The sequence below is a fragment of the Okeania sp. SIO1H4 genome, from assembly GCF_010672695.1.
Lineage (GTDB): Bacteria > Cyanobacteriota > Cyanobacteriia > Cyanobacteriales > Microcoleaceae > Okeania > Okeania hirsuta.
In genome coordinates, this window is record NZ_JAAHGB010000006.1 from 436,831 (window position 1) to 494,501 (window position 57,671).

At 36.2% G+C, this 57,671-nt stretch carries 46 protein-coding genes, 1 other RNA gene and 3 pseudogenes; 26 read left to right on the plus strand and 24 right to left on the minus strand.

All coding sequences use genetic code 11. The annotated features are described in order from the left end of the window. Window positions 1-59: 59 nt before the first annotated feature. The 5 genes from F6K06_RS06240 to F6K06_RS06260 all read right to left on the minus strand — a co-directional run bounded on the left by F6K06_RS06240 (window position 60) and on the right by F6K06_RS06260 (window position 5,832). Entirely contained in the window at window positions 60-452 is a 393-nt protein-coding gene (locus F6K06_RS06240; RefSeq protein WP_124144340.1) for a RidA family protein, read from the minus strand. Window positions 453-719: 267 nt separating this feature from the next. Next, a complete protein-coding gene (locus F6K06_RS06245) occupies window positions 720-1,538 on the minus strand; it encodes an ion transporter (RefSeq protein WP_124144341.1) in 819 nt (272 codons plus the stop codon). Window positions 1,539-1,689: 151 nt separating this feature from the next. Next, window positions 1,690-3,018, minus strand: a complete 1,329-nt coding sequence (locus F6K06_RS06250) for a photosystem II assembly protein (RefSeq protein ID WP_240038881.1) — start codon at window positions 3,016-3,018, stop codon at window positions 1,690-1,692. Window positions 3,019-3,317: 299 nt separating this feature from the next. Beyond that, window positions 3,318-4,199 (minus strand): radical SAM protein, encoded by an 882-nt coding sequence (locus F6K06_RS06255; protein WP_124144342.1) that lies wholly within the window; start codon window positions 4,197-4,199, stop codon window positions 3,318-3,320. A gap of 628 nt (window positions 4,200-4,827) precedes the next feature. Next, window positions 4,828-5,832: a Gfo/Idh/MocA family protein gene (locus F6K06_RS06260; RefSeq protein ID WP_124144343.1), complete on the minus strand. Its 1,005-nt coding sequence runs from the start codon at window positions 5,830-5,832 to the stop codon at window positions 4,828-4,830. Window positions 5,833-6,141: 309 nt separating this feature from the next. Between F6K06_RS06260 and F6K06_RS06265 the strand changes: the two genes are divergently transcribed. The 3 genes from F6K06_RS06265 (at window position 6,142) to F6K06_RS06275 (ending at window position 7,497) form a co-directional block, all read left to right on the plus strand. Then, complete coding sequence (locus tag F6K06_RS06265; protein WP_124144344.1) at window positions 6,142-6,435, plus strand: 2Fe-2S iron-sulfur cluster-binding protein; 294 nt, start codon at window positions 6,142-6,144, stop codon at window positions 6,433-6,435. Between the two features lie 392 nt (window positions 6,436-6,827). Beyond that, window positions 6,828-7,121, plus strand: coding sequence for a ferredoxin (locus F6K06_RS06270; RefSeq protein WP_287240281.1), 294 nt, complete (start codon window positions 6,828-6,830; stop codon window positions 7,119-7,121). 67 nt (window positions 7,122-7,188) lie between these two features. Continuing rightward, window positions 7,189-7,497 (plus strand): 2Fe-2S iron-sulfur cluster-binding protein, encoded by a 309-nt coding sequence (locus F6K06_RS06275; RefSeq protein ID WP_287240279.1) that lies wholly within the window; start codon window positions 7,189-7,191, stop codon window positions 7,495-7,497. 83 nt (window positions 7,498-7,580) lie between these two features. On the opposite strand, the gene F6K06_RS06280 is transcribed toward F6K06_RS06275, so the two are convergent. The 4 genes from F6K06_RS06280 to F6K06_RS06295 form a co-directional block, all read right to left on the minus strand. Then, on the minus strand, window positions 7,581-7,712 hold the full coding sequence (locus F6K06_RS06280; protein WP_275670330.1) for a hypothetical protein: 132 nt from the start codon (window positions 7,710-7,712) through the stop codon (window positions 7,581-7,583). A gap of 57 nt (window positions 7,713-7,769) precedes the next feature. After that, entirely contained in the window at window positions 7,770-8,774 is a 1,005-nt protein-coding gene (locus F6K06_RS06285) for an aldo/keto reductase (protein WP_124154702.1), read from the minus strand. 671 nt (window positions 8,775-9,445) lie between these two features. Continuing rightward, a complete protein-coding gene (locus F6K06_RS06290; RefSeq protein WP_287273186.1) occupies window positions 9,446-10,348 on the minus strand; it encodes a hypothetical protein in 903 nt (300 codons plus the stop codon). Between the two features lie 99 nt (window positions 10,349-10,447). After that, a complete protein-coding gene (locus F6K06_RS06295; RefSeq protein WP_124144349.1) occupies window positions 10,448-11,014 on the minus strand; it encodes a Uma2 family endonuclease in 567 nt (188 codons plus the stop codon). Between the two features lie 523 nt (window positions 11,015-11,537). Between F6K06_RS06295 and dacB the strand changes: the two genes are divergently transcribed. Beyond that, on the plus strand, window positions 11,538-12,959 hold the full coding sequence (gene dacB, locus F6K06_RS06300; protein WP_287240271.1) for a D-alanyl-D-alanine carboxypeptidase/D-alanyl-D-alanine-endopeptidase: 1,422 nt from the start codon (window positions 11,538-11,540) through the stop codon (window positions 12,957-12,959). Then, complete coding sequence (locus F6K06_RS06305; RefSeq protein WP_287240270.1) at window positions 12,950-13,072, plus strand: hypothetical protein; 123 nt, start codon at window positions 12,950-12,952, stop codon at window positions 13,070-13,072. The genes dacB and F6K06_RS06305 overlap by 10 nt, the downstream gene beginning before the upstream one ends. 599 nt (window positions 13,073-13,671) lie before the next feature. On the opposite strand, the pseudogene F6K06_RS06310 reads toward F6K06_RS06305, so the two are convergent. Next, window positions 13,672-14,629, minus strand: a pseudogene (locus F6K06_RS06310) (transposase). A gap of 810 nt (window positions 14,630-15,439) precedes the next feature. Here F6K06_RS06310 and F6K06_RS06315 point away from each other — a divergent pair. From F6K06_RS06315 to sufU, 6 genes and pseudogenes are all read left to right on the plus strand, one after another. Then, entirely contained in the window at window positions 15,440-15,931 is a 492-nt protein-coding gene (locus F6K06_RS06315) for a (2Fe-2S)-binding protein (RefSeq protein WP_287240268.1), read from the plus strand. Then, window positions 15,918-16,934, plus strand: a complete 1,017-nt coding sequence (locus tag F6K06_RS06320; RefSeq protein ID WP_287240266.1) for a xanthine dehydrogenase family protein subunit M — start codon at window positions 15,918-15,920, stop codon at window positions 16,932-16,934. Before F6K06_RS06315 ends, F6K06_RS06320 begins: the two co-directional genes overlap by 14 nt. A 251-nt stretch (window positions 16,935-17,185) precedes the next feature. Continuing rightward, window positions 17,186-17,236 (plus strand): annotated as a pseudogene (locus tag F6K06_RS34515) (hypothetical protein); the annotation flags it as partial. A 284-nt stretch (window positions 17,237-17,520) separates the two neighbouring features. Then, a complete protein-coding gene (locus tag F6K06_RS06330; protein ID WP_287240264.1) occupies window positions 17,521-19,728 on the plus strand; it encodes a xanthine dehydrogenase family protein molybdopterin-binding subunit in 2,208 nt (735 codons plus the stop codon). Between the two features lie 555 nt (window positions 19,729-20,283). Beyond that, window positions 20,284-20,727 (plus strand): hypothetical protein, encoded by a 444-nt coding sequence (locus F6K06_RS06335; protein WP_287240262.1) that lies wholly within the window; start codon window positions 20,284-20,286, stop codon window positions 20,725-20,727. A gap of 98 nt (window positions 20,728-20,825) precedes the next feature. Beyond that, window positions 20,826-21,266, plus strand: coding sequence for a Fe-S cluster assembly sulfur transfer protein SufU (gene sufU, locus F6K06_RS06340; protein ID WP_287240260.1), 441 nt, complete (start codon window positions 20,826-20,828; stop codon window positions 21,264-21,266). Here sufU and F6K06_RS06345 read toward each other — a convergent pair. Further along, the gene (locus F6K06_RS06345; RefSeq protein WP_287240257.1) at window positions 21,263-21,445 is read right to left on the minus strand and encodes a hypothetical protein; all 183 of its coding nucleotides are present in this window, start codon (window positions 21,443-21,445) and stop codon (window positions 21,263-21,265) included. The two genes, sufU and F6K06_RS06345, sit on opposite strands and share 4 nt — an antisense overlap. A gap of 2 nt (window positions 21,446-21,447) precedes the next feature. Here F6K06_RS06345 and F6K06_RS06350 point away from each other — a divergent pair, with 2 nt between their 5' ends. The 4 genes from F6K06_RS06350 to F6K06_RS06365 all read left to right on the plus strand — a co-directional run bounded on the left by F6K06_RS06350 (window position 21,448) and on the right by F6K06_RS06365 (window position 24,824). Next, on the plus strand, window positions 21,448-21,768 hold the full coding sequence (locus F6K06_RS06350; RefSeq protein ID WP_287240254.1) for a CU044_2847 family protein: 321 nt from the start codon (window positions 21,448-21,450) through the stop codon (window positions 21,766-21,768). Between the two features lie 319 nt (window positions 21,769-22,087). Then, window positions 22,088-23,575, plus strand: a complete 1,488-nt coding sequence (locus F6K06_RS06355; protein ID WP_287240252.1) for a SulP family inorganic anion transporter — start codon at window positions 22,088-22,090, stop codon at window positions 23,573-23,575. A 25-nt stretch (window positions 23,576-23,600) separates the two neighbouring features. Next, on the plus strand, window positions 23,601-23,774 hold the full coding sequence (locus F6K06_RS06360; RefSeq protein ID WP_287240249.1) for a hypothetical protein: 174 nt from the start codon (window positions 23,601-23,603) through the stop codon (window positions 23,772-23,774). Between the two features lie 42 nt (window positions 23,775-23,816). After that, entirely contained in the window at window positions 23,817-24,824 is a 1,008-nt protein-coding gene (locus F6K06_RS06365) for a Gfo/Idh/MocA family protein (protein ID WP_287240247.1), read from the plus strand. Between the two features lie 565 nt (window positions 24,825-25,389). Here F6K06_RS06365 and F6K06_RS06370 read toward each other — a convergent pair. Further along, window positions 25,390-27,471 (minus strand): HAMP domain-containing sensor histidine kinase, encoded by a 2,082-nt coding sequence (locus tag F6K06_RS06370; RefSeq protein ID WP_287240246.1) that lies wholly within the window; start codon window positions 27,469-27,471, stop codon window positions 25,390-25,392. A gap of 291 nt (window positions 27,472-27,762) precedes the next feature. Between F6K06_RS06370 and F6K06_RS06375 the strand changes: the two genes are divergently transcribed. The 4 genes from F6K06_RS06375 (at window position 27,763) to hemG (ending at window position 32,773) form a co-directional block, all read left to right on the plus strand. After that, window positions 27,763-27,918 carry a hypothetical protein gene (locus F6K06_RS06375; protein WP_287240243.1) on the plus strand — a complete coding sequence of 52 codons (156 nt, stop codon included), beginning with the start codon at window positions 27,763-27,765 and terminating at the stop codon, window positions 27,916-27,918. A gap of 517 nt (window positions 27,919-28,435) precedes the next feature. After that, window positions 28,436-29,998 carry a cryptochrome/photolyase family protein gene (locus F6K06_RS06380; RefSeq protein ID WP_287240239.1) on the plus strand — a complete coding sequence of 521 codons (1,563 nt, stop codon included), beginning with the start codon at window positions 28,436-28,438 and terminating at the stop codon, window positions 29,996-29,998. A gap of 733 nt (window positions 29,999-30,731) precedes the next feature. After that, on the plus strand, window positions 30,732-30,968 hold the full coding sequence (locus tag F6K06_RS06385) for a DUF2811 domain-containing protein (RefSeq protein WP_124155209.1): 237 nt from the start codon (window positions 30,732-30,734) through the stop codon (window positions 30,966-30,968). A 341-nt stretch (window positions 30,969-31,309) separates the two neighbouring features. Then, on the plus strand, window positions 31,310-32,773 hold the full coding sequence (gene hemG, locus F6K06_RS06390; protein WP_287240237.1) for a protoporphyrinogen oxidase: 1,464 nt from the start codon (window positions 31,310-31,312) through the stop codon (window positions 32,771-32,773). 246 nt (window positions 32,774-33,019) lie between these two features. On the opposite strand, the gene F6K06_RS06395 is transcribed toward hemG, so the two are convergent. The 5 genes from F6K06_RS06395 to F6K06_RS06415 all read right to left on the minus strand — a co-directional run bounded on the left by F6K06_RS06395 (window position 33,020) and on the right by F6K06_RS06415 (window position 38,864). Continuing rightward, window positions 33,020-33,706 carry a response regulator transcription factor gene (locus tag F6K06_RS06395; RefSeq protein ID WP_124145786.1) on the minus strand — a complete coding sequence of 229 codons (687 nt, stop codon included), beginning with the start codon at window positions 33,704-33,706 and terminating at the stop codon, window positions 33,020-33,022. 365 nt (window positions 33,707-34,071) lie between these two features. Next, on the minus strand, window positions 34,072-34,302 hold the full coding sequence (locus F6K06_RS33795; protein ID WP_338043210.1) for a zinc ribbon domain-containing protein: 231 nt from the start codon (window positions 34,300-34,302) through the stop codon (window positions 34,072-34,074). Between the two features lie 197 nt (window positions 34,303-34,499). Continuing rightward, window positions 34,500-36,623, minus strand: coding sequence for a tetratricopeptide repeat protein (locus F6K06_RS06405; RefSeq protein ID WP_124145779.1), 2,124 nt, complete (start codon window positions 36,621-36,623; stop codon window positions 34,500-34,502). Window positions 36,624-37,782: 1,159 nt separating this feature from the next. Next, window positions 37,783-37,956 carry a photosystem II assembly protein Psb34 gene (gene psb34 / locus F6K06_RS06410; protein WP_124145780.1) on the minus strand — a complete coding sequence of 58 codons (174 nt, stop codon included), beginning with the start codon at window positions 37,954-37,956 and terminating at the stop codon, window positions 37,783-37,785. A gap of 71 nt (window positions 37,957-38,027) precedes the next feature. Continuing rightward, window positions 38,028-38,864 carry a thiazole synthase gene (locus F6K06_RS06415; protein ID WP_287240232.1) on the minus strand — a complete coding sequence of 279 codons (837 nt, stop codon included), beginning with the start codon at window positions 38,862-38,864 and terminating at the stop codon, window positions 38,028-38,030. Between the two features lie 720 nt (window positions 38,865-39,584). Between F6K06_RS06415 and F6K06_RS06420 the strand changes: the two genes are divergently transcribed. Then, on the plus strand, window positions 39,585-39,740 hold the full coding sequence (locus tag F6K06_RS06420) for a hypothetical protein (RefSeq protein WP_287240229.1): 156 nt from the start codon (window positions 39,585-39,587) through the stop codon (window positions 39,738-39,740). Window positions 39,741-40,808: 1,068 nt separating this feature from the next. On the opposite strand, the gene F6K06_RS06430 is transcribed toward F6K06_RS06420, so the two are convergent. The 3 genes from F6K06_RS06430 to corA all read right to left on the minus strand — a co-directional run bounded on the left by F6K06_RS06430 (window position 40,809) and on the right by corA (window position 43,382). Further along, complete coding sequence (locus F6K06_RS06430) at window positions 40,809-40,934, minus strand: hypothetical protein (protein ID WP_287240227.1); 126 nt, start codon at window positions 40,932-40,934, stop codon at window positions 40,809-40,811. Between the two features lie 56 nt (window positions 40,935-40,990). Further along, window positions 40,991-41,380: RNase P RNA component class A (gene rnpB / locus F6K06_RS06435), an RNA gene on the minus strand. An 838-nt stretch (window positions 41,381-42,218) separates the two neighbouring features. Beyond that, on the minus strand, window positions 42,219-43,382 hold the full coding sequence (gene corA, locus F6K06_RS06440; protein ID WP_287240225.1) for a magnesium/cobalt transporter CorA: 1,164 nt from the start codon (window positions 43,380-43,382) through the stop codon (window positions 42,219-42,221). Window positions 43,383-43,739: 357 nt separating this feature from the next. Here corA and F6K06_RS06445 point away from each other — a divergent pair, with 357 nt between their 5' ends. Together F6K06_RS06445 and F6K06_RS06450 are read left to right on the plus strand one after the other, a co-directional pair. Continuing rightward, window positions 43,740-44,936, plus strand: coding sequence for a lipid-A-disaccharide synthase-related protein (locus F6K06_RS06445; protein WP_124145783.1), 1,197 nt, complete (start codon window positions 43,740-43,742; stop codon window positions 44,934-44,936). Window positions 44,937-45,635: 699 nt separating this feature from the next. Next, entirely contained in the window at window positions 45,636-48,755 is a 3,120-nt protein-coding gene (locus F6K06_RS06450) for an amino acid adenylation domain-containing protein (protein WP_287323203.1), read from the plus strand. 840 nt (window positions 48,756-49,595) lie between these two features. Here the strand turns inward: F6K06_RS06450 and F6K06_RS06455 are convergent. After that, complete coding sequence (locus F6K06_RS06455) at window positions 49,596-50,627, minus strand: leucine-rich repeat domain-containing protein (RefSeq protein ID WP_287240221.1); 1,032 nt, start codon at window positions 50,625-50,627, stop codon at window positions 49,596-49,598. A 1,128-nt stretch (window positions 50,628-51,755) separates the two neighbouring features. Here F6K06_RS06455 and F6K06_RS06460 point away from each other — a divergent pair. Together F6K06_RS06460 and F6K06_RS06465 are read left to right on the plus strand one after the other, a co-directional pair. Next, a complete protein-coding gene (locus F6K06_RS06460) occupies window positions 51,756-51,908 on the plus strand; it encodes a hypothetical protein (RefSeq protein ID WP_287240218.1) in 153 nt (50 codons plus the stop codon). A gap of 83 nt (window positions 51,909-51,991) precedes the next feature. After that, on the plus strand, window positions 51,992-52,195 hold the full coding sequence (locus F6K06_RS06465) for a hypothetical protein (protein WP_287240216.1): 204 nt from the start codon (window positions 51,992-51,994) through the stop codon (window positions 52,193-52,195). Window positions 52,196-52,686: 491 nt separating this feature from the next. On the opposite strand, the gene F6K06_RS06470 is transcribed toward F6K06_RS06465, so the two are convergent. Then, the gene (locus tag F6K06_RS06470; protein ID WP_124145106.1) at window positions 52,687-53,409 is read right to left on the minus strand and encodes a M15 family metallopeptidase; all 723 of its coding nucleotides are present in this window, start codon (window positions 53,407-53,409) and stop codon (window positions 52,687-52,689) included. Window positions 53,410-54,038: 629 nt separating this feature from the next. Between F6K06_RS06470 and F6K06_RS06475 the strand changes: the two genes are divergently transcribed. Continuing rightward, window positions 54,039-54,578, plus strand: coding sequence for an EF-hand domain-containing protein (locus F6K06_RS06475; RefSeq protein ID WP_124145107.1), 540 nt, complete (start codon window positions 54,039-54,041; stop codon window positions 54,576-54,578). Window positions 54,579-55,175: 597 nt separating this feature from the next. Continuing rightward, complete coding sequence (locus F6K06_RS06480) at window positions 55,176-55,349, plus strand: hypothetical protein (protein WP_161564537.1); 174 nt, start codon at window positions 55,176-55,178, stop codon at window positions 55,347-55,349. Between the two features lie 393 nt (window positions 55,350-55,742). Here F6K06_RS06480 and psbC read toward each other — a convergent pair whose 3' ends face one another. Both psbC and F6K06_RS06490 read right to left on the minus strand, forming a co-directional pair. Next, on the minus strand, window positions 55,743-57,125 hold the full coding sequence (psbC, locus tag F6K06_RS06485; RefSeq protein ID WP_124145108.1) for a photosystem II reaction center protein CP43: 1,383 nt from the start codon (window positions 57,123-57,125) through the stop codon (window positions 55,743-55,745). Next, window positions 57,109-57,264, minus strand: a pseudogene (locus tag F6K06_RS06490) (photosystem II protein D2); the annotation flags it as partial. The pseudogene F6K06_RS06490 and the gene psbC, both read right to left, overlap by 17 nt. Window positions 57,265-57,671 lie beyond the last annotated feature (407 nt).

Below are 57,671 nucleotides of genomic sequence, written 5' to 3' on the forward strand. Positions count from 1 at the left end.
TTCTATCGCGCTCTTATCCGGACATGATATCATATCTCTTTTCACCAACGCCAAACTTTTTATAGTACTGCAATACAGTCAATTTCTACAAGTACATCTTTGGGTAAGCGAGCAACTTCAACACAGGCGCGGGCAGGGGCATTTTCAGGGTTGAAGTATTTAGCGTAGATGGTGTTTACGGTGGCAAAGTCGTTCATGTCTTTGAGGAACACGGTTGTTTTGACAACATTTGACCAAGATGCACCTGCTGTGGTAAGTATAGCTTCTAGGTTTGCCATAACTTGTTCTGTTTGTTTACTTACATCGTCGGTGTACACTATTTGATTGATTCTGGTGTCGATCGCTATTTGACCGGAGACGAATAGCATTTGACCTGTGGCAGCGATCGCTTGATTATATGGGCCAACTGGTTCGGGAGCTTTATCAGTTTTGATTATTTTACGGGTTGTCATATTTTGTTTTTTTGTTGGTTGATTATGGCTTGGTGTTGATGGCTAATAATTTTCAGCTTGATACATTTCACCATTTCGCATTATTGCATAAGTAAAGTCTATTTTTTCAACTTTAATGTAGTTATATCATGTCTGCTTAATTAGTGATAGAAAACTTTCTTCTTCTGTTCCTTCTTTTTTACTCCTGACTACTGAGGACTGAGGAGGTCCTCCTCGGTCATTATTTATAAGTATTCAACCGGACATGATATTACTGCGATAATCTTGTTATTCTTCATCTATTTTTTGACCACAATGGGGACAAATTATAGATTTTTTATTTTGATTTGAAGCCCGTTTTTTTTCTATTTCTTCAGTAAAACCAGAAGCAACTATACCTGCTGGTAAAGCAAATATACCAACTCCTACTAATGCAGCGATCGCCCCTAAAAATCTACCTAAAGGAGTAATGGGATAAACATCTCCATAACCCACAGTAGTTAAGGTGATAATTCCCCACCACATAGCAGCAGGAATATGAGGAAAATCATCTGGTTGAGCTTCATGTTCAGCGAAGTAAATTAAACTGGCAGAAGTTACTAATAAAACTAAAGCAATAAATAAAGTAATAACTATCTCTTCTTGTTTTGACTTGATAACTTTACCAAATAATTTGACTGTATCTGAATATCTACTAATTTTGAATAACCGAAATATTCTAAATAAGCGAAACGAACGAGTAAATATTAGATTTGGCCAAAATAAAGGTAAGTAAAATGGAAGAATTGCGATTAAATCAATAATTGCTAAAGGTTTGATTATAAATCTTATTCTTCCCCATATTGGATGTTTATATCCAGGAGCAACATTGGATGACCAAACTCGCAAAATATATTCTATGGTAAATATAATTACTGATATTAGTTCAAAGTTATCTAACCAGGTTTTATATGGCTGATAAATCTCTTCTACCGTGGAGATAATTACAACTAGAATACTCAGAAAAATCAATGTTATGATGCAGATTTTGAAGGTTTTGCTGTAAGTATCTCCGGGATTATCTAGCTCAATAATTTGAAATATTCGGCGTTTGATTTTGTAGAGCATTTTTCTAGATAAGTTTTGGAGTTATAGCAATTCCCATACTGGTGAGGTACAAAATTTTAGGCTTGAGGGAACAGGGAACAGGGAACAGGGAACAGGGAATAAAAAGACAAAAAGATAACTGTACCTCATGACTTTGGGAAACGTTATATTTTCATTTTTTGCAGAGAATTATATAGTCATCTAATCCATAGTTTGAGTTATGATTTAATCCAAGATATTGACGTTTAAGTGGGCTTATATATTTTTGAGGAGGTAATTTTTCATTAGCATACTTCAAAAAGTCTTTATGATATTCTCTGATTCCTGTTGAAGTAACATATTTATACCACTCCAGTTTTAACCCTAACTCCTCAACAAACTTTTCAAGCAAGTTTTTTTCTTGGATAATATCTTCTTTGGGCTGCATATTATAAAATCCGAATAATCTTTTTATTTGAACAATTAACATTACATAACCATCACTACTCAAACTCTCCTGAAATATTTTTCGATAAACATCGAAAGACTTTTTCTTTTCTGCTTGGTCAGCAAATAAACAGTGAGAAATAACTATAAAGTCAAAAAAGCGTTGTGGCAAAACTTTCGATTGCTCGTTGTATGTAAAAATATCAGTTGTATCAAATCGAAAATAAAGATTAGTTGGCATTCTTTGTTGTTCTATATATTGTCGCCAAAATTGAAGACCTCGATATTGAAATTGAGCTTGTTTTTCCAAAGAATAGTAACAAATGTGCATTGGAGGAGGGGAGAAAAAACCACTACTACTTTGTAGGAATAAAGCTAACCCATAAGCAACGGTTCCCGGACCAGCACCGATGTCAAGAATATTAAGTTTTGTAGGCAATAATCCAGATTTATATACTAGAAACCAAGCCAAATAACTAGAATATACATGATCGGGAAAATATTTCATCATATAAACATAAGGAGTAAAATTAAAAGCATAATCAGGATCTATATTACGCTTTAGTAATTTCATATCCTCGATCGCTGCTTGCAATTCTGATACTCGTTTTTCTTGGGGCACTCTATTAATTTCTTCCTGTATATACTCTGCCAAACTTGATTCAAAATCGTCAAATATCCGTTCATAGATTCCAGTACATTGCAATAAATTTTCATCTTTTTCAATTAACTGAAAACTCTTCGTGACAAACTCAATAAATTTTGGTTCTGGGGTCAATATATAGTCATCAAGTCGTCTAATTACTGCCTCGTCAAAATCAATCTTTAATTCTAACTCATCTAATTTATAAACAGCTTTTCTCAGATGTTCATTTAAACTGTTGATTTCTCTGTCTTTATCATTTAGAGATGTCTGAAACTTCAGCTTATCCTGATACAACTTCTCTAGGGGCGATAATTTAGCTCCTGAATTTTCAATAGTTTTAAATATATGATTAGCTTGAGCATTTTTGCCTTGTTTTAGGGCAAACCAAAACTTTAGAGAACGCCAAAAATTTGTGATGTAATTATTCATTAGTCAATTCTGCCTGAAATTATTTTATTCCTCAATTATTTAGTTTTTGTATTAACTTAATCGGGGAAATTTTGAGAATTTATCCCTAAATTAAATTGTTGATTTCTCTATCTTTGTTATGTTAAAGATGCCTGAAACTTCAGCCCATTCTGATCCAACTTTTCTAGGAGCGATAATTTATACCAATTTGGAAAAAGAATGTTATAGCAGTTGAAGGAAAGGTTAGGATAGATCAAAAACTGAAAACTCAAACAACCTAAGATTTTTTCTTCTTACTTCTTCCTTCTTCTTTCTTCCTTTTATTCATAAGTAAATCCTGCTTGACCTTCTTTAATTTCTACATCACTCAGTATTTCTACTAACTGAGATTTGAAGCTTTGATAATTTTTATTTTCATTATTGTACCACCAACTATACTTTTTTTTCATATCTATAGCTTCCTCGCGAGTGCTTGCTATGAGCGATCGCTTATGACTAGCATGAAACTCTTGAATTACAACTCTATCTACAAAATTTAGTTGTCTAATAAAATTTTCTTGTTCTTCTGGCAAAGTCGGCAGTAAAGGAGTAATAGTAATAGAAAGTTTAGGCAAATAACCTGTTAAATCATTAATTGTAGTTTTAATTTTTTTCATAGCATTAAGTCTAGCTCTAATACTAGGAGTTTGAGGCTCAAAATCTTTTCTTATTTTCTCACTACCAGTGGGAATACTCATATTAATTCTTAGATGTTTAAATCGCTGTAAAATATCAATATCTCTAGTTATCATTGGGCTGCGAGTTTGGATAACTAAAATTGGTCGATATTCCAACATTACTTCTAATAATCTACGAGTTAATTGAGTTTTAGATTCTATCGGTTGATAGGGGTCTGTCACACTACTCATATAAATACTAGGGGCTTTACTAGGATTTTTCTTATCCCATTTCAATAATTCTTTCTCTAAAACTTCCGCAGCATTTTCTTTAATAAAAACCCATTTTCCCCATTCATCTCTCATTTTTTCATTAGGGCTAAAAGCAGCAGCATAACAATAGCTACAACCATATTGACAACCACGATACGGATTTAAAGTAAAGTCATAAGCTTTAATAAAACCAGTAGCTTTATTTAATATCGATTTAGCGTTTTGTGCGTAAACATCAGCACTGCCAAATTTTTCACTAACTACTAATATCATGTTCGGTTGAATACTTAATAAATAACTGTTGTGAGGAGTCAGGAGTCAGGACTCAGGAGTCAGGAGGGAAGAAAGGAGTAATACATAGGAAATATTAGAGAATAGTATTGATAATTTCAGGATTTATTTGGTACTGTCAGTGTTATCAGTCCTTAAATTTTATTATAACTGACCCGTCCGTTAGCGTAGCTCCCCCGGAGGGGGAACATGATATAATATATTAAATGATGAAAATGTTTTTTAAAGTTACCAAAATTCCAGATTAATTCAGTATTTTCAAGGCTAAAATTTTCATAAATAAAATCAACAAATTTTTTGTTGAAAAGGATGTAAATTTTAATTTAATTAGAACAAAACTATTCCAGAAAATAGGCAGTAGGCAGTAAGGGAAAAGAATTGATAAATTCTGTGTGATAATTGATTTGATTTTTTATTATAGGAGATGTCTATTTTAAATTCCCAGCTCTGTTGTTGTAAGCATTTCCTACGGAATGCTGCGCAAACAGCATTCAGCTATGAGTTATGAACTTATATCATGTCCGGATAATAGCGCGATCAAAAAACTTTCTCTTTCTTCTTCTTTCTTCCCTCCTGTCTCCTGTCTCCTGACTCCTGACTCCTTCATCTTCTATAGATTAATAATTTTATTTATTTCTGATGCTTTTCTAGTCGCCTCAGCAACTTTTAGGGTATACAAACTTGCTTCTGGAGTTACATATAAAGGAGTTCCCTCCAATAAATGTTCAATTACCATTTTTGTATCTTTAGCAAATAAACCTCGTCGCGCCCCCACTTCTATAGTTTCTGTTTTTTCTCCCTGCAATAGTTGACCTTGTTGAGGAGTAAAAATTAATGTGCCTGCTTCGCCGTAAAGAGTAAAAGTGTTTTCTGAGATCCAAAATTTGTCACCTTTGCCATAGACGCTTTCCCCAATAACACCATTGCTAAATTTTAACTGGGCAGTACACAAACAAGCATTATAAAGGTCTGCTTCAGTGTACCAAAACTGACTTTGGCAATTGACATTATCAACTTGACCAAATAGGTCGGTAAACCGATGCAAACGAGAAAGCGCTCCCATAAAAGGAAAGCCAAATAATGAAGGCTGATAAGTCCATTTTACAGGTGCTGGCTGTTTAGAATTGATTGTAATGTAACGAGCGTAGAAGACTTTACCAATAGCTGATAAAGATTGTTTAATCGCATTATGGAGACTGCCGAGAAGCTCAATATGTTCGACGTGCAATAGCTTATTTTTCTTAGCTGCCAGAGAAATTAATGATTCGGCTTCATTTGAGTCTAGGGAAAGAGGATACTCCACAATGATGTGTTTATCATTTTCTAGGGCTGCACGAACAATTGATCCATGGTCTCTATTAATAGTAGAAACGATAACTAGATCCAAATCTTCTCGTTTTACCAACTGTTGCCAAGAAGCTGTATTCTGAACTTGGAAGGTTTGACTAAATTCCTCAGTTTTTTCTGGGGTATGACCTGCTACCGCAACTAGGAGCGATCGCGTATCTACTTTTAATGCCTCAGCTCTAGTTTTAGCAGCATGACCAGTACCAACAATACCTACTCTGATCGGGATAGTGGGGCATAAAGAGGAAGAGAGATTTGTTTGGGTCATAGTTAAAGTACAAAATTAAAATATTATACTTTAGATTATATATGTCAATGACTGTGCTAAAATTCAATATTTTTTAATATCTGTCTGAGAGTTGTTGTCCAATCAGGTATAAGTAATCAGAATTAAATTAGAATTATTTATAACAAATTCTATAGTAATTTTTTGCCTAATTTGTTTTACAACATTGATTTTTTCCCTTAATATCAAAGATGGAAATAAAACAAGTACAAATAATTTGGCTAATCAAGCCTTGTGTTTTGTATAAGTTTAAATTATATATAGACAAAACTAGCTGAAGAGGAAAAATAAATGGCCACTTACAAAGTTACTCTAGTTACACCAGATGGTGAAAAAGTAATTGAATGTCCTGATGATGAGATCATTCTTGATGTTGCTGAAGATCAAGGATTAGATATACCCTATTCCTGTCGCGCTGGTGCTTGCTCCTCCTGTGCTGGTAAAATTGAATCAGGTACAGTAGATCAAGACGATCAGTCATTTTTAGATGATGACCAGATAGAACAAGGATATGTACTAACCTGTGTGGCCAAACCAACGTCTGATTGTACTATTAAAACTAACGTGGAAGAAGAGCTAGGATAAGTAGCTGAGAGCAAATTAATTAATTTTTTTTGGTAATAGTTGAGGATCTTTCAACTATCAGCTAATACGCTGAAATTAAAGCTCTTCTCTTGTGTGAGGTAATTAATCAGCTAGCTTAAGCTCCAAGTAATTTTGGGGTTTTGCTTGTTTGGGTAATTGACCTCTACTAATTCTAATGTGAATCCCAGAAAATGAGTATCAGCGATCAAAATCAATATAAGTACTGATCGCTATTTTTCTAGTGGATAGCAGTAAAATCAATCAACGAGTTGCTGATTTAAAGCATCACGAGTCAGCTCTATTGCCTTAAAAATGAGTACGACTCTATCTAAACTAATGAACCCTTTTGTTTGTGGGATAGAGACGAAACTATTGAATATAAGGAATGCAAAATGGCAAGCTATAAAGTAAAGTTGAAAACTCCAGATGGAGAGCAAGAAATTGATTGTCCTGAAGACAAGTATATTCTTGATGAAGCAGAAGAGCAGGGACTTGACTTACCCTACTCTTGTCGTGCTGGTGCTTGTTCTACCTGTGCTGGTAAAATAGTAGAGGGTACAGTAGATCAAGGCGATCAGTCATTTTTAGATGACGATCAGATGGCCGCAGGGTATGTTTTAACTTGCGTAGCTTATCCCACATCTGATTGCACAATTGAAACCCACCAAGAAGAAGCACTTTACTAAAGTTAGCAGCTTCAAATCAATCAAAAATCAAAAAAATTGTCTAATTAATTATTGAGAGGAAAATTATATGCCTACCTACAAAGTTACTCTAGTAAATGAAGCAGAGGGAATCAACCAAACTATTGATTGTGCCGATGATACCTATATCCTTGACGCTGCTGAAGAAGCAGGTCTTGACCTACCTTACTCCTGTCGTGCTGGTGCTTGTTCTAGTTGTGCAGGTAAAGTAGAAGGTAATGCAGATGATGTAATAGATCAAAGTGATGGCTCCTTCTTGGATGACGATCAGATTGCAGAAGGATATGTACTAACTTGTGTTGCTTACCCTAAAAAAGACTGCACCGTTACGACTCACCAAGAAGAGGCACTTGTGTAGTTGAGAGAGTGTTTGTCAAATAAATATTAGACAGCGTAGTGGCGCGTCAAGCTTAAAATGGTATTGACATGGAGAAACAGGTGTTAAGAGTCTTGGCGTGCCACAGTTTCAACAACAGGATAAAGATGCTTCAATTTAATTCGTGCATCTTGGGTTGTCAAATGCCAAATTACTTGACTAGCTGTGCGATTTTGTTCCCGACGACTTTTTCCCATAAGCTCTAGTATTTTTCAACAAACCTAAAAGCTAAAACCTACAACCTACAACCTTCCTCAAGTCCAAGCACGGAAGAAAGTATTTTCTTGCCAAACACTGGCTGTTTTTTGTTCGATCGCTCCCATGTCCTGTTGAGTTAACTGTTGAAACGTTTGGGCGACTCTAACATTAGACTGCAACATTTCCACAGACTCTGTAGCTACGATACAACAATGTACGCCCTCTAAGGACAATACATATCCCATCGCTTCCTCCATATTCAATACCCCCGGTCGGAGTAATTTACCGTAAGCTGGTATTTTCATTCCAATAACACCCACATTTTTTTGTTGCGCAACAGGTAACACAGTAGGAGCAAATGGTCGTGGATGATGTTTGTCAGCAGCATTAATAGAAACCAGAGTCGTGTCAAATGGATAGCGACGTAGTCCCTCAGCAATAATATCAGGTTCGTGATGACCTGTAATTCCTGAAAATTTGACTATACCTTGTTCTTTTGCTTCTTCCATTGCTTTGATAGCACCTTGGGAACTGAATATTTCATCTAAAGTTTCTGTAAATGAAACATGGTGTAACTGCCACGAGTCGAGATAATCTGTATTTAACCGTTTTAGCGATCGCTCTAACTCTCTCCATGCTCCGTCGCGGTCGCGTCTTCCGGTTTTACTTACCAAAAATATATCTTTTCGATAAGCGGGTAAGACTTTTCCTAAATGTTCTTCACTTGCACCATAACTAGCAGCAGTATCAAAATATCTAATTCCTAGAGACAGAGCAGCTTCAATTATTGCAACTGACTCTTTTTCCTGTCCGCTTTTATTGAGGGGTGTTCTTCCTGCTCCACCTAAACCTAACAATGGTACTTTTACACCCGTTTTACCTAATACTCGTTCTGGCATTGTGGATGTGGTGGGTAGTTTTTCAGCAGATGCTACTTTGGTTTGAGTCTGTTTATTGATGGCAGCACCACCGATGATGCCACCCGTAACCGCAAGACTGGTTATTATTAAGTTACGTCGAGTCGTTTTTTTTTCATAGTTATCGATAGGTTTTTTTAACATTATAACAACTCTAAAAAATTATGTTTTTTGTGATAGCATATTTCATCTTAGTAAGGTACAACTGTGACAGACAAGGCTCCTGTGTTACAGTTTTTATCATTAGACATCTCCAGAAAATAAATAACGGGACTTAAAGCATTGTATAAAACTAGCTTAATCCTGAAAATTAACCATAAAAAATCTTTTTTATACCTTTTTCCTGAAAATCTATATTCCTGTTGCCTGTTGCCTCTAAGAGCAAGAAGCCCATTCTTTTTCGGAGATGCCTATTAATATTTGTATTTCATATACTTGGAATTTACTGTATATTATACCAAGCGTGAAAAAATAATTTTACGAATAGTAAGAAGAATAAAAAGAAAAATGCAGGATATGCCCTTTGACAAAAACGATGATTTCCGATCTAAAAAACGCTTTAAATACTATTCATTCTGACTCCTGACTCCTGAGGACTGACTCCTAAGAAATATCCTAGCTATTTGTAGCAAACATTTATCAAATTGGTATTACTTACTTATTTTGGGTTAGCAAATATCAATTACAGGACTTACGCAAGTGAACTCAGAAACCGGGTTTCTCGTAGATGTTTACTGTCAAAAACAATGATTTACCCTAGAAACCGGGTTTCTTGGTGCTGAATATACTCTTGCAAAAAAAATTACGATCCACCACTACCTAGAAATCTTCTCTTGGGTAAGTGCAACAGCATCTATTTTAGTAGGTTCCTTGTTTCTATCTCTTCTTAAGAGAATATTAACGGCCTTAAAGGTTATAGCTTCCTTCATTCCATATATATAATCTCCAGTCTCTTCATTCTGACCAATAACGTGTTTCCATTGTGACGGTGCTACTACTAAAGATTCACCTAATGATTCCCATTTATCATCTTTGAAAAAGAAAAGCTCGACCTCAACCTGCTGATTTTTTTCCTGAACTCGCATACGGTATTCTCTTTGAGAATTAGGTTGACTATCCAAGGTGACATAGGGAAATTTAGAACCATCGCGCTCTTCTGGTTGTACGCCAGGAGTAAAATCTGGATCTATATGCAGTCTTATGAATCCAGGGATAGTAGGTTCTTTAGGACGTATCCAAGCTCTAAGTTCAGGATTTTCCCTAACCTGACTGAAACTTTTTGGACAGGGAGAAGCATCTTCTGTGAGAATAATTTTAACATCTTGACCAACCTTCCCATTCCAACAGAAGGGTGAATTCTCGGCATATTCTAAGCCTAAAATATAAGTATTTCTCGGCTTTGTTGCATCTTCTGGAAAAATCCCTCTCCAATACAAATTAATCGCACCATTACTTGGATCGAGAGGACTTATTCCTAATTTGGCTAACTTCAGTGATGCAATTTGAAAATCACCATCTGAAATTAAATAACCTGAATCAATACGAAGTTTTGAACGTAGTCGCCAATTTCCTTGACTATCAAAGTCATCTTTTAATAAAACTGTCTCATTTGAACTAAATTTAAAATCAAAAATAAAGGTTTTTTCAGAGAAAATTGCTATACTTACTACCATGCTTGCTACCAGAATAAGAACCAGTAAATAATTTTTAATTTTCATTGATTTAGTAAATTAATTTGTGGTCAGTTAATAATACTACTAATTAATCACAAAAATCAAGGAATAACAAAAACAAGACTTACACACCAACCACTAAATCTAAAAATCCCACTCCATAAATAAGTCTGTTACTGGTAATGTAAAACCTGGTAAAATATCTTCTCCATCTAAATTATCAGCAACTTGTAATAATTTATCTGGTTGTGGTTTATGGTTGATTAAAATTGATTTTTCATCAGGATTAATTACCCAAACTAACCGACAGTTATTTTCAAAGTATTCAACAATTTTTTGATGTAGTTCCTCAAATGTATTATTAGGATAAATCACCTCTACTGCTAAATCGGGAGCACCTTGAAAATCACCTTTAGGTAATCGCTTTAATCCTAATAAACGGTCTTTGGAAACAAAATAAATATCTGGAGAACGTTTATTACCAGATTTGAAAGTAAAGGCTGTACTAGAATCGCAAGTTACACCTAATTTTTTAGGACGAGCATATAATTCTATTACACCACATAGATAAGCGGTAATATTACCATGCTCCATTCCCGAATTTCCCATATCAACAACTTCTCCATTAATTAATTCATAATGACTACCATCTTCTGATAAAGCTCTAAATTCTTCATCAGTTAATATCTTATTTTCGGTTGCTATATTCATCAATTTATTCTGCTATTTTGTGATATTTTTTTGTGATAATTTAATTAAGTAATTTAATAATTTATCAAATTAGCCCAATTACATTTTAGATCATATCAAATCTGCTTGCTATGGTTCCCGTTTGCGTAGTATAAACTAGGAGAAAATTGGAGTATATAGAATTTATACTGTCAGTAGGGGCAAACTGCCGTTTGCCTCTACAATATTGATTCTTATTACTAAATGCCAAATAATACTAAAGAAAAGCGGATTTGGTATCATAGCAATTTGAAAAAAGAATGTTACAAATAATAAGCAACATGAAAATAATTTGTAGGAAATATATATTTGACTAAAAAGATAAATTACTACATAAAAAATGGTATCAAACCTATTTATTCTGACTCCTGACTCCTGTCTCCTGACTCCTAAGCAGTAACCTATTTATTTGCAGCAAATATTTATCAAATTGGTCTCACACTCTATTTTTAGTCAATAGCAAATGTTTAAACTTTCCCTCAAACAAGTTACAATTACTTTTCTTATGGTATTTATCAATCCATTAATAGCACTTAGTCAGGAAACTGCTACAACAATTTGTTCCTCTGAATTAAGTAATCGGATTGATGCTGTAATTAACCGCCCAATTTTTAATCGTTCTCGGTGGGGAATTTTAGTCGAAACTTTATCGGAAAAAACTACAGTTTATAACCGGGATGCTAAATATTATTTTATTCCTGCTTCTACGGCTAAACTATTAACAACTGCAGCAGTATTACAAAAACTTCGCCCTCAATTTAGAATTAGAACTTCAGTTTATGGTGATGGGAATGGCAATATATATATTGTGGGTAGAGGCGACCCTAGTTTAACAGAAACTCAACTGCAAAGTTTGGCTGAACAATTAAAGGAACAGGGGATAGAAAATATTAATCAATTAATTGCTGATGATAGTTATTTTGAAGGAACAGGAGTTAATCCTAATTGGGAATGGGAAGATGTTCAGGCTGGTTATGGCGCACCTATTAATAGTTTAATCCTGAATCAAAATGCTATAGATTTGGTTTTGTCGCCTCAAAATTTAGGTCAACCTTTACAAGTTACTTTTGTTAATTCTGTTGAAGGTCAAAAATGGCAGATTGAAAATAATTCGGTGACTGTAGGAAAGAATGAAAAAGAATTTGTTGAGGTAGGAAGAGATTTTATTCAGCCAATAATTCGGATATCTGGGCAACTAAGAGTTGGTTCGACATCGGAACCTGTTTATATGGCGGTTGTAGAACCTGTGGATAATTTTTTAAATAAATTTCGTGAAGTTTTAGCAACAACAGGAATTCAGGTTTCTCAAATAGTAAAAAAATCACAGATTGCCTCTAATATAAATTTGAATGAATTAGCTTTTGTGGAGTCTCCAACATTAGCGGAATTAGTGGAGGAAGTTAATAGAAAGAGTAATAATCTTTATACAGAAGCTTTGTTACGGCAAATGGGAGTTAGGAGTAGATTAATTCCTAGGAAAAAATCTAATAATCAGACTTTAGCAAAAAGTTTGGAGGAGGTAAAAGTAATTTTAACTAGGTTAGGAGTTACTCCCAATAGTTTTGTTTTAAATGATGGCTCTGGTTTGTCTCGTCATAATTTAGTTAGTCCGGAAGCTTTGGTACAAACTCTCAGAATAATGGCTAATTCTCCTTGGGCAAATATTTATAGAAATTCTTTACCTGTGGCTGGTGTAAATGGTACATTGAGTAGACGTTTTAGAAATAGTTTTGCGGAGGGAAATGTACAAGCAAAAACAGGAACAATTAGTGGAGTTTCGGGTTTAGCAGGATATATTCAACCTGCTAATTTTGAGCCTTTAGTATTTAGTATTATTGTCAATCAGTCTGACTTAGAAACCAAAGATTTGAGAAGTGCTATTGATGAAATAGTTTTGTTATTGACTCAGTTAAAATCTTGTGGTTAGAAGAAGGAAGAAGGAAGAAGGAAGAAGAAATAAAAAGGAAAAAGTGGATGGGGATAGTCTTCGACAAGCCGCTCCGCGTCTACAAACCTCAACTAATTGTAAACACCATGTAGACAGTGGGGTATTAAACCCAAAAGAAAAAGATAATTTTTGGAGTAGTTAAAAATTATTAAAGTAGCACTCAGCAATCAGCAATCAGCTTTTCAAGGTGTATAATGGGGGATTAAAACCCCCATAAAAGGCACACCACGCGCTTTTTCAAATATAGTGGGGGACTTAAACCCTTGAATTTTTAGCTGACAGCTAAATGCTGTTTGCGGAGCATTCTGGAACTGAAAAGCTGATAGCTAGTTAAATTATATTAATTCACATTAATATACAGCAGATTCCACTTTGGTACACCGATCGCGAGCAAGATGCCCGCACTATAAACATTTAATTGTTAATTTCTGTACTTCTTATGCAAGGAATCTGCTGTAATACCAATAGTAAAGTTTTTCCCTGAATCTATCCCACTATTTTTTTTTACAGGTTTATTTGTTTAACAGGACTTACGCAAAGACACTATATATAGTGCATAATAATTTTGGCGATCTTCACTATAGTTGTGTGCGATCGCTTCAGTCTTAATTCAAAAAAACTTCAGCTATTCAAGTTAAACAAGTTTCATTTTAATTGAAGGATATTTCAATTCTGAGACCAGATAATCTGATCACAATTCATGCTTAACTTGATAAATAGTTTTTCCTATTTTCACAGCTAACCTCTTTAAAAAATTCCACACCAACATCGCACAAGCAATATGATTTTTTTGAATTTTACCCAGAGGACCAAATCCAAAACTTTAGACCTGTTAATTGCTTAATTTCTCTGTGGAATTCTTCAATTTTCCATCTGGTTTTAATCTCAAATTCTACATCATCTACTGAAGATTGACTTAAGTCATTAGTTACAATATATTCTGTTATATTGGCAGAAATAGTTGCCCATAAACCTTTACTTTCTTATGTCTTGGAAACCCTTTAATTTGAATTATTTTACCTGATATTTTTTCTGATTCATTCCAAGTTAATTATCCAATCTTTTGATATTTTTCTACACCACCCGTATCATCGACTAAACGATTTGTTTTTAATGGACAATAATAAATTTTCCCTAAATTATCTATCAAGGCCATTAATCTTTGTGTTGCATACCAGCTATCCATTAATAGAGTTTTAAATGGTAGTTTTTTATGGTTTACAGCATGAAAAATCATTTCTTCAACATGATCAAACTCACGTTTTTTTGTCAGTATCTGGATCATAAATTATATAATCTATTATCCAAAAATGTTCACTTTTAGGATGGAAATAAATACAGTTAACTACTCCTATTCCTCGAATTACTTGATGTTCGTTACCACTATATTGTCTGCGAACAATTTCAATTTGATCAGAGAACTTCTTATTAATAACTGTATCATCAAAAATTAGATAACCTTGTTTGTAAGTCACAATTTCTTCTTTGACATTTCGCCATAAATCTAGATAGTTTAAATTTGCTATTCTTAAATAACGATTAATTGTATCATGACTAATATCTTGTAGATGATTTGCTAAATTTCTGATGGTATAGTTTGTTTGAGGATTGAGTAAATATTGACAGTAATCAACATAAGTAAAATCCATATTTTATACATTTATACAATAATAAAATCATCTAACAATTATATTTTTTGAGTGAATTTATTAAATAAATTTAAACAATTTTTACTAAAAATTTATGCTCTGATTACTACTAGAAAACGACTGGTATTTTAGATAGTATATGTCCCCAAAAACTATGAACTATAATCGAACCTACTCAAATTAGAAGATACACTACATATAGCGTACCTGCGTAAGTCCTGTTTAAGTAAAATGTGTTTTAAAAGCTGAAATTTTCGTTTTTAAGTCTCAAAATATTTAGGGTTTTTAGCAAAAATCTTAGGTGGTAGTGCATTGTCATGGTCGTGCATTGTCATTATTTTTGTAACCAGACACAGTAGTGGGAGCATCTTGCTCCCTTTTGAACTTTCCTAACGTTTCCTTCCAATGCTATACCAGATATAGTAGTGAGATAATCTTGCTCCCTCCCTTCGAGGATGCCCGCACTAGGCATTGTTCATCTGCATATAGCATTACTATGCAGGACTATCAAATCTTATACAATTTCTGAATAGTAATGCTATGTTTGATTAACATCTCCCTATCTCCCTATATCCCCATATTATGATAAAAAAACTTAAAAATTACTTCGGTTAAAAGTGAAAAAGTCTGATATTATTTTAGTTGGTACAAAACTTACGCACAAGGCACGAAAAAATAGTGTTTGAGATTGCTTTCCGTTCCGGACTGCTCCGCAAACCCTATCGGTCGCAATGACCGAAATACACTCTACTGCGTAAGTCTTATGGTAGTTATGACAGAATAGTTATCTAAATTTTACAGATTATTAAAATGTTAGAAAAAGAAAAAATAGCACTAACATTAAAAATTAATGGAGTGCAACATCATCTAGAGATAGAACCTCGCGTGACTCTGTTAGATGCACTGCGAGAATATCTAGGTTTAACAGGGACAAAAAAAGGATGCGATCGCGGAGAATGTGGAGCTTGCACGGTATTAGTTGATGGAAAACGAATTAATGCTTGTATGACTTTGGCAGCAATGCAAATGGGAAAGTCAATTATTACTATTGAGGGTTTAGCAGAAGATGGACAACTCCATCCAGTGCAAACAGCTTTCATTGAGCATGATGCCTTTCAATGTGGTTATTGCACTCCCGGTCAAATAGTTTCCGCAGTAGGTTTACTAGCAGAAACACAACCAAAGTCAGATCGAGAAATTCGGGAAGGTATGAGTGGCAACCTTTGTCGCTGTGGTGCTTATCATCATATCGTTGCAGCAGTTCGTGAAGTAGTGGAGAAAACAGAAAATGCAGCCATTTAGTTATGCCAGAGTTAATGAAGAAAATACCGCCATAAGCACAGTTTCTCAGGATGAGACTATATATTTTATTGCTGGTGGTACAGACTTAATAGGTTTAATTAAAGATGGCGTACAAACACCAAAGCAAGTTCTAGACATCAACTCTCTGTCTTTAGACTCAGTGGAAGTCGATGCTGACAACAACCTCCGTATCGGTGCTTTGGCAAAATTGAGCGATGTTGCCCGTTATTCCACAGTGAAAAATTCCTATCCTGTCATTTCAGAAGCAATATTAGAAAGTGCTTCTCCTCAACTGCGGAATATGGCAACAGTGGGAGGAAATTTATTACAGCGTACCCGTTGTAATTATTTTCGCGACCCAGTTTTTCCTTGCAACCGTCGTATTCCAGGTACGAGTTGCCCTGCTATAGAAGGTTACAATAGAATGCACGCTATTTTAGGTACGAGCGAATATTGCATTGCCACTCATCCTTCAGACTTGGCAGTAGCATTAGTTGCTTTAGGTGCAGTAGTTTGTATTCAGGGTAAAACTGCACAACGTCGAGTGCCGATAAATGATTTTTATCTGTTGCCTGGAGATACACCTCACCGAGAAAATGTTTTAGAGCATGGGGAGTTAATAGTTGCCGTAGAAGTGCCTGCTGTTTCCTGGTTTAGCAACTCCCACTATCTCAAAGTACGCGATCGCGCCAATTATGAATTTGCCCTAGTTTCTGTAGCTCTTGCTCTGGAAGTTGAGCAAAATATTATTAAATCTGCGCGACTAGCATTAGGAGGAGTTGGTACAAAACCTTGGCGTTCCCAGGAAGCAGAAACAGCATTGCAAGGAAAACCGATAAATGAAGCAACTTTTTCTACGGCAGCAGAAGTAGCTTTGGCACAAGCAAAACCACAACAACATAACCAGTTCAAAATTGAACTAGCTAAACGTAGCATTATTCGTGCGCTGTCAACTGTATTACTTAGGAGTCAGGAGGCAGGAAAGAAGAAGAAACAGGAGTAGAAGGAGAAAGTTTTTTGTTTGCTGGCGTACAACGCATCCTATCTCCTAATGTTAGGAGCCGGATGAGCTGGAAACTCTCAAGTCCGGTTTTGAAACAGAGGTGAGGGATAGTGATATCCCCATCGACTGTAACTATCCAAGTTCTCAAATATGTTCAAACTGTGGGCATCAACAGAAAATGCCGTTAAACTTGAGAACTTACGTTAGCGGAGCTTTGCGTTAGCAAATGTAGTGAATGCGGTTTTGAAGCTGACAGAGATTTTAATGCTGCTGTCAACTTGAAAAACTATGTGTATAAGTAGCTTGAGTTCCAAGCGAGTTTAAGCCTGTGGAGAGAATAAGTTACAGACTGCGGTCAGTGGTTCTCACAGAAGCAGGAAGCTAGCTCCAAAACCCTATTGGATAAGTTTGGGTAAGTTTAGTAGAACGGAAGAAACAATAAGAAACCCCCAGTAGAAGGAGAAAGTTTTTTGTTGAGCTGGCGCACAACACCTCCTTTCGGCATGAAGGGCGCAAACGTTAACGGTTTTGCTTCGCCAAACGCAAAAAAAATAACTATTACGAACTATTTAAGTAAACACCAAACATGAACAAAGTTATCGGAAAACCCATCAACCGTGTAGACGGAAAACTTAAAGTTACAGGTGGCGCACGTTACACCGCTGATATGCCAGTTGAAAATTTGACTTACGGCGTATTAATAGAAAGCACCATTGCTAAAGGCAAAATTACCAAGCTCGAAACTACCGCAGTAGAAACCGCTCCCGGAGTATTGGCAGTCATTACCTACCGCAACGTTCCCAAATTTAATCAAATTACTTTTTTTCCTGGTGGGCAAAGTCTTCCCATTCTCCAGGACGAGAATATCTATTATCAAGGACAGCACATTGGGATAGTAGTGGCAAAAACTTTAGAGCAAGCTCAGTATGCAGCTACCTTAGTTAAAGTTGAATATCAAACCGAACAACCAACTATAGATATAGATGAAGCACTCCAACAAGGATATTATCCAGAAAAAATTTTTGGTGGAATGTTACCCGCTCATATATTCAGAGGCGATATTAACTCCGGGCATTCCCAAGCAGAGGTATTAGTCGAACAAACCTACAGTACTCCGATGGAAAACCATAACCCCATCGAACCCTCAGCAACTCTCGCAGTTTGGCAAGACGACCGCCTCACTCTCTACGAAACAACTCAAGGAGTTTATTCTGCACAAAAGGCGATGGCTAAAGTTTTCGACATTCCCCCAGAAAACATCCGCGTCATTTCTGAATTTCTCGGCGGTGGGTTTGGTTGTAAAGCACTTGTTTGGTCTCACACCATCCTTGCCACTTTGGCAGCGCGTTATTTGAAGCATCCAGTTAAACTAGTGCTTGCCCGCGCTCAAATGTATACGTCCGTCGGATATCGCGCCCCCACTAAACAACATCTTACCCTCGGCGCAACAAAAGAAGGCAAACTCACACTCATCAAACACATCGGCGAAACTATAACGTCACCCTTTGACGAATTTACCGAACCCGTGACAATGACAACAAAGATGATGTATCGCTGCCCCAACATTGATACCAACTATCGCCTTGGCCGTATCAATGCTGGCACTCCCACTTTTATGCGGGCACCAGGGAAAGCAGCGGGAATGTTTGCCTTAGAGTCAGCAATGGATGAACTTAGTTACGCTCTAGAATTAGACCCCATCGAACTCCGGGTCCGCAACCATGCAGATGTAGAACCTGCTACTGGGCATCCGTGGTCCAGTAAATCTCTCAAAGAATGTTATCAGCGAGGAGCAGAAATATTTGGCTGGAAACACCGCAACCCCAAACCAAGGTCTATGAGTGACGGCGAAAGTCTAATTGGTTGGGGCATGGCCAGTGCAACTTTTCCTGCGGGTAGTTTTCCTGCTACTGCTAAAGTAACTATATATAATAGTGGGGAAATATTAGTCGAAAGTGCTACCCATGACTTAGGTACAGGAACTTATACTGTGATGACACAGGTTGCTGCCGAAGTTTTAGGGGTATCTGTGGAACAAGTAGAATTTAAACTTGGCGACACTAAGCTATCCAAAGCGCCACTTACCGGAAACTCGACTACAGCTAGTAGTGTGGGTACGGCAGTACAAGCAGCAGCAATGAAAGTTCGGAGTAAAGTTTTAGAGATAGCAATTTCTGATTCTGACTCACCCCTTTATCAGGCAAAACCGGAGGAGGTAATTTTTGAGTCTGGGAAATTATGCTTGAAAAATAATCCTGCTGTCGGAGAAAGTTATCAGGAAGTTCTGACTCGTCATGGTTTAGAAAATATTGAAGCGGTTGGTGATAATGCATCGAAACAGCAACAGCAGAAATATGCCAAATATTCTTTCGGAGGAATTTTTGTGGAGGTGCGAGTAGACAGTTTGTTGGGAGAAGTGCGAGTGACAAGGTGTGTTGGTGTTTATGGTGCTGGACGTATTCTCAATGCCAAGACTGCCCGCAGTCAAATGATAGGCGGTATTACTTGGGGTATTGGTATGGCGTTGATGGAACATACTATTATGTCTCCTCACTACGGACGTATTCTGAATCATAATCTTTCTGATTATTTGATACCCGTGCAGCTAGATGTGCCGGATATTCAGGTGCAGTTTGTGGAGGAGGAAGACCCCTATGTTAATGCTCTGGGAACTAAGGGTATTGGGGAACTTTCTATAGTAGGAGTTGCAGGAGCGATCGCTAATGCTGTTTATCATGCCACAGGTAAGCGTATTCGAGATTTGCCTATTACTCCAGATAAGTTATTAGAATAGAAGGAAGAAGAAAGAAGGAAGAAGGAAGAAGGTAATAATACCATGTCCGGTTGAATACTTAAACTTTGGAACAAGTAAGGCAAAAAGAAAAAAAAGGTTAGAAGGGAGAAAGTTTTTTTATCGCTAATTATCCGGACATGATATAAATTGTGATTTTTACTTGAAAAACTAAAAGAAAATAAATTATGATACATAAATCATCAACTGTTTTTACTTTTACCAAAAAATTGTGGTATAAAGCCTCCCCTTTTAAGGGGATAAAAAGAAAAATTTTCCTTAAGCGTAAATCCTCTCCTTTAAAAGAAGAGGTAATTGTTAATTATTAATTATTAATTATTAATTGTTTAACTTACTTCCTTTGTTATTTTTGGTGTTTTCATGTTACCAATTATTCCACCTCCGAAGGGGTTCAGAATCTTTTATTCGCCTAACAGCGACCTCCTATTAGTTTACCGTCCAAACGGTATGACATACTTACTTATATTCTCAGTTATCTGCTTTTTTATCTGGATATTATTTTGTTTTTTTATTGCTACATTATTAATAACTTCATTTATGCTGACTCAAGATTATTTAATCAGTATTTTAACTTTTCTATTTTTTTTCATTCCCTTAATTTTGTATTTTTTTGCGGCTAAAATATTCAATCAAATCTATATAATTCTCTATTTTTTTCTAGGTAAATTAAGTTTTGACTTTAGATTCAATTGCTTAATTTTTACCAAAGATATAGGTATTTTAACAAATGAAATACAAGAAATTAAACGGTCAAAAATTCAATATGTACAACAAGTTAAAACTAGCGGTTTTAAAGGAAATAGATTTTCATCGTGGGGCTTATTAATCAAAACAGCAAATCGAGAGTATAATCTTCTTTCCTATCAATCTTATGACAAAACTAAATGGCTAGGTAATGTTATTGCTGCGTGGGCTAAAGTCAAGTACTTGCCATTATCGCCACTTCGGGTCAAGGAGTCAGGAGTCAGGAGTAAGAGTTAATTAAAACAATAACAGAAGGAAGAAGATTGATATAATTACTTAATAATTAAATTTTCACCTCACAAAAACATTCTTTTTTCACAGTTGATATAACACCTATGAACACTCAAAACCATCTTCGTAACCTCCAACACCAAACAATTCTTAAACGTGCTAAATATCCACAAAATCAAGGAAAAACAAACCCTATAGACCGCTATCAAATAGGAGATAATCCCTTATGTGGCGATCGTATTGAACTGACAATAAAATTTAGTCAAACAAAGCAAATTATAGAAGATATAAAATTTCAAGGAAAAGGTTGTGCCTTAACTATTGCTTCCGCAGATTTAATGGCAGAAATATTGTTAGGAAAAACTAGAGAAGAAGCCTTAGAAATAACAGAACAATTTCGTCAAATGCTCAAAGGAGAAATTAGTCTTTCCGATAATTTACCAAAACTAAATATTTTTCAAGGAGTTGCCCAATTTCCCATCAGAATTAAATGTGTTTTACTGAGTTGGCACACCCTGAAAACAGCACTAGAATCACCAAATTAATAAACTTTATCCCATTTAATTTTTTTGAAGAAGGAAGAAGTAGTATTTAATTCTGTAGGGTGGGCTGCAACGCACCGATACCAATTAGTGGCAAACAAGTTGAGTTTTTGTATATCTATATTCTGAAAATCACTGAAATGTGCTTGAATAGAATAGCAATTAAATTTAGTAATAAACATATATGGCCACCAGATTAATTGAACTAGAAGATGGCATTTTGGTTGAAGCAGAAGTTTCAGAGAATGAAGCCAAACCAATTTCTAAGAATGTTATTAAACAAGTTAAATCTAGTTTTGCTAAAGTTAAACCTATATTAATAAATATTAGTCGTCCAATTACTGATACTTGGCAAGAAATTAGTAAAGATATGGAAATTGAACAAGCTGAGGTGGAAGTAGGTTTGAATTTTGAGGGGGAAGGTAATTTATATATTACAAAAGAAAAAATTGGTACAAATTTAAAAGTTAAATTAGTGCTGAAACCGAAAAAATCAGAGAATTAATAATACCAAATCTCAAAAACTTTTCTATGTTTTCTTGAGCGCGGGAATGACCCCTAACCCATCCCAGGAGGTAGTAAACATAAGAATAATATGCACTTACTAGCTAATAATCACTCTTAACTTTGCCACATTAGAAAAGTTATTAATAGCAAATATTTCCCCATAAATCTGTCTAATTTGATTACTTTGCCTAATTTACTTAGGGATATGATGAATCATGTTAAGATACCACGCCTAACTGCAGACTCTTCGCGGAGCAAAATTTGCCTTTGACTTCCAGGGAAAAGGATTAACTGTTATTGTGCTAGAAATGGGGAAAATGAAAGATATATTAACGAAACAAGCCTGGTTTTCTAATGTCCAAAAAGATTTATTAGCAGGCGCTGTAGTGGCTTTAGCCTTAATTCCTGAAGCCATTGGTTTTTCTATTATTGCTGGTGTCGATCCAAAAGTAGGGTTGTATGCTTCATTTTGTATTGCTATTGTGACAGCTTTTTTAGGTGGGCGACCGGGAATGATTTCCGCAGCAACCGGAGCTATGGCGTTGCTGATGACAAGCTTAGTTAAAGATTATGGTTTAAATTATCTATTCGCAACCACTATTCTCACAGGTATCCTGCAAATTTTTCTAGGATGGATTAAGTTAGGAAATCAAATGAGATTTGTTCCTAGAGCAGTAATGTTAGGATTTGTCAATGCTCTGGCAATATTAATTTTTGATGCTCAACTAACTCAGTTTGAAGATGCTTCTATCTGGGTTTATATAATGGTAGCAGCAGGATTAGGCATTATTTACGGGTTGCCTCGCATCACTAAAGCAATACCTTCTCCTTTAGTTGCTATTGTTGTCATCACTGGGTTCGCACTGACTACGGGATTAGACATACCCACTGTAGGAGACATGGGAACATTGCCCGATGCTCTACCTAGTTTTGCCCTACCAATAGTACCACTCAACTTTGAAACCCTCGATATTATCCTGCCTTATGCTTTGGCACTTTCTTTAGTGGGGTTACTAGAATCATTTTTAACAGCTAATGTTATTGATGACCTCACCGATACTTCTAGTGATAAAAATCAGGAAGCAGTAGGACAAGGAATTGCTAATATTGTCGCCGGATGTTTTGGTGGAATGGCAGGATGTGCGATGATCGGTCAGTCGATGATTAATATTGGGTCTGGTGGAAGGACGCGACTCTCGTCTTTAAGTGCAGGCATTTTTCTATTTGTTTGTATTATTCTGCTAAATGATTGGGTGGCGCGTATTCCAATGGCGGCTTTGGTTGCAGTGATGATTATGGTCTCTATCAGTACCTTCCATTGGGATTCTATTCGCAATCTTCGTCGAGTACCCAAGAGTGAAACAGCAGTGATGATGACAACTGTGTTTATGACAGTTTTGACTCATAACTTAGCTATTGGAGTTGTTGTTGGAGTGGCGTTGAGTGCAATTTTCTTCAGTCGTAAAATTGCTGCGCTGATTTTCGTTGACTCTTATTTAAAAGAAAATGGTGTTGAACGTATTTACAGCGTTAATGGTCAAGTATTTTTTGTTTCTGTGGAAAATTTTCTCAACACCTTTGATTTCCGCGAACATCTTGAGTCTGTAACTATTGACCTAACTCATGCTCATTTATGGGATCAATCTGCTGTAGATGCAGTAGATAAAGCTGTACTACGTTTTCGGAGACGAGGTATTAAAGTACATTTAATTGGTTTGAATGAGGCGAGTGCAACTTTATTAGACCGTTTGACTACTCATTCTAGCAAACAAACAATTTTTAAAGAGGGGCGGGTTATTCATTAGATATCTTCTTTAGGGAGATGGGGAGATGGGGAGATGGGGAGATGGGGAGATGGGGAGATGGGGAGATGGGGAGATAGAGAAATATTTGGTAATGGTTGAAGATGGAACATTTTTTCCTATCTTCTTTGCCGTGAAAATCTATTCCCTATTCCCTATTCCCTACTATAATTGCCATACTAGCCTAAATATGATAGGGTGAAAAAACTACGATAAAATCAGCTATATTTTTACATCAAAACTAATGGAAATAGGAATTGCTATATTTGGTGCAGGTCGTTGGGGAACTCACCTAATTCGTAACTTCTGCAATCATCCTCAATCTCGTGTTATCGCCATAGTAGACCCTAACCTAGAACAGTTACAAGCAGTTCAAAAGCGCTTGCAATTGGACCAAAATATCGTATTATTACAAGATTGGACAAAAGCTTTAGAGTTACCAGGAATAGAAGCAGTGGCGATCGCTACTCCTGCTTCTACCCACTACGAAATTATTAGTGCTGCTCTGAAAAAAGGTTATCATGTTCTTTCGGAAAAACCTTTGACTCTTGAATATTCAGAGTCAGTGGAATTATGCAAATTAGCTGAACAACAACAACGTCAACTTTTTATCGATCATACTTATTTATTTAATCCAGTTGTCCAAAGTGGTCAAACTATCGTAGCAGAAGGTAAATTAGGAGAATTACGCTATGGGTACGCTACACGCACTCATATTGAACCTGTACGTCCAGATGTAGATTCTCTCTGGGATTTAGCAATTCACGATATCTGTATTTTGAACAGTTGGCTCGATCAAAGACCTGTGGAAGTACAAGCAAATGGCACGGTTTGGCTACCTCAACAACCCCCACAATCAGATTTAGTGATGGCTAAACTTACTTATCCTAGTGGTTTTCAAGCTTTTTTACATTTATGTTGGCTAAATCCTGATAAACAACGTCGTTTAGGAGTAGTAGGTACTCAAGGAACATTGATTTTTGATGAAATGTCTGCAGATGCACCTTTAGTTATTCAGCACGGTCATTTAGAAGAGCAAAATAATCGCTGGAAAGCAGTAGGTGTCAGTCGGGAAGTTTTAGCGATCGCCAAAGCTGAACCTTTAGGTCAAGTATGCAATGAATTTTTAAATTGTATTCGTCAGAATACTGCTTCACAAATTTCTTCTGGTTGGGTGGGTGCTGAATTAGTAGGAATCTTATGTGCTTTAAATGATTCTCTTGAGCAAGGAGGAAAAGTAATACCAGTTTAATAAATGTTTGCTACATTTTTTTGAGCAGGGGAGCAGGGGATAAGTAAACATCAGAATAATTTATACGCTACTGAGGTACTAATTATCAAAGATGTCATTGCGCCTATGTTATACCAATTTGAAAAAAGAATGTTACGAATAGTAAGAGCGATAAAAAAACTTTATAGGAAATGCCCCTTTGACTAAAAAGATAGTTTACGCCCTAAAAAATGGTATTAAAGACATTCCGATACGACTCCTGACTCCTGACTCCTAAGAAATACCCTAGATATTTGTAGCAAACATTTATCAATTTGGTATGAATTATTGCTCTGCTAATTAACTATCAAAGCATTGACATATAAAAGTTTCAGCCTTCTTAAGTTGAAAAAAGTGCCAGCTTTTCGGTCAATAAAGCTCATGCATGGAGCGCATTTTGTGCAAGAGTTGGACAGAAAAATTAAGGGACAATTATTCCAACTACATCCTCTGTAATTCCCATTTTTCCTGACTCCTGACTCCTGACTCCTAACTCCTAACTCCTGATTCCTGACTCCTACCCTCTTTCTGCAATGTTTAATTAACTCTAAGAATTTAATTGCATTTCAGTTTGAATATCTTGTTGTTTCTTGATTGGCATAATAATATCAACTGTAGTTCCTTGGTCTACTCCCTCACTATAGAGATGAATACTGCCATTCATCATTTCCATCAGACCGCGAGAAATAGCTAATCCTAATCCATTTCCTCCAAACTTACGCGTTTTTGTACCATCTACCATCACAAAAGGCTGAAACAGTTTATCTTGTTGCTCTGGATTAATACCAATTCCCGTATCTTCAATCTTAACTAAAACCCGATTTTCTTTCCCACCATAATTATCAGATAAATTATTTGTATTTTCAGCAACAATAAAGTTATTGTATTCTTGGATAAGACAAATATTAATACTTCCTTTTTCCGTAAACTTAATTGCGTTACTTATAACATTTTCAAACACTTGCTTCAACTTTTCTTGGTCAGCATTAACAATTATTACTTGTTCAGGAATATTTAGTTTTAATAATAAAGATTTTTGTTTAATATATTCTCTAAATGAATCTATTGTTTCGTGTAATAATTTGCCAATATTGACATCCTGCAAATATATCGATAAAGTTTCTGAATCAATTCTACGAATATCTAGGATATCATCAATAATTCCTAGTAAATGAATTGCAGAATCATTAGCTTGTTTCAAAAACTCCTTTTCTTCTTCTTTCGTATCACAAAATCCATCATCAATCAATTGAATAGAGCCAATAATTCCATTGAGTGGAGTTCTTAATTCATGAGAAATATTAGCCAAAAATTCGCTTTTTAACTGGTTAGCAACTTGAGCTTCTTTAGAAGTAACTTCTAATTTATTTGCCCATCTTTTAAGCCTATAGACCATACTTTCCAATGCAATTGCTAATTGATTAAATTCACGAATTCTTAGACTTATAGGTACTTTATTGGGAGAGTCTAAATCATTGACAGCAAGAGCATAATCTCTAAGTTTTTCCAAAGGACGAGCTAAATCGCGAGCCAAATAAATAGTTGCCATAACACTAGCACCAACTAAACCAAAAATCAGAATAATTAGAACCTTTTGAACTTGTCTAAGACCAGATAAAGCAAAGTCTATAGGTGTAATAGCTAAAACAATCCACTTTTGATCATCATCACGGTCTACAGGACTAGAAGTTGGTGCATATCCTACTAAAAATTCATCATCTGCTGATAATTTTAGCCCTAATAATTCAGGCAATATCTTTTTAAATTCATCAATAAATTCTCTCAGAGGATTACTATTACTCTTTTTTGAAATATCTATTTCTTCAAAAGAGAATATGTGGATAAAATCTTTTCTACCTTCCTGTGCATTTCTGATAATATGTTTTAGTCTTTCTGCATCTGGTCCATCAGAAATATTACGCCCTACTCTATCAGGATCTGGACTAGCTAAAATTGTACCTTTATAATTAATTACTACAGTTGAACCTGCCAGTGAACCTCTTCTGCGATTTGTTTGCATTGGTAAATCCGACTTAATGCTTAAGGCATAACGCAATTGTCTTTCACTACCTTCAGCAACATATACTGGTACACTCAAACCTAAGCTAACTTGTTTTTTCTGAGCAACTGTATCATCACTTGAGAAACTATCCGAGTTTAACTGTTCTGGCCATATATAACTTATATCAACATTAGACATCTCTCTAATTAGCTGTCTGTGCTGCGCAGGCCATATATTTAGTGATGGAGAATTTATTGATTCATCATCACAAGTATTAGCTATAATCTCAGAAGTTTGTAAGTTACTCAATTGAACGCATCTTACCTGAGTTGGTAACATTTGGTATAACTGCTCAACATATTTTTGATACTCTTCAGTTTGACCAGATTGAAGTACATAACTTTCGCTAGCATTAATTAGATTAGATTCTAAAGATTTAGCCCAAAGTTGAATATCTTCGGCCTTTCTGTCTGCGCTTTCTTTCAGATTTTGACGAGCAGTGTCTAGAAGTGTAGAACGTGCTTTTCTGTAGATGATATACTGTCCTAGTATTAATACTGGTACAGTAAGTAGTAAAATTCGCGACAGCAGAATCCTACGAAAGGAGGATTGAACTTGCTTAATCATAAGATTTTTTACTTAAGCTGCAACTTGCAACAATTTTGACAATTATTTGCGTTTTTATTTCTGAGGATCTCCGAAAACTATAATTATTATCTATGAATATGGAACTTATCAGACTTCAGTTAATTTGATTTTAGTTTTTTATATATTAACTCTTTTATGGTATACCGCATTTGATAATATTGCCTAGGCAATATAAAAGTTCTAAACTAAAAAAAATTTGAGATTTTGCCATTAATACAAATTAACTTTAATCGCATAACTACTTACATTTCAAATTATATATGCTAGATATTGTTCATAGATTTTTTTATATGTAGTTCTGCTTATTTTCATCTGAAGAAGGAGACAGGAGACAGGAGACAGGAGGAAAATTACATGGGGATTCTAACCCCAAGTAATTTTGAACACCGTGTAGACGGTGGGGTATTAAACCCACAAAGAAAATGATAAAAGATATCTTTAGTGACTGCCATATTATACCAATTCAAAAAAACAATACCACAATAGTAAAGCTAAGAATTAAATAACGAAGAATAAAAGAAAAATAAATAATGATGTAAATATGTACTAAATAAGATTGGTTCTGTCACCTCTATGGATACACTTTTAATTTATTTTTTGTAGATTTGTTTTTGATAGTTAATCTTATACTCTGAAACAAATCATTTTTTTTAACTTTAAATTCCTCGTCAATGAAATTTATTTATCATCACAAGTATTTTGATGAATTGTTCAATAAATATATTTTATAGTCATAATCTTGAATTTAGTGAAAAACATCTCTAAAAATTTCAAATTCAACGAACTCTATTTATGGCGTTGCACAGTGACGAATGATTTTATATTTTTGATGAACAGGATTTTGGATTTGATAATTGCTAGAATGACTAATTAATAGTTTTTTTTAGTTAAAGTCTAAACTAATTTTTGGTAATATCATTCCATAATGTGCAACCCCCTATTTATGAATATAGGAATCTGGGTCTTAGGAGACCAAATCAATATTAATCAAGCAGCTCTTCAAAGTTGCACTGAAAAAGATAACATTTTTGTGATTATGATTGAATCCTTAGAACATATCCAAGTTCGACCATACCATCAGCAAAAATTGGTCTTAATTTGGTCAGCTATGCGTCATTTTGCCGTTGAGTTGCGTCAAGCAGGTTGGCAAGTTACACACACAGTATCCACAGATTTTGAAACACCACTTAAACACTGGATCGAAACTAATCAAATTACTGAACTACGGGTAATGAAACCCAATGATAAACCTTTTCTTGAAGTCATTAAAAATCTCCAAATCCCCTGCGATCTTACAATAATTCCTAATAACTTGTTTATTTGGCATGAAACAGAATTTAAGGAATGGGTTAGAAAGAGAAAACGCTTATTAATGGAATATTTTTATCGAGAAGGACGTAAACGTTTAAAAATTTTAATGAATCAAAATAAACCTGTAGGAGAAAAATGGAATTTTGACAAAGAAAACCGCAAATATCCCAAAGGCAAATTAAATACACCACAAACTTTATGGTTTCAACCAGATGAAATTACTAGAGAAGTTATTAATCAAGTTAAAGACTTGAATTTTACTAAATATGGAGAAATAGAGCCTTTTCGTTGGGCGGTAACTCGTCAACAAGCACTGCAAGTACTAGACAATTTTATTCAAAATAGTTTGCCTAATTTTGGTGATTATCAAGATGCTATGGTAACAGGGGAAGAAACCTTATGGCATTCTCTACTTTCTCCCTATATTAATCTTGGTTTGCTACATCCTTTAGAAGTAATTAAAAAAGTAGAGTTAGCTGATCAAAATCAACAATTAAAACTAAATAGTGTGGAAGGTTTTATTCGGCAAATTTTAGGTTGGCGAGAATATATGCGGGGTGTTTATCTTCTCATGGATCATGAATATTCCCAGTCTAATTGGTTTAACCATAATCAACCACTTCCAGAGTTTTTCTGGGATGCCAATAAAACAGATATGAATTGTTTACATCAAGTTCTAATTCAAGTACAAAATACAGGTTATGCTCATCATATTCAACGTTTAATGGTATTAAGTAATTTTGCTTTAATTTCTGGTATTTCTCCTCAAGAAGTAGAAAATTGGTTTCATGCAGCATTTATTGATGCTTATGATTGGGTCATGCAAACTAATGTTCTGGGAATGGGATTATTTGCTGATGGAGGTATTCTGGCATCAAAACCTTATGCTGCTTCTGCAAATTACATCAACAAAATGAGCGATTATTGTAAAGATTGTGTTTACGACTGGAAAGTTCGAGTTACATCACCTCAAGACAAGGGCAATAATTCACCAGCTTGTCCATTTAATTATTTTTATTGGGATTTTCTGGCCAGACATCGGGATAAACTTAAATCCCAGGGTCGTATGAACTTTGTTTTGGCTAACTTAGATAAAATAGACTCTGAGGAATTAGAAAACATTCATCTAAAAGCAGAAAAATGGCACTCTCAAAAGACTTCTTGTAGAAGTCAGGGAATAGGGAATAGGCAATAGGGAGTAGGGAATAGGGAGATAAAATTGTTGATTTCATAGTCTTGAATTGATTTAATTAACACTTTTGCTAGAGGTCTACTGTATTTGACATCTCAATTGCTTAAAACTCAGACAACGCAAGATTTTTCCTTCTTCCTTCTTCCTTCTGCTATACCAGAGGGCAAAAGGGAAAAACTGGCGATATAGCGTTACGCATAAAGGTTAGGACATGAATAAAAGCTGAAACCCTTTTGTATTGTCCTATTGCCTATTGCCTATTGCCTGTTGCCTGTTGCCTGTTGCCTTGCGCGTAGCGCTATATGACTTTTGACTTTTGAAATTTGACTTTAGCAAAGAGTTCAGAATTCTTATTTTTTACCATAATTTTCCACATAGATTCCACAGCATTTCCACAAGCAAGTTCAATGTTTTCCACAGATTAAACAGGTTTTTCCACAGATTTCAACGACATCATCATACTCTTGCAAATGAATTGGGGATTTTGTTCAGTGGGTAGTAAACAGCTTCATATTAGTCGATTTTTATAAAGTTTTATTACAAAAAGTTCCCCGAAACACCGATTATTTCGTAAATCTTTTATTTATTGAAAGTCTGCTGTAACATTTCTCTACATTGACAACCATACCCCCCCTTAGTACACAATAGTGCGACATTAGTAGTTCAAAGTCAGTGGTTTGTGGCCATAACTAGGGACTATGAAGAAGAAAAAATATACAGAGAATCTTACTTAAACATGAACTTAAGCGTTAGTATTTTGGCCGAAATTCCTGAAGCACTCCATGAATCTCTTAAAACCTACTTAGAAACCCACCCTGACTGGGATCAAGACCGTGTATTTTCAGCAGCTTTGTCACTATTCCTGTTACAAAATGGAGATAGTGGTACACCAGAAACATCTCTTTGTTATCGGCAAGCTGCTAGAGTTTACCTAGAAACTCTTTTCCAACATCATGATATAAGCAGCATTTAGTGGTGCATATATTGAACCTCTCTTTGCTGCTGATACTAATGTATTCTAAATTACTAAATTGTTATATGGCTTAAGCTCTGCTTTATAGTAGGGTTATTTTAAAGTTCGATACGGAGAATAATTTTGAAATACGAAGGTAATAGGGAGGTAGATTAGTAGGAAGATGAAATAAGTTTGTACTATTTTCAACTAATGCAAGTCTGAAACATTTTCCCACTACCTTAGTTAAATCAGAATTGAGCTAAAAGTATCACACTTTGAAACTAAAGTAGTTTAAATGACAAAGCTATGGTGAAATACTAAAACTTGAAACTATAGTAGAACTAAATTTTTAGGAAAAAATGACTGAAGTTTTAGATGTCTTAGTTGTTGGCGCTGGTATTAGTGGGTTAAGTTTAGCCCATGCACTGACAAAATTAGGTAATAATTCACCCTTAAAGATTTTAGTTGCTGAAAGCCAAAATCGAGTAGGGGGAAATATCACAACAGTTTCTTTAGGAGACTTTCTTTGGGAAGAAGGACCTAATAGTTTTTCTCCCACACCGGATTTTTTAAAATTGGCTGTAGATGTTGGCCTCAAACAGGATTTAATCTTTGCCGATCGCAAACTGCCTCGCTATGTTTATTGGAATGGTCAATTATTGCCAGTACCTATGAGTCCAAAAGCTATGCTACAGTCTAAGTTACTGAGTAATGCTGGTAAGTTACGCGCTTTAGTTGGCGCTCTGGGCTTTGTTTCGCCTGCTATTGGCGATCTGTCAGAGCAAGGTGGAGAGGAAACTGTATCCCAATTTTTCCAGAGACATCTTGGTGCTGAAGTGATGCAGCGACTGGTGGAACCTTTTGTTTCTGGTGTTTATGCAGGAGATCCTGGTCAACTGAGTGCTAATGCGGCTTTTGCTAAAGTGGCTCGAATGGCTGACTTAGGTGGTGGACTTGTCGCTGGTGCTTTGTTGTCTGCCAAAAAAAATCGTAAGTTCAAGGTTGCTCCCGATCCTAATATTCCTAAGACTAAAACTGGCGAATTGGGTTCTTTTCGAGGTGGTTTGGAGGCATTACCAAAAGCGATCGCTTCTTCTTTAGGAGAAACAGTTAAATTAAATTGGCATCTTACTGGTATTCGCCGCACTGAACAACAAACTTATATAGCAGAATTTTCTACTCCCAATGGTACTGAGCAAATAGAAACTCGTACTATTTCTCTTTCTACTCCTGCTCGTGTTTGTGCAGAGTTATTCAAAACTTTGCAACCTGAAATTGCTTCTATATTTAATGAGTTTTATTATCCTACTGTTGCCTGTGTAGTCTTGGCATATCCTGATACTTCTATCAAGGTTAAGATAGATGGCTTTGGTAATTTGATTCCTAGAGGTCAAGGTATCCGGACTCTTGGTACTATTTGGTCTTCTACTTTATTTTCTGGTAGGACTCCTCCAGGATGGCAAATTTTTACTAATTTTATTGGGGGTGCAACAGACCCGGAAATTGCGAATTTAGATAGTGAAGCGATCGTACAACAGGTACATCAAGATCTTTGCCAAACTCTGTTAAAACAGGATGCCGAACAACCAAAAGTTCTCGCGGTGCATTTATGGTCTCGTGCTATTCCTCAATATAATTTAGGCCATAATCCTAGATTGGAGCAAATTAATAATAGCTTAAAATCTTTGCCTGGTCTATATCTGTGCAGTAATTATACTGGTGGTATAGCTTTGGGAGATTGTGTTCGCAGTGGGACAGAAGTAGCTACTAAGATTTATCAAGGTTTACAAGTCAAAAGTCAAAAGTTAGAAGTTAGAAGTTAGGAGTTATATCAAACCCGTAGAAAAAATAGGCATCGCTGGAATGTAATGGTAACTAGGTGAAGGTAAGTTTGAAAAACTTATGCTTTGCGTTGATATTTAATCGGGACTTACCCACAATCAAAAATCATGGTAGGGGTTAACGGCCGTTAACCCTTACAAAATTCTCAATTCACTTAATTTTTTTTGGCAATATTATGTTCAAATTGAGCTTTTTCTTGAGCTTAATGTTATGTATGATTATCAAAATCAAACATCAAGCTTATAGCCAATACCTCTAACCGTTTTTATCCTTGGAGGATTTTCTTTATTATTCTCTAGCTTTTTGCGTATTTGGCCAATATGCACGTCAACGACTCGCTCATCTCCCATATATTCATAATCCCAGACTTCTTGGATTAAATCAGACCGTTTCCAAGCACGGCCAGGTTTTCCTGCTAGGCAGTGTAATATATCAAATTCCAAGGCCGTCAAAGCAATTAATTCTCCATCTACTTTCACCTCTCTACTCTGAGGGTCAATAGTCAGGTTTCCTAATTGAATACCCTCTGGTTGTGAGTTGGAAACTAATCTCTGACGTTTTAATATGGCTCCGACACGAGCGCCTAATTCTACTAAACCAAAAGGTTTTGTGATGTAATCATCTGCACCCTCTTTAAAACCGTGTAATTTACTATCCTCATCTGCAAGACTGGTTAGCATTAGCACAAATACATTTGTATTACTTTGCATTTTTTTGCAAAGTTGAAACCCTGTGGTATCAGGTAAGTTTACATCTAATACTACTAGGTCTGGTGAAAATTTATTGAATAATTCTATAGCTGTTTTACCATCTCCAGCAGACTCTACTTGATAGTTTTGTTGGCTCAAATACCGATGAATTAAAGTTCGGATGGCTGGGTCGTCATCAACCGCAAGGATCTTTACAGGGGCCATGACATAAATATCAGGATAAACTAAGTACGATATAAGTGACATACTCCCACACTAACCATTCGGTATAGTGTAAGCTCTCTCGCTTCACAGTCCTGCTATTGCATCGGACTCCACGAGCTTTAAGGACGGGATGCCCCGCCGCCCTTTTTGCAGATCGAAAAACTACGCGCCTAGCTTCGCGATCAGATTTTATGCTTACCGCCGATTCATTTCACATCAAATTGAAAATTATGGTGTGAGGCTTCTCCACGGTTTAGGTGACATACTCCCAAACTAAGCTGGGGCTATAGTTTGGGCTTCTCGTTTCGCTGCCCTGCCATTGCATCGGGCAAGCGCGTGCTTTAAGAACGGAATGCCCTGCCGCCCTATTTTTTATATTTATTGCCACATTTAAGTCGCGGTCTAACAATACCGCAATGTGGGTAAGAATGAGTTCGTATTTTTAATTTTTTATCGACTTTTTCCCCACAATTTGAGAAATCTTGGCTAGTATTTTGAGGATTCACAACTATAGTTTTCTGTCCAGCATTTTCGGCTTTGACAGTCAAAATCAACAGAAATTGACCCCATCCAGCATCGTTAATTGATTTACTCAAACGGGTCTTTGATAGTCCTTTAAATAGCACAAGGAAACTACTTATACCTACAACCAAACTTACCTAGACTATTATATCATAGCGACAGTAACTTACTGAAACTAAGACTCAGTCTGAGTTATAACAACAATCGACTAATTCGTAGATTTCATCTCTCTGCAGCAATAACACTATAACCTATAATTTTTATTTTTTTACTACAACATACTTAAAATTTTAGGTAACAAATCTCTAGGAATCTTGGTAAGAGCTACATTTTGCCCTTGTATTCCATACTTGTTATAAAATTTACGGATAGTCCTGACAATATAATTCACAGTAGTTTCTTTTCCTTGTACTACTTCATTATTAATGTTAGTTTGTTGCTCACCAGTATAAGCCAGTAAGTGATAATCCAAAGCTGATTCTAAATTACTCATTTGACTGTCTTTGTCTAATTTAATGTTGGCTTCTATGGCTATTTGATAATAAGCAAGTCCAATATTATTATAGGTGGCCAATAAATCAAAGGTAAGCTGAGAAGGAGAAAAATGTTGAGCTATACTAACAGCCTGGGAATAAGCAGCGATCGCTTGATGAAAAAATTGATTCCGTATTTGATGTTTTTCAAATTGGTTGGCCAAGTGCCAATAAGTAGTACCTAAGTTATTTTTTGTCGCAGCATAAGCAAGGGGAGCAATTTCTGGGGTTCGATATTTTAAAGCTTCTAAATAAGCATCAACAGCTTTTAACATCAAAGTTTCTGATAGCTCTTGTTGAAATTGAGCTAAATTCCAATAAGCTATGCCCAAGTTATTTTGAATCATTGCATAATTTAGAGGTTCAATTTCTGGGGTAAAGTAATCAATAGCTTTAGTATAAGCTGAAATTGCCCCTTGCAAGTGAGCCACTGCTTGAGTATATTGAGCCAAATTCCAATAAGCTGCACCTAAATTATTTAATGTCGAAGCATAATCTTGAGTATGAGTTACTGTATCTAAGTACAAGATTGCTTCTTGATAGGCCATAACTGATTTTTCCCAATTCTTTTCTGCTTCTTGATAATTAGCTAAATCTCCGTAAGCTAGACCTAAGTTTTTTTGTAATCTGGCATAAGTCTCTTTCTGAGATGGGTTAATCTCACCTATAGCCATTTGATATAAAATAATGCTTCGCTCTAAATAAACTAATGAATCAGACTTACTAGATTTGATTTGACGAGATAACATCCAGTAAAGAGTGGCAAGATCGTTAAAAATATCAAGAACAGGAATTTGGGATGGAGAAAATTGGCTCTTATTTCCTGTATCTTGAAATGTCCACTCAATTACCATTTCATAAGCACGAATGGCAATAATTAAACTTTGTTCTGATACTTCACCTGCTAAGACGCGATCGCGATGAAAGTCCCCTAAAGCTTGGTAAGCTATGGCTAGTTCTGGAGATGGATATTTGGACTTGTTTAAATCTTGAATCTGTTTGAGAATTTGAAACTGTTGTTTTTCTAGGGATGTTTTTTCTTCACCAGACTTTCTAGAAATTTTTGACCATACTAAATTTGCTAGTTCAACTAATTCCCACTGTGGCAGTGGCGTATTCTCCTGTTCTTGGTCAATGCCAATGGGCAACTCTGGTAATTTTTGTGGAGCGGGGGGGAGAAGATGAACTGTCAGATTTTTTGATTCAACATCAATAGTAGTGTAAGACTTTTGTTCTAATGCCATTAATGGTCTTACAGTATTGATAGAAGGTAGGCTAATTTTTGGAGATAAGAAAGATTTAGAGTTTTGTTGATTTGGCAATGATGATTTATTTTTTCTAGGAGCTATAGGTGTGGGGTCTCCTTCAAATTCAAATATTCCTGTGTGCCAATGCCAAAATTCTGGGGCGGACTGTTTGATACTATTGAGCCAAGGTCGGTTAATCCAAAGTAATATACTGGATTCTAGGGTAGATAGATTTGTTTCTATTTTTTTGAGATTACTAATAAATGACCATTGAACTGTTGAAGGTTGTTTGGTTAAGCTTTCTACTCCAATAATTTGAAATCCTAATATTTGATATTTTTGTGTTTTTTGATATTCAGGATTTTCGGTAAACCATTGATTAATTTGAGTTACTGGATTAGGATTATTTAGATTTAAGTTGAGAGTAACAAATAAAAGATTTTTATGATTATTTGGCGTTTTTTCTGTGTAGTCGATAGTATTGGTTAAATCTACTTCTAAGTTTTCAACTAGGTTATTTCTTAGTTGTTGATTATCACATACAGCTATAAAAATTTGGCGACGTAGATTTAATGATAGAGCTTGTTTTAAGCGTTGATAGATTTGCCAGTTCAATTGAGAAATTGTTGTTGACCCAATGTCTATCACAGTTCTATTAGGGGGGTAGGTTTTAGGTGGTAGGTGGTAGGTGTTAGGTGGTAGATGTTATACCAATTTTATGTGAGGTGACACAGAATCATGAAATTTATTAACTTGTCTATATAGAATTACACTTAATTCTAATTAATATATTATTCTATGGAACTTAAAAGTGAATTTGGTATTAATTAGGGCTTGCTGATTAAATATAAAAGCATTTACATATAAAGACAAGTGCCTTTTTGGGAACGAAAAAAGTGCGCCTGTTTCAGCTCTTCACGCTCATGCATGGAGCGTATTTTAGGCGCATAGTTGCGCAGAACAATCTTGGGACAAAATGCCCGCTCCTACTTCCTCGCTCCCGATCCATTTCTCCTGTCTCCTACCCCTACTAAAATACTTTTTCAGCAAACCCTAATTATATAATTATAAATATATAGCAATCACCGAATCAGATGCGATAATTGAGGTATTTCTTTAAAGTATAGAATATAGCATTTATCTTAATTCATACATATTCATTTTTTTCTTCTTCACTGTTCCTAGTTAAGTGTTCTCTAAAAGTCTCCAATCTCTCAGAACTAAAATCATATTCCTATAAATAATCAGAGATTATTAGGTATGAAAGAAGAAGGTAATAAATAGCGTTTAAATTTAAAGTTTCTATTGATTCGAGGTGATTAATGGATAAATCAAAGCAAAAAAAATATTTTTCTAATTTTATGTACAACTGCACAGAATTATGAAATTTATTGACTTATATGTCTCCGTTTACCGTCTACTCCGATCGATATATTATTCTATGTAACTGAAAAATGAATTTGGTATTAATTCTATAGAAGCCATTTGATATCTTTGCAAAGGTAGGGTTTTTTGGATAATAAGTTAGGATATTGATATTTAATTACATAATATAGATATCTCCAACAATCAAAAATAAATTCAATTATTGCACTCTTATTAATCAATTATTTCCCCCTACTCTGTACGGAGGTTGCATGCAAAGTCCGTACTCCCTACTCCCTATTTTTGAGGAGATGCTTAATAGAACCCAAATGGGTTCTATAACTATGAAAACCAGACTCTTGAAAATTCAAGAACCTGGTTGAGTCTTTAAATAATTTTTACTTAAAGTTTAAGCAGAAACAGAAAAAGCAACAAATACTAAACTACCTACTAATACAGCTCCTAGAGTTCCTAAAACTAAATAGTTCATTTGTTGTTTTTGATCTGGAGCGTCCGCTTGATACATTTTTGGCTCTGCAGCAAAATTATTTAGACGTCCACCTTCTTCTGTTGTATATGGCATGATTAGATCCTTTATTTTTTTTTTATGTTTACCTAGCTTAACATAAATTTGGTGAATATAGGAAATTATTACTAGCTTTGAGCCGAATTAATCCTTCCAGTCAATGGTGAAGAGGCGATCGCATAATCTTTTTTGGGTATCCTTCCTGCTAAATAGGCCAAACGTCCCGCTTCTGTCGCCATTCCCATTGCTTTGGCCATCACTGATGGATTTTTAGCTAGAGCGATCGCTGAATTAATTAGTAAGGCATCTGCTCCCATTTCCATTGCTTGAGTTGCTTCACTGGGAGTACCAATTCCTGCATCTAATACCACGGGAACCTTAATATTGTCAATTATTATTTGAATATTAGCAGCATTTTGTATTCCCTGGCCAGAACCTATAGGAGAACCCAGGGGCATAACTGTGACACAACCAGCTTCTTCAAGTCTTTTGGCTAGTAGTGGGTCAGCATTAATGTAAGGTAAAACAGCAAAACCCTCTTTAATTAATTGTTCTGCTGCTTGTAATGTACCGATAGGGTCTGGGAGTAAATACTTAGGATCGGGAATAACTTCGAGCTTGACAAAATTATTATCTTCTTGACCCAATAATTTAGCCATTTCTCGTCCCAGTCTGGCAACTCTCACAGCATCTTCAGCAGTTTGACAACCTGCGGTATTTGGCAACATCCAGATTTTTGTCCAGTCTATAGCTTCTGCCAAACCTTCATGGCCAGGAGCTTGAGTTTGTACCCGTCGTACTGCCACAGTTACTATTTCACATCCACTAGCTTCTATACTTTGCTGCATTTTTTCTATGCTGAGATACTTGCCTGTACCTGTCATTAGACGGGAACTAAATTTTTTATCAGCAATAATAAGAGGTTGTTCTGGAGTTTGTGAAGTTGGTTTTTCTGCTATTTGCATTGCTTAATTTTGATGTTTACCGAACAGCTTTCGTTGAAAGTCCTTGTGCTTCAGCCGAGGGATGAAAACGAGTAAATCGTTCAGACTAGAGGGATAAATCCTTCTTGTTCTATGATACAATCTTTTTCATCTCTAAGAGTTATTATATGTACGGTTGTCAACAAATCCTAGTTAATCAATACAAAGAATTAATCAACATATTAAAGTTTCTCTGTGAACAAGCTCACAAATTAACTAATATGGGGATTTATTATGCTAGACAATTGTATTTTAAAGCTCAAAAAGCTCTCGGTAAATTTTACCTATAAAAAGAATATAAAACCAATAACCACTATAGAATTTTACATTCTCAAGCTGCACAACAAATATTAACAACTGTAGCAGAATCTTTTAAATCTTATTATGGATTAGTTAAAGCTTATCAAACTGGAAAAATAGCAGACAAGCCGAGAATACCTAACTATAGGAAAAAAAGTGGATTAGCAACAGTCAGTTATCCTAAGCAGGCACTTAAGCTGAGGAACAATTTAATTAGAGTATCATTAGGAAATACTTTTCAACAATTAATAATTAATAATTAATAATTAACAATTACCTCTCCTGGAAAAGAAGAAAATTGACTCAAAGGAAAATTTTTTCTTGTTTCTACTTTAAAGGATAGGCTTTAAACCTTAATTATTCGGTAAGAGGTGGTTTGGACTAGATAGCTTTAATATTCTTATGCCAAGTAATCTGAATTTTGCCGACATCAAACAGTTAAGAATACTACCTCGCAATCAATGCTTTTATTTGGAATTTATTTATGAAAAACAAGTAGCAAAAGTCAATTTTAATTCCCAGAATGTATTAGGTGTTGACTCTGGTTTAAATAATTAGACTTGTCGCTTTATAACTATAAAAAACTGCTAAACCCTTATCATGTAAGGATTTTAGCAATTTCCAGTGCAAAACGTATGGAATTACTACTGTGTCTTAATTTGAGCGATTTTTTCTATCTATTTAGCGACAACTCTATTGGTTAACTTGCGTTTCCAACGTTGGTACAAGTTTTATTGTTGATGGCCAGCAGATTAAATCAATGAATCGTTGGTATAACAAGCAAATATCAATTATCAAAGCAAATAAACCTCTTGGGTTTTGGAACAATAAGCATGACACTAGGCTTAGACCTGAGTGGAGTGTCTAGGGCGATTTTGACTTCGCCCCACAGGATGAGACTGTGGTCAGTTAATAAGATAAAAATGCCGAAGGACTCGGCTAATGCCAGTGCTGAAACAACCTTATTAGAATCTCCTGAGCTTCAGCCAGGAGAGTAGTCAAAACTATTGTAAATTTTTTATTTAAATCCTAGTTTTTATGTTTATAGGAAAGGAAGCTACAGAAGATGAAGATATTTCTGGTATTGCTTCTGGGGAAAATTCCTGAATACTCGATCGCAAAGCGGAACGGATGTTCTATCGCCTCTGAGCAAGGAAATTTAGTTGAATAAAAAGTCATGCGTATGGGCGAACGATCCCTTATACTTTTTATAATATCACAAAAATTGTGAGAATGCAGCCAAAAATCATTTGACGCGCTGACTTTTTTGGAGCTTCATAAAATGAAAAAGTTTGTGGTTTTCCACTGAGGAGGTATAGATGGAAAGATTAGGTGATAGGAAAAGCCAGCATATCTTGGAAGCTTCACAGAATGCAAAAGTTAGTGCTGGCTAACATAGCGGTCTAAAGGAATGAATCTTCTGATTCTAATCTTAAAAAGAGGGGAGTATTTTTCAATCTTTTTCCTGTTCCTGTATTGCCCCTATTCCACATTACTCAACCTACATATTAAGGTAGTGATTATTTCTCAAGCCTAAAAAACTTAATAGTAAGGAAAATACCGAGTAAATTCTATGATTAACCATAAGCACCGTGAGGCAAAAATCCCAAAATTCGCTTCAATCTTTCATCTGCTTCTTCTTTCAGGTGTTAATACATTGGGAATAACTAAAAAACCATTAGTATGAAAATATTCAATCCATGTATTTAATTGTTCTGTTGATGGAGTTTTATCAGCTAAATATTCAGGCATTTTTTTTCATTATTTTTTATAAGTATTAATTATTAATTGCTTTGGGATAAAAAATAAGGAAAAAGTAGGGAGTAAGCCGGGTTCTGTTCCCTTAACTGAAACCAGCTAAGAGGGCAATTATCTATCTGGGATGCCTGTTACCAGACACCTCTAGCGGTAAACTTGACAATGGAGCTGGAAAAAGACCAACCATTGCCCCTCCGACCTTGCTCCCCGCCGGGGTTTACCTAGCCAGTACCTCACGATACTGCTGGTGCGCTCTTACCGCACCTTTGCACCCTTACCTCAGAGACTTGAATAATATCTGATCTCTATGGCGGTATTTTTCTGTGGCACTATCCTCACGATCGCTCGCACTGGGCGTTATCCAGCAAGCTTGGTCTTTTGGGAGCCCGGACTTTCCTCAGACCCAAGATATTGAGTCCGCAACTGCCTCGCCTACTTTACCCCTATATTTACATATTAGCAAATAAATAACCTATTGTTAATTTTTTACCCAGGATAATTTTGATGATCAGTATAGAAACAATTAATAGGGAGTGGGGAGTAGGGAGTAGGGGGAAATAATTGATTAATAAGAGTGCGATAATTGATTTTATTTTTTATTATTGGAGATGTCTATTATACAAGTTTAAAAAAAGAATGCTAGAAAAAGGTAGATGTCGATCAGATCTGCTTAAAAATAGCCGATCTAGTTCATTTTAGATAGTTATATCTATCATTTTTCCCTTTTTTTCAATATATACCCCTTTTTCCTCTCTTGGTGTGCATTCCCTTGCGTTTGCCGCCGACGCGGAGTCGCACCGCTTCTTCCTTCTTTCTTACTTCTACCTTATGTAACAAACATTTATCAAATTGTTATTAATCATCTATCTGAAATTTAATATCATCCAGTATTAATGTATAAATGTATTTTTTTTCTAAATAACTACTATTTTGCGACTATAAGGTATCTATTAAAATAATTTATTAGGGACACTAAAAAGTTGCTTATTGGTGAGTTAAGACTTTGTATTTTATCCTGACTCCTGAATCCTGAATTCTGATTTTTAATGCTACATTTTGAAGTACCTAATATAGACTTTAATGTCGTGAGCATTCAGCTATTGAACATATTCAAGCAACGACTAAGGTTCGCTAATGACCAATTTCATTAATAACTTTTCATTCTTCTTCTAGACTAATTATTCCTGTCAAAATAATGAGTTAATAACTCATAGCTCATAGCTGATAGCTGACCGCTGTTTGCGCAGCATTCCGTAGGAAATGCTTACTTAATCTATCCTAATCTTCTGCTTCGATAGTAGTTGGAAGATTTTCAAACCATCCTCTTCGCCAAAAGAAGTAAATCAAACTAATAGCAGTAGAAAACATTATGACTAAGCAAAGAGGATAACCATAATACCAATCTAATTCTGGCATATTCCAAGGAGAATCTGCTGGGTCAAAATTCATCCCATAAATTCCGGCGATAAAAGTTAAAGGAATAAAAATTGATGAAATAACAGTTAGTAGCTTCATTACTTCATTCATTTTATTATTGACAGAGGACAAATAAATATCCATTAAATCAGAAGCTAAATCTCTGTAAGTTTCTACTATATCTCTGAGTTGAATTGTATGTTCATAACAGTCTCTAAAATAAACCAATACATCAGGATTGATTAAATTACTACCATCTCGAATCAGAATATTAATTGCTTCTCTTGATGACCAAATAGCTCGACGTAGTGTTAATAATTCTCGCCTCAGTTTATAGATTTTTTGCATGGTATGACGGTCTGGTTTAAATACTACTTCATCTTCTAATATCTCTATCCTTTCTCCATATTCTTCTAATACAGGAAAAAATCCATCAATGATTGTATCTACTAGAGAATAAGCTAAATAATCTACTTTTTGTTTCCGAATAATTCCTTGATTATTTTTGATTCTTTCTCGTACAGGTTTCAGACAATCATATTCAGGATTTTCTTGGACTGTGATTAAATGTTTTTCTCCTAAAATAATACTGACTTGCTCTTTTTCAAATGATTCTGAATCTGATTTTATTCTTACCATCCAGGTAATAATTATGAGTTGATTTTTGTCATGTATAACTTTAGGTCTTTGTGGTATATTAACAATATCTCCAACACTCAGAGGATGTATTTGAAATACTTTTGCCATCTGTTGCCAAGATGTTTTATTGCCTAAACCAAGTACATTAATCCAAGAAATTGAATCTGATTTGAGGTAGGGAATACAAATTTCTGGGTTTGCTATTTTGATCCTGGTAGCTATATTTTTTGTATAATCTATCAGAGCCATCTCTGGTGGTGGAGCATCAGGTTCTAAATTGAGAGTTCCAGGTAAATCTTCTGGATCGTCATAATAATAGTCAACATGAGATTCTTCTTCTGAAGGTAATTCATAAGAATTAGGTTGTATATTGATTGAATGTGCCATAATTTGAAAATATGAAAATTATAAGTACTACTTCTAACAATTTTAAGTTTGATAAATAAAGTGATATAAGGTGATTTTCTTTTAACTTTATTTTTTTGATAACAGGGGTTGAAATATATTTTTAAATTGACGTTATATCATGTCTGCTTAATTAGTGATAAAAAACTTTCTTATTCTTTTACTTCTTTATTTCCTCCTGACTCCTGTACGTCGCCAATCCGACGGATATTCTACCTGACTCCTGACTCCTCCGTTGTTATTTATTAAGTATTCAACCTGACATGATATTATTCCTTCTTATCTTTAATTTTGACAATTGGAAAACTTAAAAAATTTATATTTGTCTCAATAATAATTATGAAAACAAAAAATATACTGTTTTTAAGTAATGGTCACGGAGAAGATACACATAATTGTCAAATTATTAAAGCTTTTACAAAAATTTGTTCAGATACAACTATATCAGCTATGCCTATTGTTGGTGCTGGTAATAGTTATAAAAATTTAGGAATACCAATTATTGGCCCTACATCAAATATGCCATCAGGGGGTTTTTTTTATCTAAACCCTTTATTATTATTTAAAGACTTGGGACAGGGATTAATTAGTTTAACTTGGCGACAGTTACAAACAGTTTGGCAATTTGCAAAAAACTGTGATTTAGTTATGGCTACTGGAGATATTGTAGTCGCAGCGATCGCTTATTGGACCAAGTTGCCTTATGTGGTGTTTCTTTCGGCTGATTCTAGTTATTATGAAGATCGAATTAATTTGGGTTTAATATTGCCAAAATTACTGAATAATTCTAGATGTTTAAAAGTTTTTGTTAGAGATGCTTTGACTGCAACAGATTTAAACCGACAAGGAATTAAAAAGGCAGAATTTGTCGGTACGCCTGTGATGGATAATTTAATTTCTACAGGAAAAGATTTACAGCTTAAACCAGGATTATTTACTATTGGTATTTTACCTGGTTCTCGTTTACCGGAGGCTGGCAGAAATTTATCATTGCTACTTAAATTGGTCAGAGAAATTGTCAAATTTATGGGAGAAAATGTTTGTCAGTTTCGAGTAGCTGCTGTTCCTATTTTAATGTCTGAACTAGAGGCAGTCGCTACTTCTGAAAATTGGCAATATCAAGCAGGTAAGTTGACGTTTTTAACTGAGGAATATTCAATAGAAGTAATTTTTTACGAGGATGCTTTTGCCGATATTTTACAACAATCAAATTTGGTAATTGGGATGGCAGGAACTGCAATTGAACAAGCAGTAGGATTAGGAAAACCTGTCATTACTATCCCCGGTGAAGGTCCTTCATTTACTTATCGGTTTGCGGAAGCTCAAACCAGACTTTTAGGTTGTTCAGTACAGGTTATTGGTAAACAACCAGCTAATAATTTTATTCTGCAAGAAGCAGCTCAAAAAGTAAAAGAAACTTTGGCAGATAAGGAATATTTAGAAGCTTGTATTCGTAATGGTATTCAAAGGATGGGTAGACCTGGTGGTAGTGAGAAAATAGCTGATTATTTAATTCAATATTTGAGTAGGGAATAGGAAGTTCATTAATGGATAATGGATAATTCATTAATGGATAATTACCTCTGGTTAAAACCGTTACGGAATTGAATGTAAGGAAATATTATATTATGTCTGGTAGCATCGGTCTTGTATAGCAAAGGTAGGCAACAGGCAACAGCTCATCTGGCAACAGGCAGGAATACTTAAGAGCAAGAAAAAACTTAAATTTCCTGGAGATATTCACTCTTGGGTTTACACAAACGATACCAGCGGACATGATATTATTTCTTTTCTCTTGGTCGATTGGATATGGCTCCGAGACCTCGCCATCCCACCCTGCGGGAAGCTACGCTAACGACCAATTTTTCCCCTTGAAAGGGGAGGCTTGAAACCAGAATTATTTAATTATTAATTAGGGCTTGCTGATTAAATCTAAAAGTATTTACAGATAAAGGTAAGTGCCTTTTTGGGGCCTTGAAAAAGTGCCTGATTTTCAGCTATTGATGCTCAAAAAGTTAATATTTTAGGCGCATAGTTGGGCAGAAAAATCCCAAATTGACAATTGTTACTCCTACCTCCTTGCTCCCGACCCATTTCTCCCGACCCATTTCTCCCGACCCATTTCTCCTGTCTTCCCCTCCTGGGAGGGGTTAGGGGTGGGTTGTCTCCTACCCTCACCCATACTTATTAGTAAAACGACTCAACCCTTGTCGAGATGCTAACCGACACCCTCTAATTCAAGTCGATTTCACTTGGCGCAAGCATCGCTGGTACAAACCGGAGAACCCCGAACTCCCAGCAGGTGAGAAAGCACTGTCTATCGAGCCATACTTAGCCGTACACCAACAGGGTTCCGTATTTGATCTGAGTTTGGCAATTGAGGAACTTGACAAATCTCTCCATTTCATCTGGGAATATAGTGCCGACCTATTTGATGCCAAAACTATTCGCCGCTGGGCGAGACATTTAGAATGCTTGCTAGAATCGATTGTCGCCAATCCACAACAGCGCGTTGCGTTTTTACCAATCCTGAGGTCAGAGGAACAACATCAATTGTTGGTGTCCTGGAACAATACTCAGACAGATGCTCCCCAAGATAAGTGCATTCATCAGTTGTTTGCAGAGCAGGTAAAACGGAGATCAGACAATATCGCGGTAGTTTTTGGGAACGAACAAATTACCTATCGGGATCTGAACGCTAAGGCAAATCAATTGGCCTATTATTTGCAATCTCTGGGAGTAGGTCCAGAGGTAATAGTGGGGATTTGCATAGAGCGCTCGGTTAAAATGCTGGTGGGATTGTTGGGCATTCTCAAGGCAGGTGGGGCGTATTTACCCTTAGACCCTAGCTATCCGCGCGATCGCCTGGCTTATTTGCTAGAAGATTCGGGAGTAACTTTGCTGTTAGCTTCCGAAAAGTCAGTGGTTCGACTCCCAGAAAGCAAGGGACGGGTTGTTTTCTTGGATAAAGATTGGCCGGTCATTTCTCAGTATAGCGCGGAAAATCTTGCCCTTCGTACCCAACCAGCTTCTTTAGCTTACGTCATCTACACTTCAGGTTCTACCGGAAAGCCAAAAGGGGTGGAAATCGAGCATAAAAGTTTGGTAAATGCCTATCGTTCCTGGGAGCAAGCTTACCAGCTACGTCCCCAGAGCAGCCATCTGCAAATGGCGAGTTTCTCCTTTGATGTCTTTACGGGAGATTGGGTTCGCGCCCTTTGCTCGGGAGCCAAATTAGTTCTCTGTCCGAGGGACTTTTTGTTAGAGCCAGAAAAGCTGTATCAATTGATGCTCCAAGAGCAAGTCAATTACGCAGAATTTGTGCCAGCGGTAATGAGAAACTTAATCGAGTATTTGGAGAACACCGAGCAAAACCTAGATTTCATGAAGGTATTGGCGATCGGTTCCGATAGCTGGTCTGTGCAAGAATACCAACGATTTCGCCAATTCTGCGGTTCGGGAACTCGGTTAGTGAATTCTTATGGAGTCAGCGAAGCAACCATTGACAGTTGCTATTTTGAAAGCACCAAGCTCGAGCGACCCCTTGAGTCCCCAGTTCCTATCGGTAAACCCTTTGCCAACGCTCTTCTCTATATTCTCGACGATCATCTCCAACCGGTTCCCATCGGCGTACCAGGAGAACTGCATATCGGTGGCATCGGTTTAGCCAGAGACTATCTCAACCGTCCGGAGTTAAGTGCAAAAAAGTTTATTGCTAATCCTTTTATACCAAATCCGGTAGAATACTTACACTTCGGTGGCAATAAGGCAGAACCCACCCCTAACCCCTCCCAGGAGGGGAACCGTCTGTACAAAACCGGAGATCAGGCACGCTATCTCCCGGACGGCAACATCGAACTTCTCAGTCGCATCGACAACCAGGTAAAAATTCGCGGCTTCCGGATCGAACCAGGAGAAATCGAGGCGCTACTGGCGAAACACCTAGAAGTGCAGCAAGCTGTAGTTATACTTCTCGGAGACCAACCGAGTAACAAGCGCCTGGTGGCTTATGTAGTTCCCAATCAATCTTTTTCTCCATCTTCCCAGAAAAATTGTAGCGACTTTGTCAATAACCCCTTGTATGGGAAGCAAATGCAGAAACTAACTCCAAAACTGCGTGCTTTTCTCAAGGAAAAGCTGCCGGACTATATGATGCCTTCGGCTTTTGTGATGCTAGACTCCCTACCCCTAACTCCCAACGGTAAAATTGACCGGCGGGCGCTCCCCGCACCAAAGGGGACTAGCAGCGGTAGCGATGCCAATTTTATTGCACCCCGGGATACCCTAGAATTGCAACTGACACAAATCTGGTCTGATGTTTTGGAAGTTTCTCCCATAGGCATCCGAGATAATTTCTTTGACATCGGCGGTCATTCTTTGTTAGCGATTGCCTTAATTGCTCGGGTGCAACAACAGTTAGGCAAAAATCTCTCTTTGGCACCACTTTTGCAAAGTCCGACTATTGAGCAGCTCGCCATTTCTCTGCGATCCGGCGAAGATTCTGGGTCAACCTCACCCCTAGTTGCGATTCAGCCCAATGGAGATTTACCGCCTCTATTCTTAGTCCCTCCCAGCAGCGGCACAGTCTTATTTTATCTAGATTTAGCCCGCAATCTGGGGAGCGAACAACCGATTTATGGTTTGCAAGCGCCTGGTCTCAATGGAGAGCGATCGCCTTTTACTACTCTCAAGGAACTCGCCACTCACCACCTAAAAGCAATTAAAACTATTCAACCTCGCGGTCCTTACTACTTGGTTGGTTTTTGCGTGGGTGGTCATTTAGCTTTAGAAATGGCACAACAGTTACACCAACAAGGGGATACCCTGGCATTGCTAGCGCTAATAGAAGCTTCTGCTCCCGAACACCACAGGCTTCTGATTGATAGCACGCCAGGAAGAATGCTAAGTCCCGATATTTTTTATCTCAGATTATTTGCTGAAGAAATGAGCGCTCCTTGGGGGAAAGAAGTTCTCGTATCCTGTGAGGAACTACAACAACTGATACCAGAGGAGCGATTGGGGTATGTCCTCGAACGAGCTAAGATGTTTGATCTATTGCCGGAGGAAGTGAGAGTTGAGGATTTGGAAAATTTGTTTGAAGTTTTTCAAGCCACGGCTATTGCGTCTTATAACTATGAAGCGCGACCTTATCCAGGTAATATTGTACTGTTTAATGCCAGCGAGCAGCTAATAGATATAGGGGGTGATCGGACTTTAGGTTGGCGAGATTATGTTGGGGGAGAAATTGAAATCCACGAGATTCCTGGAGAACATTTCTCGATTATCCGGGAACCTCAAGTGCGGGTTTTAGCAGAACGGCTGAAGCAGGCACGCGATCGCGCTCTGGCGAATTAATATTGGACCGATGGGCGACAGTCGAGTTGCGTTGTAATAATAAACGCTTTTATTATTAAGATAATAAGTTATTTTTAATTTTGATAAAAGCAAAAACCTTGCAAGTCAAGGATTTTAGCGATACCTTTTAAAGGTATCGCTTATTTATACAGGTTGGTCACATAATTATTCCTCATATCTAATATCATGTCCGGTTGAATACTTACACTTTGGAGGAGGTAAGGCAGGAGGCAGGAGGCAGGATGCAGAAGGGTTTCCCGCAATTTCAACCTAATTCTATACACAAACGATGCTACCGGACATGATATAAGGGTAATCTTTAACCAATTATATATCTTGATTTTTTTAGTCAATTCAGGAGTTTATACTTTAAATTGGCAGTTAAAAGCCAAACTATACTCTATTTTTAAGCTCTTAAATAGGGCTTGCTGATTAAATATAAAAGCATTGACATATAAAGATTTTAACCTTTTTGGGAACGAAAAAAGTGCGCCTGTTTCAGTCTAAAAGGCTCAAAAAGTTAGTATTTTAGGCGCATAGTTGGGCAGAACAATCTTGGGACAAAACTTAGCTCCTACCTCCTCGCTCATTCCCATTTCTCCCCTCCTGGGAGGGGTTAGGAGTGGGTTGTCTCCTGTCTTCCCTTCCTGGGAGGGGTTGGGGGTGGGTTGTCTCCTACCCCCTACTAAAGGACTTTTTCAGCAAACCCTAAATACAGGCGTTAGATCGAAAATCAGCTAATAATTTTACTCTGCAAGTAGTAGTTCAAAAAATCAAAAAAAACTTGAAACGTAAGATTTTTCCCTCTTGCCTGTTGCCTGTTGCCTCTTCCTTCTTCTATTAGAAGCGACAAATTGATTCTGGTTGGAGGGGGCAAATTCTGGCAACTGGGTTATTTCGCAAATTCAGTACATCTAATTTAATTAAAGTTGAGAGGGAATTAATATCTGTTATTTTGTTGCGACTTAAATCTAGTAAATTAAGGTTAGTCAAAGTTGATAAAGAATCAATTTTTGTAATTTGATTGAACACCAGGATCAGAATTTTCAGATTCCTTAAACTAGAAAGATTGGAAACTTCAGTAATGTAATTATCACTCAGATTAAGATAAGTTAGATTAGTGAGGTTAGAAAGAGAAGAAATGTCACTAATTTGATTGCGATATAAATACAAATTAGTAAGGTTAGTTAAGTTAGATAAGGGCGCAATTTTTCTGAGCTGATTATCGTTAAGATATAGGTGAGTTAAATTGGTTAAATTAGCTAGAGGTTTAATATTTGTAACGCGATTAACTCCGATATTTAGTTCAGTTAATGTTGTTAAATTGGATAGAGAAGATACATTTTCAATTTGATTAAAAATTAGGCTCAGATTAGTTAATTTAGTTAAACTAGATAGAGGAGATATATTTTTTATTCTATTATCGTTGAGTTCTAGATAAGTTAAATTAGTTAATTCAGACAAGTCATAAATATCTTCAATTTTATTACTATCGAGAAATAAATGAGTTAATTGATGAAGGTTAGATAGGGGAGATAATTCTTGAATTTGATTAGCATTTAGGGATAGTTTAGTGAGATTTTTAAGGCTGGATATAGGAGCAATATTTATAATATAATTATTATTCAGGGAGAGGGCAGAAAGACTAGAAAGTTTTTTGTCTGCTTCAATACAGTCATTCGTTCTGGCTTTTTGCAATAGAATTTTAACTGTATATTGAGAAGTGGGAGAAATATTTGTTTGATTTAAACACCATTCTGTAAAGGTAGAAAAATTTTCTGGCGAGGTAGAATTAGCTTTTAAATAAGGTTGCATCAGCAGTATCCCTACCCAAATATAAATTCCCAAAAAGATTACTTTGAGTCTTTTCATTGCAGCTTCTACTCCAAAATTTTGTTGATGTTAAAGTAATTATAATCAATGCTATAGCAGGGAATAAGGAATAGGAGAAAAAACATTTTCCTGTCTGAGGTTTACGATCAGTCTATGTCCTAATGGGACTTACACATTTTATGGAAGAGTCAGTCTAGATAAGGGAATTACGTCAATACCCTCAAAATGCCTAGAACCCCAAATAAACACGAGTACCCATCTTAGTAAGCGTCAGATGAAAATTATGATGTTTAGTTCTTGCTTGAGAAAGTTTTGTTGTCTCAAAGAAATTTTTGGTATGATTTGTAAAATTAATTTTAGCTGAATACTCAGTAATATTTGATTGGCTATTGCTGAGTTGAGGATGATATTTGAGTTCGTATTTTTGGAGTCAGTAATTAAAGGATTTTGTTGTTGATTTGTCTCTGAGTTGAGTTGAGATACAATAGTTTTTAAGTCTTCTATTTGGGCAAATTATTGATCGAGATTTATCGACTTTTCTAAAATTTTTAATTGATTTCTAATATTGAGGTAGAAAATTTTACAAATTCTTTGTAGCCAAAATACATCAAAGCTCAGAACTAATGTTACTAACATAAAAAATATACTTTTTTTGAAGTCATTCAATTGTTCTTCAGTATAAAATATAGGGTCTTTTTCCCTTATTCCTGCACTCATCTTTGAACTAATTGTCTTTTGCCATTCTTGAGCTAATTCTTTTTGAGTTATTCTTTTTGAGTTTTGTTGTGATGTAAAAAATCAGCTTGTGTAAGAGTTATAATTATTTTTTGTGGCGCTCCAAACTGCTTAATTAGAGCAGGCTAAGGATACAAAAAATTAACCCTAAAAAATCCTTTTTCGTGCCTTCGCGCGTAAAAATATCTTACCTGTTGCCTGTTGCCAGATGAGCTGTTGCCTATTCCTGCAAAAAATCTATATCTTTTTCACCAGATGTCTATTAGATTAATTATTTAGGTTTAATTTAGGGACTCAGAATTCCTGAGATTTGTCTGATTGGAAAATTGTACTAGACTGCTTAACAAAAATCAATTAAAAAGTAAACTTTGTTACAGAATTAAACATAGTGAAATTGAGATACTATGGCAGCAATTTTCCTAGTAATCATCAATGAATAACTTCGCTTCTTTAGTATTGCCAGCCATCTTAGGACTAATAACTGGAGTTGGTCACGGAATCATTTCCCATAACGCAGACCTTCCAGTATCTTTGACCGAGCAAGTTGTCTTGTCCCTACAAATTGGTCAATTCCCAGAACCATAAAGATAAATTTTTATTAAAAGTATCTGTTAATACAGAAATATCTGAGATACTGAGAAAGTAAGTAATTGAGGAGACTTAGCTCTATGAACTCTCAAAACTCTCAGAATTTAGATAATATATCTGGTTTAGATCGAGTTGTGGTAACATTCTTGGTAGCTTTTTCTATGTTCATTGTTAGTTATAGTGCAACCCGTGTTTATCTAACTCAATCATCTGAACAAAGCCCTCAAGTTGAATCTAATGTTATCCCCCATCCAGCTTCTTTGTGGAGCGAGCTAGGTCGATAATTTATTCTATCGAAGCGGAGATAATATTTGATTTTCAAAACTCATAAACAAGTTATTTTTCTGAAAAGACTTTTATATAAGCTGTAACTTCTCACTATCAAAATGTTACAGCTTATGATAATTTTAGATTTTTTTTAATTAACCAGAAAAGTTAAAGAATTTGAAAACCCCCATTTTTAACTAGGGGATAAAAAATTTCACGGTTGTTTTAAGCGCGAGTAAATATTAGTCTTTAATTTATCATTAATCAATCATCAATTAAAAGTTGATATTTTTAACATTGGCTTTAAAATCCCAACTATATTTTTAAAGTTAGTGATATACCTTGGTGGCAGGTTTGAATTCTACACCATAACGCCTGTTAACACAGTTTCAACCCAGGAGGCTAACTGATATAGCAGTCCAAGCAAAGGGCGCGGACAGATCAAAAGCTTAAAACTCAGACAATACAAGATTTTTCCTTCTTCCTTCTTTCCTCTACTATAACTGTTTCAATTTACTCGCCCATACCGTGCCACAACCTCACTTTCACCATTCTCTTTACTTGTCAACCAAGCCCACATTTGGTCGCCCAGAGAAAAATGCCACCATTCCTGTTGATGTTGCTGAAACCCCACCGATAACATTACTTCTGCCAATAACTGTCGATGTTGATGATATTTCTGAGCTTCCTCATTTTTACTCCCCAAAAAATGATTCGGGTAAGAGCGGGGAGACAACTCATCAATAGGAGAACCCATATCAACAGTTTTGCCATTAGCATCCACTAAAGTTACATCCACAGCAGCACCCGTACTATGAGGTGGTGGGGTAGCGGGGTTTAGACTAGGAGCAGCCCAAAACTGATAAACTAACTCTAAAATTTCTTGACGTTTTGCTTCTGTCAACTCCGGACTATCTAATGTTAAACCTTCAGCTTTTACTGTTTCTACAAAAGTGTAATCTACCATAAATTGTTGTACAGCAATGGGGCGATAAGCATCAAATATTTGGATGTGCCAATTGGGATATTTTTGTTGTAGTTTTGTTTGAGCTGCTATCAAACTATCTAATACTTTTTGACGTAAAAAATAAGGTGAATTTGCTGCAGATAAATGATAAGGTGCGCCTAATTTTTGATAGGGATGGGGTGATTCAGTGGCAAATTTTTCTAAGGGAATTGGGATTAGTGGTTCGTGACATTCTTGGATTTTAATTTTCTGGTATGGTTTCATTACAAATTGGCACTTAGTTATCAGTAGTCAGCTTACAATTATCAGGTGGAATCGCTCAATTATTACTAAATTTAAAGCAAGATTTTACATTTAGTAGCTTGGGTTGAAAATTTTTAGGGCGGTTATTCGCAGGATAAAAACAACACGATATCTGATTTTTTTTTGGTTGCACTACCGTTGAACCCAACCTACAGTATGATAACTTCCCATTACCTAATCCCAAACTTCTGTCAAATCTAAAATAAATCCCGGCAATACATTTTTCCCAGATTAACAATTAGGATTTTCCCATATTTCTACTTCCCGATTTTGTCAATAAATCTCCACTTTTCGATTTTTACTATCGTAAGCATTTAGCGGTCAGCGGTCAGCGGTCAGCTATCAGCTTTATTGCCTTTAGTGGGGAATTTAAGCTCGTTGTTCTTGTGCTTCAATTCTTTGTTCAAAAATGTAGTAGAAGTTAAGCAAATACCTGGTTCATTCATTTTTATTGCTGAGAGCTGATTGCTAATAGCTGAATGCTTACTTACTATCAATTCAAACCTAGCACCATTTAATTGAAATTTTGCTTCAAATATGCTAATTTCTAACTCAAAAAATAGCTGAGAAAATACAACAGGAGAAAAATTATGTTATCGCCATTTGTGCAACGCAAACTTGCCTTGGCATTTTATCAGTATGACCAATCGAAAAATGGACTGCTAGAAAAGGAAGACTTGCAGCTAATTGCCAAAAGAATAGCTGAGTCTTTTGGTCTCAAAAAGGAAGATAGCAAATATCAGGAAATTCTTGATACCTATGCTAAAGTTTGGGATCATTATTTGAGTCCTGCTGATACAGATGGAGATGGAAAAGTTTCTCTAATTGAATTTTTGGAAGTTCGAGAAAAAATGCAACCCAGTCAAATAGAAAAAAATCAAGAAGTCAACAAAGTGATGTTTGATTGCTTGGATATAGATGGAAGTGGCACAATTAGTTTTAAAGAATATGATATATTGTTAAAAGCGTTGGGAGAAACCAATGAGGAAAGTATTAAACGTGGGTTTGAAAATATGGATCTAAACAAGAATGGTTCGAGATCACGAGATGAATATGCTAAAATTAGAAGTGGTTATTTCTCTTCTGACGATCCAGAATATGCGTCGAGGTTGTTTTACGGATCTTTCTAAGACTGCTAACACTGTTAATACTTAATAGGCAATAGACATCTCCAGAAAAGAGGGAACACCGGAGCTGGGAACAGGGAGAAATAATTGATAATTTATGGATAAAAATTGATTTGATTTTGGATGTTTGGAGATGTCTAATAGGCAATAGATTTACCGAAGAATTAATAATTAAATAATTAAATAATTCAGGTTTAAAGCCTCCCCTTTCAAGGAGAAAAAAGCGGTCGAGGGATGGCGAGGAAACCTTACCATATCCAATCGACCAAGAGAAGAAATTTTTTCCTTTTATTCAATCGTCTTCCTTTTAGGGAGAGGTAATTATCAATTATCAATTATTGAATATTGCTCCTTACTGAATAATTAAGATTTAAAGCCTCCCCTTTAAAGGAGAAAAAAGCGGTCGTTAGCGGAGCTTCCCGTAGGGTGGGGTGGCGAGGAAATCTTGCCATATCCAATCGACCAAGAGAAGAAAAAAAATTATCCTTTTAGTCAATCCTCTTCTTTTCAAGGAGAGGTGATTATTAATTATTAATTATTGAACACCAACTTAAATTTGAGAGAGATACATTTTTGCGAACATTTCCTCAATCAAAAAAAATGTTTAATCACCAAAAAGAATATTTAGCTCAAACAAGTTCCATAGACCGCTCCTTTAAACCAGCGATCGCCTATGGAGGGTCGGTAAATATCTCAGAAAACAGTCCCACTATCCTCGTATCCGAAAACAGTGATCGGCAAAATTCAGCGTCAGGAACTCAGAAAAAGGTTTGAAGCGGGTGAATTTAATGCCATATTGAAAGACTGAAGTCATATCAAATCCGGTAGCATCAGTGTAATTAGATAAAGAGGGTGGGGAATGTCGGCAGATAGTGAATCTGGGGGCAAATTTCCACCTTTTTCCCCTATTCTATTGCTTGATCTTCTGACTCCTTTGCTATAGGAAAAAATGGGTTGGTTCGGAAATAGACTGGTAATAAACCTTAGACAGGGAAATTTTTCCCACTTTTGCCTGTTGCCTGTTGCCTGTTGCCTGTTGCCTGCTATAAAAACCCGTACCGCGTGCCAAGATCCTAAATGGGTTCTATAAAAAAATAAGAACCTCACCAGATATTTGGCGAGGTTCTTAAATAAATTTAGCTATCAGTAACCTACAGTAACTAGATATTAGTCTAGGTTAGGCATAGATAGTACTGGCTCTGTTTCACGGTCGAGACCCTTCTCAAAACCACCTTCAGCAGCACGAGCGCGTCCTGCGTGCCATAAGTGACCAATTAAGAAGAAAAAGCCAAGAATGAAGTGAGCTGCAGCTAACCAAGCACGAGGGTTAACATAGTTAAACCCGTTAATATCAGTGATAATGCCACCTACGGAGTTGATGGAACCGTTAGGAGCATGAGTCATGTACTCAGCAGCACGACGTACTTGCCAAGGCTGAATATCGTTCTTTAACTTATTTAAGTCGAGACCGTTAGGACCACGAAGAGGCTCTAACCAAGGACCACGGAAGTCCCAAAAACGCATTGTTTCACCACCGAAGATGATTTCACCAGTAGGAGAACGCATTAGGTACTTACCAAGACCAGTTGGACCTTGAGCAGAACCAATGTTAGCACCTAACTTTTGGTCACGGACTAAGAATACAAAAGACTGAGCTTGAGAAGCTTCAGCGTTAGTTGGGCCGTAGAATTCGCTAGGATAAGCTGTGTTGTTAAACCATACGAAACACGCAGCAATCAAACCCATTAAGGATAGAGCGCCCAAACTGTAGGAAAGATAAGCCTCTCCAGACCAGATGAAAGCACGACGTGCCCAACCGAAAGGCTTAGTTAGAATATGCCAAACACCACCGAAGATACAAATCAGACCGATCCAGATATGACCGCCGATGATATCTTCCATGTTGTTAACACCGATGATCCAACCTTCACCACCAAAAGGAGCTTTAGCTAGATAACCAAAAATAACAGCAGGATCGAGAGTAGGGTTAGTGATTACCCTGACATCTCCACCACCTGGTGCCCAAGTATCATAGACACCACCAAAGAACATGGCCTTAAATACCAACAACAGCGCACCACAACCTAATAGGATTAAGTGGTAACCGATGATATTAGTCATCTGGTTCTTATCTTTCCAGTCATATCCGAAGAAAGAAGAATATTCTTCGAGAGTTTCTGGACCACGAACGGCATGATAAATACCGCCTAAACCAAGAACAGCAGATGAAATTAGGTGCAAAACACCTACGACAAAGTATGGAAATATGTCAGTTACCTCGCCACCAGGACCGATACCCCAGCCTAAAGTAGCAACGTGAGGCATTAGGATTAAGCCTTGTTCGTACATTGGCTTTTCTGGGACAAAGTGACCAACTTCAAATAAAGTCATTGCTCCTGCCCAGAATACTATTAGACCTGCGTGAGCAACGTGAGCGCCTAGTAGTTTACCGGATAGATTGATCAGACGGGCGTTTCCAGACCACCAAGCAAAACCGGTGGACTCGATATCGCGACCTCCCATCATGGAAGAATTAGAGAGCGTTACCACGTGGTAGAACCTCCTCAGGGAATATAAAGTTTTGATGTGGTTGATCTTGAGGTGCCATCCATGCTCGGATACCCTCGTTCAACAAAATGTTTTTGGTATAAAATGTTTCAAACTCTGGGTCTTCTGCTGCCCGTAACTCTTNCATGCTTTAACTTTACCATTATATAGCAGAACTTTTGGCGATCTGCATGATTTTTTTTGTTGGTCGCAATTCATCCCAACACCAAACTAGGGTTATGGTGTGGGCCTTCTTGCTCCATTTAGGTAAAATTCATACATGATAATTGGTACAACTACTAGGACATAGAGTGATGAAGAATCGAATACTGTCCAATTTTTTTCCACTATTGCCTGTTCCCTAATATATAGCAGTCGAAGGAAAGGACACATACAGATCAAAAGCTTAAAACTTAGACAACGCCAGATTTTTCCTTCTTGCTTCTTCCTTCTTATTTCTTCCTTTTGGTATACAAGGTACTAAAGCCTTAGTATTAAATTAGGGCTTTCTATTTATAAATACAAATAAAAAATTTCCGAGACCACTGA

Bases quoted from the DNA above. Each gene is read 5' to 3' on its own strand.
- F6K06_RS06240 (WP_124144340.1), bottom strand. From the start codon at position 452: ATGACAACCCGTAAAATAATCAAAACTGATAAAGCTCCCGAACCAGTT.
- F6K06_RS06245 (WP_124144341.1), bottom strand. From the start codon at position 1,538: ATGCTCTACAAAATCAAACGCCGAATATTTCAAATTATTGAGCTAGAT.
- F6K06_RS06250 (WP_240038881.1), bottom strand. From the start codon at position 3,018: ATGAATAATTACATCACAAATTTTTGGCGTTCTCTAAAGTTTTGGTTT.
- F6K06_RS06255 (WP_124144342.1), bottom strand. From the start codon at position 4,199: ATGATATTAGTAGTTAGTGAAAAATTTGGCAGTGCTGATGTTTACGCA.
- F6K06_RS06260 (WP_124144343.1), bottom strand. From the start codon at position 5,832: ATGACCCAAACAAATCTCTCTTCCTCTTTATGCCCCACTATCCCGATC.
- F6K06_RS06265 (WP_124144344.1), top strand. From the start codon at position 6,142: ATGGCCACTTACAAAGTTACTCTAGTTACACCAGATGGTGAAAAAGTA.
- F6K06_RS06270 (WP_287240281.1), top strand. From the start codon at position 6,828: ATGGCAAGCTATAAAGTAAAGTTGAAAACTCCAGATGGAGAGCAAGAA.
- F6K06_RS06275 (WP_287240279.1), top strand. From the start codon at position 7,189: ATGCCTACCTACAAAGTTACTCTAGTAAATGAAGCAGAGGGAATCAAC.
- F6K06_RS06280 (WP_275670330.1), bottom strand. From the start codon at position 7,712: ATGGGAAAAAGTCGTCGGGAACAAAATCGCACAGCTAGTCAAGTAATT.
- F6K06_RS06285 (WP_124154702.1), bottom strand. From the start codon at position 8,774: ATGTTAAAAAAACCTATCGATAACTATGAAAAAAAAACGACTCGACGT.
- F6K06_RS06290 (WP_287273186.1), bottom strand. From the start codon at position 10,348: ATGAAAATTAAAAATTATTTACTGGTTCTTATTCTGGTAGCAAGCATG.
- F6K06_RS06295 (WP_124144349.1), bottom strand. From the start codon at position 11,014: ATGAATATAGCAACCGAAAATAAGATATTAACTGATGAAGAATTTAGA.
- dacB (WP_287240271.1), top strand. From the start codon at position 11,538: ATGGTATTTATCAATCCATTAATAGCACTTAGTCAGGAAACTGCTACA.
- F6K06_RS06315 (WP_287240268.1), top strand. From the start codon at position 15,440: ATGTTAGAAAAAGAAAAAATAGCACTAACATTAAAAATTAATGGAGTG.
- F6K06_RS06320 (WP_287240266.1), top strand. From the start codon at position 15,918: ATGCAGCCATTTAGTTATGCCAGAGTTAATGAAGAAAATACCGCCATA.
- F6K06_RS06330 (WP_287240264.1), top strand. From the start codon at position 17,521: ATGAACAAAGTTATCGGAAAACCCATCAACCGTGTAGACGGAAAACTT.
- F6K06_RS06335 (WP_287240262.1), top strand. From the start codon at position 20,284: ATGCTGACTCAAGATTATTTAATCAGTATTTTAACTTTTCTATTTTTT.
- sufU (WP_287240260.1), top strand. From the start codon at position 20,826: ATGAACACTCAAAACCATCTTCGTAACCTCCAACACCAAACAATTCTT.
- F6K06_RS06345 (WP_287240257.1), bottom strand. From the start codon at position 21,445: ATGTTTATTACTAAATTTAATTGCTATTCTATTCAAGCACATTTCAGT.
- F6K06_RS06350 (WP_287240254.1), top strand. From the start codon at position 21,448: ATGGCCACCAGATTAATTGAACTAGAAGATGGCATTTTGGTTGAAGCA.
- F6K06_RS06355 (WP_287240252.1), top strand. From the start codon at position 22,088: ATGAAAGATATATTAACGAAACAAGCCTGGTTTTCTAATGTCCAAAAA.
- F6K06_RS06360 (WP_287240249.1), top strand. From the start codon at position 23,601: ATGGGGAGATGGGGAGATGGGGAGATGGGGAGATGGGGAGATGGGGAG.
- F6K06_RS06365 (WP_287240247.1), top strand. From the start codon at position 23,817: ATGGAAATAGGAATTGCTATATTTGGTGCAGGTCGTTGGGGAACTCAC.
- F6K06_RS06370 (WP_287240246.1), bottom strand. From the start codon at position 27,471: ATGATTAAGCAAGTTCAATCCTCCTTTCGTAGGATTCTGCTGTCGCGA.
- F6K06_RS06380 (WP_287240239.1), top strand. From the start codon at position 28,436: ATGAATATAGGAATCTGGGTCTTAGGAGACCAAATCAATATTAATCAA.
- F6K06_RS06385 (WP_124155209.1), top strand. From the start codon at position 30,732: ATGAACTTAAGCGTTAGTATTTTGGCCGAAATTCCTGAAGCACTCCAT.
- hemG (WP_287240237.1), top strand. From the start codon at position 31,310: ATGACTGAAGTTTTAGATGTCTTAGTTGTTGGCGCTGGTATTAGTGGG.
- F6K06_RS06395 (WP_124145786.1), bottom strand. From the start codon at position 33,706: ATGGCCCCTGTAAAGATCCTTGCGGTTGATGACGACCCAGCCATCCGA.
- psb34 (WP_124145780.1), bottom strand. From the start codon at position 37,956: ATGCCATATACAACAGAAGAAGGTGGACGTCTAAATAATTTTGCTGCA.
- F6K06_RS06415 (WP_287240232.1), bottom strand. From the start codon at position 38,864: ATGCAAATAGCAGAAAAACCAACTTCACAAACTCCAGAACAACCTCTT.
- F6K06_RS06420 (WP_287240229.1), top strand. From the start codon at position 39,585: ATGCCAAGTAATCTGAATTTTGCCGACATCAAACAGTTAAGAATACTA.
- F6K06_RS06430 (WP_287240227.1), bottom strand. From the start codon at position 40,934: ATGCCTGAATATTTAGCTGATAAAACTCCATCAACAGAACAATTAAAT.
- corA (WP_287240225.1), bottom strand. From the start codon at position 43,382: ATGGCACATTCAATCAATATACAACCTAATTCTTATGAATTACCTTCA.
- F6K06_RS06445 (WP_124145783.1), top strand. From the start codon at position 43,740: ATGAAAACAAAAAATATACTGTTTTTAAGTAATGGTCACGGAGAAGAT.
- F6K06_RS06455 (WP_287240221.1), bottom strand. From the start codon at position 50,627: ATGAAAAGACTCAAAGTAATCTTTTTGGGAATTTATATTTGGGTAGGG.
- F6K06_RS06460 (WP_287240218.1), top strand. From the start codon at position 51,756: ATGAATAACTTCGCTTCTTTAGTATTGCCAGCCATCTTAGGACTAATA.
- F6K06_RS06465 (WP_287240216.1), top strand. From the start codon at position 51,992: ATGAACTCTCAAAACTCTCAGAATTTAGATAATATATCTGGTTTAGAT.
- F6K06_RS06470 (WP_124145106.1), bottom strand. From the start codon at position 53,409: ATGAAACCATACCAGAAAATTAAAATCCAAGAATGTCACGAACCACTA.
- F6K06_RS06475 (WP_124145107.1), top strand. From the start codon at position 54,039: ATGTTATCGCCATTTGTGCAACGCAAACTTGCCTTGGCATTTTATCAG.
- F6K06_RS06480 (WP_161564537.1), top strand. From the start codon at position 55,176: ATGTTTAATCACCAAAAAGAATATTTAGCTCAAACAAGTTCCATAGAC.